This is a genomic window from Mycobacterium timonense (genome assembly GCF_025821985.1).
Classification (GTDB): domain Bacteria; phylum Actinomycetota; class Actinomycetes; order Mycobacteriales; family Mycobacteriaceae; genus Mycobacterium; species Mycobacterium avium.
Window position 1 is genome coordinate 1 of record NZ_JACKSY010000111.1, and the last position, 46,118, is coordinate 46,118.

The window sequence follows — 46,118 nt, forward strand, 5'->3', positions numbered from 1 at the left end:
CATCGCGATGTTCCTCTCGGTAGTGATTCTTGGTCGTTTCACCACAGAGACTCACGCGATGGCCCTCTTACGTCAGGGACCGACACGCCGCCATCACTTACACCACTCCCCGGGACGCTCCCGGCTGCGGCAGTCTCTTTGCGTTCGTCTGTTAGCAGCTCGCTGTAGGCCAGCCGCGAGTGCGCGTCGATCGCGGTATGCAGGAAGTGGTAGCCGCGCAGCGGGTGGCGGTGCTTGCTGCGCTCTCCTGAAGTCTTGTCGGCCTGGGCGTTGCGATTGCCGACGGTGCGTCCCAGCATGCGCCACCCTCCGCCGGCAGGGATCTTGCCGAGCTTCTTGACGTCCACATGGACGAGGTCTCCGCAGCACGCAGCCTCCATCCGGCGGACGACCTGGCCGGTGGCACGGTCCAGCCAGCGCAGTTTGGCCAGCTTGTAGCGGGTGAGCACCCGATGCACTGTGGACACATTCAGGCCCAGTAGATAAGCGATCCGAGCCGGACCCCACCGCCGCAGGACACGGACCTTAATGATCCGGCGCTCGGTACGGGTGGGTGTCTGGTTGGGGCTTCGAAGTGGGCGTGAGCTGCGATCAGCCATGCCGGCTGGACCGAGCTCGCGATAACGCGAAGCCCAGCGCTGGGCTGTGGTGACCGCGACCTGAAACCGCTCGGCGGCCCGGCGCAGCGACCAACCGTCCTCGACGACGCAACGGGCCAAGCGCAGACGCCCGGTTTCAGACAATGGGGCATTACGGTGGGACACGAAGACCTCCGGAGTGAGTTGTGCGTTCTTCAGCAGCTCGCACTTCACTCGGAGGTCTTCGTTATGTCACCACACCACGCCGTACCTAACGTCCGTGGTCAGTACAGCTAGCGAGTCAGCGCCGCAACCGGATGCGCCAGCGCACCAGCGCGGCGTAGCCCACCGAGAGCACCGCCAGCATGGCCATGTCGAACAGCCAGGCCGTCGCGGTGTGCTGGAAGTGGCTGTCCCGCGGGCTCTGCGGGCCGGGCGACACCGTCCACAGGTCCACCGTCGCCGCCTGCGCCGCATAGCCCCACCGGGACGGCACCAGCCAGGACAGCTGGTCGAGGAAGACCCGGTGGGTGACCGGCACCATGCCGCCGCACAGCACCATCTGCATCATCAGCGACACCACCAGCAGCGGCATGATCTGCTCGTGGGACCGCGCCAGCGCCGAGAGCAGCAGGCCCAGCATCGCCGCGGCCACGCACGTCGCCGCCACCGCGACGAACAGCTCGAAGGTGGCGTTACCCAGCAGCACGGCCGGCCGCGTCGGGGGTCCCTTGCCCAGCACCACGATGGCGGTGGCGACGGCCGCCTGCGCGACGGCGAACACGCAGAACACCACGATCTTGGCCAGCACGTAGGCGGTGCTGGACAGCCCGACCGCCTGCTCGCGGCGGAAGATCGGCCGCTCGCCGATCAGGTCGCGGATGGTCAGCGCCGTGCCCATGAACGCCGCGGCCATGGTGAGCAACGTCAGGATGGTGCCGGCCTCGCCGGCCGACTCGCCGGCCGGATCGGCGTAGCCGAACCCGGCGCTGCCCGGCACGGTCAGCGACAGCGCGCCCATCACGAACGGCAGCACCGCCAGGAACAGGAAGTAGGCGCGGTCGGCGATCACCAGCCGGACCTGACGGCGGGCGATGGTGAAGAACTGGCGGCGTTTGCTGGTCTGCGCCGGGGCGCCCAGCTCGGCTGGCGCCTCGGTCCGCGCGGGCGGCGGCGGCCGGTTCTGGGCCAGAAAGCGGCGGTTGGCCTCGTCCGGGTCGGCGCCCACCTTGGCGAAGATGTGCGCCCAGTTGGTGGTGCCCATCGCCGGGCCGATCTGGCCGGGCGGGCCGAGGAACGCCGTCTTGCCGCCCGGCGCCATCAGCAGCACCTGGTCGCAGACGTCCAGGTAGGTCAGCGAGTGGGTGACCACCAGCACCACCCGGCCTGCGTCGGCGAGCTGGCGCAGCATGGTCATGACCTGCAGGTCCAGCGCCGGGTCCAGGCCCGACGTCGGCTCGTCGAGGATCAGCAGCGACGGCCCGGTGAGCAGCTCCAGCGCCACCGACGCCCGTTTGCGCTGGCCGCCGGACAGCCGGTCCACCCTGGTGTCGGCGTGCTCGGTCAAGCCCAGCTCGTCGAGGACCTGGGCGACCACCTGGGCCCGGTCGGACTTGCTGGTGTCGGGCGGCAGCCGCAGTTCGGCGGCGTAGCCGAGCGCCTGGCTGACCGTGAGCTGGCGGTGCACCACGTCGTCCTGCGGCACCATGCCGATCCGGGTGCGCAGCGAGGCGTACTCGGTGTGGATGTCGTGGCCCTCGAACGTCACCGAGCCGGAGGTGGGGGTGGCATACCCGGCGATCAGCCGCGACAGCGTGGTCTTGCCCGCGCCCGACCCGCCGATCAGCGCGGTCAGGGTGCCGGGACGAGCGACCAGGGAGATCCGTTCCAGCAGCTGCTTGCCGTCGACGCCGAAGTTGACCTCGCGCACCTCCAGGCCCCCGGCGCGGGTGGCCGCCTCCTGGCGGCGGACCAGCATGCCGCCGGTGAACACCAGGTCGACGTTGCCGATGGTGACCACGTCGCCGTCGGACAGCGCCGCCGCACCGACCCGCACACCGTTGACGAAGGTGCCGTTGCTGCTGTTGGCGTCGCGGATCTCGGCGCCGGTCGGGGTCGGGGTCAAGAAGGCGTGATGACGGGAGGCCAGCACATCGTGGATGACGATGTCGTTGTTGAGGGCGCGCCCGATCCAGGCGGCGCGCCCGGGCGCCGGCCGGCGATCGGCGTCGGTGCCCGGGACGCTGACCCAGGTGGTCGGGAACTCCCCGCTGCCGCCGGTCCTGCCGGTCTGGGTGCGCGGCGGCGGCCCCGGCTGCGGCACCGCGCGCGTCGCGGCGTCCGGCGGGACGGCGCTGCGCTGGGTGTCTCGGCGCCGGAACGAGCGCGTCGGCGGCTGCCCGGGCGGTTTCGGCTGCCGGGGCGGCGGCGGGAGCAGGCCGACCGCGCCGGTGTGCTGGCCGATTTCGAACGTGATGCGCGGGCCGTCGGGTTTGCCGATGTTGATGGTCTGCCCGTCCTGGATGTCGACCGCCGGCACCCGCCGGCCGTCCACATAAACCCCGTTGAGCGTGTTGTTGTCCACCGCCCGCCAGCGGCCCTGCTCGAAGCGCAGCAGCACGTGCGCCCGGGCGATCAACGGGTGCGCCACCCGCAGGTCGGCACGCAGGTCGCTGCCGACGACCACGTCACGGCCCGCGGCGAAGCTGCCTTCGGAGCGGTCGGATCGGGCAGTCAGCACGGGCTGCGCGGAGCGAGTCATCACACCCAGAGTAGGGTTCGCGGCCGGCCGGCCGGCCTCAGCGTTTCAGCCGGATGTGCCAGCGCACGAAGCCGGTGTAACCGATCGACAGCAGCGCCAGCATGGCCATGTCGAACACGAAGATGTGTTTGGAGTGCTGCCAGATCGGGTCGTTGGTGGGGATCTGCTTGACCTTGACCAGCGACGGGAAGTCGATCGAGGAGGCGCCCGCGGCATAGCCCCACCGCGCCGGTGTCAGCCAGGCCAACTGCTCGAGGCCGATGCGCTGGTAGACCGGGATCATGCCGCTGGAGAACACCAGCTGCGACATGATCGACACCACCAGCAGCGGCATGATCTGCTCGTTGGACTGCGCCAGCGCCGAGAGCAGCAGGCCCAGCATCGCCGACGCTATACAGGTGCCCGCCACGGTGACGAACAGCGAGAACGTCGAGTTGCCGAAGAACTGCGGGTGCGCGGTCGGCGCGCCCTTGCCCAGCCGCACGATGATGGTCGCGATCGCCGCCTGGGCGGTCGCGAAGACGCAGAACACCGCGATCTTGGCCAGCAGATAGGCGGTGGTGGACAACCCCACCGCCTGCTCTCGTCGGAAGATGGCCCGCTCGCCGATGAGATCTCGGATGGTCAGCGCGGTGCCCATGAACACCGCACCGATGTTCAGCAGCACCATGATGTACTGCGGCTGCGTGGGCGCGGGTCCGAGCGGGTCGGCCGGCCCCAGCCCCGGATGCGGGCCCTTCACCGTCAGCGACAACGCGCCGATGAGGAACGGCAGCACCGCCAGGAAGATGGTGTAGCCGCGGTCGGAGACCACCAGCCGGACCTGGCGGCGCGCGATCGTCGACAGCTGCCGCCACAGGTCGGTCTGCGGGGGTTCCCCCAGGTCCGCCGGGCTCTGCGGCGTCGGCGGCTGCGACGACTGCTGGTTGCGCTCCTTGAAGCGCCGGTTGGCCTCGTCCGGGTCGGCGCCGACCTTGGCGAAGATGTCGGCCCAGTTGCGGGTGCCCAGCGCGGGCTCGACCTGGTCGGGCGGCCCGCAGAAGGCGGTCTTGCCGCCGGGGGCGATCAGCAGGATCTGGTCGCACACGTCCAGGTAGGACACCGAGTGGGTGACCACCAATACCACCCGCCCGGCGTCGGCGAGCTGGCGCAGCATCAGCATCACCTGACGGTCCAGCGCCGGGTCCAGGCCGGACGTCGGCTCGTCGAGCAGCAGCAGCGACGGCTGGGTGAGCAGCTCGAGGGCGACCGAGGCGCGTTTGCGCTGCCCACCGGAGAGCTTGTCCACCCGCGTTTCGGCGTGCTGGGTCATGTCGAGTTCCTCGAGCACCTGGGCGACGACGCGGGCCCGTTCCTCTTTGCTGGTGTCGGGCGGCAGCCGCAGTTCGGCGGCGTAGCCGAGCGCCTGGTTGACCGTGAGCTGGCGGTGCACCACGTCGTCCTGCGGGACCATGCCGATCCGGCTGCGCATGGATGCGTACTCGGTGTGGATGTTGTGGCCCTCGAAGGTCACCGTGCCCGACGTGGGGGTGGTGTAGCCGACGATCAGCCGCGACAGCGTGGTCTTGCCGGCGCCGGAGCCGCCGATGATGGCGGTCAGCGTGCCGGGCCGGGCGGTCAGCGAGATGTGGTCGAGCAGCTGCTTGCCGTGGTCGACGGTGTAGCAGACGGAGTTGACCTCCAGCCCGCCGCTGCGGGTGGCCGCCTCGGTGCGCCGGATCAGCCCGTCCCGGGTGAACACCAGGTCGACGTTGCCGATGGTGACCACGTCGCCCTCGGTGAGCACGGCCGAGCCGACCCGCACGCCGTTGACGAAGGTGCCGTTGACGCTGTGCGCGTCGCGGATCTCGGTGCCCAGCGGCGTCTGGATCAGAAACGCGTGATGGCGGGACGCCAGCACGTCCTGGATGACGATGTCGTTGTCGGTGGCCCGGCCGATGGTCTGCGACCCGGCCGGCTTCTGGATGGCGCCGGACCGCGACGGCATCAGCGCCTGGAACATCTTGGTCGCCAGGTTGGCCACCTCGGGCGGCTTGGAAGCCGCGGGCGCCATCTGGGTGTGCGGGGCCGCCGGGGCCGGCGCGACGGGCGGCGGGGGCGGCGCGGCGGGCGGGTAGCCGCCGGGTGGGCGGCCGCCGTACATGGTTTGGCCCGGCGGGCCGGGGCGCGGCGCGGGCTGCGGGCGGCGCGGTGGCGCGGCCCAGTTGGGGGTGCGCCCGGCCGGCGGGGGCGGGGTGGCGACCGGCGGCGCCGGTTGGGCCGACCAGGCCGCCGGTGCGGGCGGGTGGGCGGCCACCGGGATGCCCATCGACTCGGTGCGGGGCGGGCGTCCGGCCATGCCTTGGTGGCGGCCGACGTCGAAGGTCAGCAGCGGGCCGTCCGGGTTTCCGATGTTGATGGCGCACCCGTCGTGGATCTCGACCACCGGCACCCGGCGGCCGTTGACGAAAGTTCCGTTGAGCGAACCGTTGTCGATGGCCAGCCACTTGCCCTGGTCGTAGCGCAGCAGCAGGTGGGCGCGCGAGATCAGAGGGTGCGTGATGCGCATGTCGGCTCGCAGATCGCGCCCGACGACCACGTCGTGGCCCGCGGCGAAGGTACGTTCCGAGCCTTCGTGATGGACGGTTAGCGCTGGCGGGGCTGGTGCTGACATCGCCACAACTGTAGCTTGCAGCGCTGTGGATTAAGTTGCGGCGCTGGTGTGCCGGTCGGGCGCACCGGTGACCACGCAGTGCGTTCGGCTGTAGATGGTGGGCATGCACTGATTGCAGTGCGTGCACGCCGAATGCACCCGGTGCGCGGCACCGTCGGCGGCGATCCGGTTGATCAGATCCGGCTCGGCCAACAGCGCGCGGGCCATGGCGACGAACTCGAACCCCTCCGCCATCGCCAGGTCCATCGTCTCCCGATTGGTGATGCCGCCCAGCAGGATCAGCGGCATCTTCAGCTCGGCGCGAAACAGCTTGGCGTCCCGCAATAGATACGCCTCGCGGTAGGGGTATTCGCGCAGGAACTTCTTGCCCGTCATGCGCATGCCCCAGCGCAGCGGCGGCTTGAACGCGCCGGCGAACTCCTTGAGCGGCGCGTCGCCGCGGAACAGGTACATCGGGTTGACCAGCGAGCTGCCCGCGGTGAGCTCGATCGCGTCCAGGCCGCCGTCGGACTCCAGCCACTTGGCGGTGGTCAGCGATTCCTCGGTGCTGATGCCGCCGCGCACCCCGTCGGCCATGTTCAGCTTGGCCGTCACCGCGATGGGCGTGCCCTCCTTTTCCACCGCCCGCCGCACGGCCATCACCATGCCGCGGGCCACCTTCGCCCGGTTCTGCAGCGACCCGCCGAACTCGTCGTTGCGGCGGTTGATCAGCGGTGACAGGAACGAACTCGCCAAATAGTTGTGGCCCAGGTGGATTTCGACGGCGTCGAACCCGGCCTCGATGGCCAGCCGCGCGGCGTTGGCGTGCGCGGCGATCACCCCGTCGATGTCCTCGCGGGTCGCCTTCTTGGCGAACCGCATTCCGATCGGGTTGAAGAACCGGACCGGCGCCAGCGCCTGCGCCTTGTTGGACCTGGCGTTGGCCACCGGCCCGGCGTGCCCGATCTGCGCGCTGACCGCCGCGCCCTCGGCGTGGATCGCGTCGGTGAGCCGGCGGAACCCGGGCACGGCCTCGGGCCGCATCCAGATGCCGTTGCCCTCGGTGCGGCCGCCGGGGGAGACCGCGCAGTAGGCGACGGTCGTCATGCCGACGCCGCCCGCGGCGGGCAGCCGGTGGTATTCGATGAGGTCGTCGGTCACCAGCGCGTCCGGTGTACGCGCCTCGAAGGTGGCGGACTTGATGATGCGATTGCGCAGCGTGATCGGACCGAGCTTGGCGGGGCTGAACACGTCCGGAGGGGTGGGCATATCGGGGAGCCTAATGGCGATCGCAAGCGCGGCGGAGCCGGGCGCAGCGGGTCGCCATCAATCGAGTTACATGGCGATCGCAAGCGCGGCGGAGCCGGGCGCAGCGGGTCGCCATCATCGAGGTCTGCCAGACTGTCAGCGTGGGAGCAATCACACTGGACGGCAAGGCCACCCGCGACGAAATCTTCGTCGACCTCAAGCAGCGGGTCGCCGCGTTGACCGCGGCCGGCCGCACCCCCGGTTTGGGCACCATCCTGGTCGGCGACGACCCGGGCTCGCAGGCCTACGTGCGCGGCAAGCACGCCGACTGCGCCAAGGTGGGCATCACCTCCATCCGCCGCGACCTGCCCGCCGACATCAGCACCGCCGCGCTCAACGACACCATCGACGAGCTGAACGCCAACCCCGAATGCACGGGGTACATCGTGCAGTTGCCGCTGCCCAAGCAGTTGGATGAGAACGCGGCGCTGGAGCGGGTGGACCCGGACAAGGACGCCGACGGCCTGCACCCCACCAACCTGGGCCGGTTGGTGCTCAACAATCCGGCGCCGCTGCCGTGCACGCCGCGCGGAATCGTGCACCTGTTGCGCCGCTACGACGTCGAGATCGCCGGGGCGCACGTGGTGGTCATCGGCCGCGGTGTGACGGTCGGTCGCCCGCTGGGGCTGCTGCTGACCCGGCGCTCGGAGAACGCCACGGTTACGTTGTGCCACACCGGAACTCGTGATCTGCCGGCGTTGACCAGGCAGGCCGACATCATCGTGGCCGCCGTCGGGGTGCCGCACCTGCTGACCGCCGACATGGTGCGCCCGGGGGCCGCGGTGCTCGACGTGGGGGTCAGCCGGGTGGACGGCAAGCTCGCCGGCGACGTGCACCCCGACGTGTGGGAGGTGGCCGGTCACGTGTCGCCGAATCCCGGCGGCGTGGGCCCGTTGACCCGGGCGTTCCTGTTGACCAACGTCGTCGAGCTGGCCGAGCGGGAATGACCGCACGCACCCTGATGCGGGCTCAGTGGCCGATTCTGTTGGTGGGCTTGATCTTTGCGGTGGCGCTGGCCTTGGTGGGTGCCAACTTCTGGCGCCGCGGTTCACTGCTGCTAGGCATCGGGGTGGGGGTGGCGGCGCTGCTGCGGCTGGTGCTGTCCGAGGAGCGTGCCGGGCTGCTGGTGGTGCGCGGCAAGGGAATCGACTTCGTCACCACCGCGATGGTCGGGGCGGCGATGGTCTACATCGCCTGGACCATCGACCCGCTGGGCACCGGCTGACGTTCCGAGTGTTTGGTCCGCGTCGAACGTGGGCTTTAGGTACGACTTTTCGTCATTTTTCGTCCATGGCCCACACGCTCGGCGCGCCTCGATCAGAAGCTCGGCAGCTGGCCGGGCGTCGTCGGCAGTTGGCCCGTCTGGCCCGCCATGCCCGGGATCTGGCCGGCCATCGCGGGAACCTGCCCGGGCATTCCCGGAACCTGCGGCATGGCGCCGGACAGGTTGCCGCTGGCGATGTTCGCCATCTCCTGGGGGCAGTACGTCTGGATCGCGATGGTGGTGAACATGCGGGCCATCGTGGGGGACATGCCCCGGCCGGCGACGCTGGACGCCACCGCGGCGAAATTGCCGCCCGGCTGCGACAGCATCGGGCAGACCGACTCGCCGACGGCCATCGCGTTTCCCGGTTCGCCGAAGTCGATGCCGGCGTGGTTGAGCGCGTCGATGAAGTCGTCGCCGTTTCCCTCCGCCCCGGCCGGCGCCGCGAACGCCGACGCCACCGTGAGCAGGCCGGCGGCCGCGGCCAGCAGCCGAATGGTGAAGGGCTGGTGGCGCAAAACCCAGATCCATTGATGAGTTCGTGCAAGTGCCTTCACGCCAGCCTCCCCGTCCGCCTGGAGTGCACCGACGGCACTCGAATCACGCCCTACGAACTCTGAGCCATCACTGTCACGTTTACGACACGGTGGGATAAAGGTTCGCACAATAAGCGTTTCGTGAGGCCGCCGTTTCCGCGACGTCGGTTATTACCCGGCCCGATTGCGCAAGACCAGGCGGCGGATCGACGCCACACTGTGATGTCAACACGGGCGCCGGCGCCGCAGATCCGGGCGGGAACCAGAATCCGCCCCATGACGAGACGTCCGACCAACCGTGAGATCTTGCGTCAGACGTTTCTTCGCGGCGCCGTAACCTTGGCCACCGGGGCGGTGTTCGGTGCCCCTCCCGCGGCTGCGGATCCCGCCGCCGGCTGGCGCGGCCTGGCCTCGTCGATCGGTGGCAGCGTGCTGTTGCCGGCCAACGGCCCCCAATTCGCCACTGGCAAGCAGGTTTTCAACTCCTTCTGCAACAATTCAAATCCTGCTGCGGTGGTGCGGGTTTCGTCACAAGCCGACGTGCAGAAGGCGGTCGCGTTCGCCAAGGCCAATAACCTCAAGATCGCACCGCGCGGCGGTGGACATTCGTATGTCGGTGCGTCCAGCTCCAACGGCACCGTGGTGCTCGACCTGCGCGGCCTGCCCGGCGGGGCGAACTTCGACGGCAACAACGTCACGGTGACCCCTGCGACCAATCTGTATGCGGTGCACCAGGCCCTGGCCGCCGCCGGCCGCGCGGTTCCTGTCGGTACCTGCCCCACCGTCGGCATGGCGGGACTCGCACTGGGTGGCGGCGTGGGGCCCCGACACCCGGCGCGGCGGGCTCACCTGTGATGCGCTGCAGTCCGCGACCGTGGTGCTGCCCAGCGGCGATGTGGTCACCGCGTCCGCCAACGACAACCCGGATCTGTTCTGGGCGTTGCGCGGTGGCGGGGGCGGCAATTTAGGGGTGACAAGGTCGATGACGTTCGCGACCTTCGCCACCGCCGACAGCGACCTGGTGCCGCTGGATTTCCCGCGGGGCCTCGGCCGTGCAGGTGCTCACCGGCTGGCAGTCGTGGCTGGCGGGCGCCGACCGGAACACGTGGGGGATGGTCGATCTGTCGGTCGGCTCCGCGCAGGCGAATTGCCATGTGCTGGCGACCTCCGCGGCCGACACCGGATCGGGGGTGGCCGACGCCCTCAAGTCGGCGGTCGGGCTGGCGCCCAGCGCCGTGACCAACAAGACGCTCAGCCACATGGATCTGGTCCATTATCTGGCCGGGGGCGGCTCGACCAGCCCGGCGCGCGGTTTTGTGGCCGGCTCCGATGTGATCGGGCCGATGACTTCGGCTGCGGCCCACGCCATTGCGGCCGCGGCGGGGCAGTGGCCGGCTTCCGGTGCCGGGCGGGCCTCGGTGCTGATCGATCCGCTGGGTGGCGCGGTGGCCGACGTGGCCCCGGGCGACACCGCGTTTCCGTGGCGCAACCACGCGGTGATCCGCAAGTTCTACCACCGCCTGCCCAGCTGGGTAGACCTCGCCACCCGCGAGCAGGCCAAAGCCCAACTGGCCGACTTCGGAAACCCGGTTTCGCCCCGAACAACTCACCGAGCTGGCGCGGGGAATGGCCGATGTGCTCAACCCCGACGGCACCTTCACCGAGGAAGACCGCGCCCGCCAACGAGGCCTGACCCTGGGCCATCAACAACCCGACGGCATGTCGGCGCTGCGCGGCTGGCTGACGCCCGAAGCACGTGCCACGCTGGAAGCCGTCTTGGCCAAACTCGCCGCCCCCGGCATGTGCAACCCCCTCGACGACACCCCATGCGTGGACGGCGCACCCACCCAGGACGCCATCGAGCACGACCCGAGGTCGACCAGCCAACGCAACCACGACGGGCTCAACGCTGCCCTGCGCGCGATGTTGGCGTCCGGAAAGCTGGTCAGCACAACGGGTTGCCGGCCTCCATCGTCGTCACCACCACGCTGGCCGAGCTGGAAGCGGCCGCCGGGCGCGGGGCTAACCGGTGGCGGCACCATCTTGCCGATGAGCGACGTGATCCGCCTGGCCCGCCACGCCCGTCACTACCTGGCGATCTTCGACAAGGGCAAGGCGCCAGCGCTCTATCACACCAAGCGCCTGGCCTCACCCGGACAGCGAATCGTCTTATACGCCAAGGACCGCGGCTGCTCGGCCCCGGGCTGCACCGTGCTCGGCTACTACTGCGAAGTCCACCACGTCACCGACTACGCCACCTGCCACACCACCGACGTCAATGACCTCACCTCCGCCTGCGGCCCGCATCACCGCCTGCTGCGACCCGCCGGCTGGACCACCCGCAAAAACATCCGCGCCGACACCGAATGGACACCGCCACCGCACCTCGAACACGGTCAACCCCGCACCAACACCTTCCACCACCCGGGAAAACTGCTGCACGACGGGGACGACGATGAGTGGTAACTCGCCGCTATAGCCCAAGCAGGCGATTGCGCTGTTCGATGTACTGCTCGTCGGATATCAACCCCTCGTCACGTAGCCTGGCGAACTCGCGGATCTCGGCGGCGATCCCCGTCACCACGGTGCGCGGCTCGTTCTCCGCGGGCGTCTCTTCGTCCCCAATCCTGGGGGCTGCGGCGCTAACTGCCCGGACCTCAACCCGATTCGCGTGGCGCGGGTCGCGACCACGCGCGCTGAAGCCATCGCGGATGGCACGCCCGGCTGTACCGGCCAGGGCCATCTCGCCGAACGAGCTTCCTAAACCGGGCGCCACCGCCGGGGTGACCCCGGCGGGCGCAGCCGGCAACGCCAGCGCGATCGGACGAACCGCCGGGGTTGCGGCGGTCCAGGTGGGCGGCACCGACAACGCGCCGACCGCATTCGCCTCACCCACGCCCGCCGACACCGACCTGGAGACCACGTTCGCGGTCGTTGCCGGTTCGGCCGGCGTCACGGATTTCACCATCGCCTCCGGTGAGGTGCCCGATGCATCCCAGCCGCTGACAATGTCATCGGTGTGGATACCGGTCTGGGCGCCGATGAGGTCAACGGGCAGGGATACTGCGCCCAGCGGCGCCATGGGCGCGTCGAGCCCGTATGCGATCCCGTCGGCGCCCAGATCCGCTAGATCCAGTGGCGTCGATACACCGAGCGCGGACGTCGCGCTGCCCAACCCGCCTGGTAGCGAAGAAACCGATTGTGCGCCACTAGAAATCGTGCCCTGCGTGGCTCCGGCGGATAATTCACCGGCTTGACTGACGGCGCTTGCCCGGCTGGCCTGTCCACCCGAATTCGTGTTCTGTTGTGGCGGGCTGAACGGCGTCAGCTGTGTGGCCGCGGCCGACGAACTCGCGTAGCCGTACATGGCCACCGCGTCCTGGGCCCACATTTCGCTGTATTGCGCTTCGGTGGCGGCGATCGCGGGGGTGTTCTGTCCCAACAGGTTCGTGGCGACCAGTGTGACCAGTTGGCTACGGTTGGCCGCAACAACCGGCGGCGGAACCGTTGCCGCGAAAGCCGCTTCGTAGGCGGTAGCGGCCGCCCTGGCCTGGCTGGCTGTCTGCTCCGCCTGCGCGGCGGTGCTGCTCAGCCACGCCACGTAGGAGCTGGCGGCGGACGCCATCATCGCTGATGACGGCCCGAGCCACGGCCCGGCGGTGAGACCGGTGACCACCGACTGATACGCGCTGGCAGCCGAATGCAGTTCTGCGGCGGTCGTTTCCCAGATTTGCGCGGCGGCGAGCAGCGGTGCCGCACCGGGTCCGGCATACATGCGGCCGGAATTGACTTCCGGCGGAAGTGCTCCGAAGTCCATTACGCCACGGCTCTAGTGGAATGCGGCGCGACGCCGTGCGATCGCCGCGCAAGAACTCCGAACTGGCTGTACGGCCAGGACGACATGGATACCCCCCGGTTTCCGAATCACGTTGTGGTGCAGCGGATCGTCCCTTGGGTCTCAGGCACGCTGCTTCATGCCGACTTTACCGTCCGGCCTCCGCCGAGGCGCTCGTCAGCGGGAGGCGCCTCATCGGCCACCGGCTCCCCGGACGGCCGCCCCTTGCGCAGGGTGGCCAGAAGTTCTCGGTATGGACCTACGAGATAGACGGTGTCGCCGGCGCAGAGCCGGGCGTCGCGGCGTGGGTGCAGCTGGACGGGTGCGTCCTCCCGCGTTATTGCGATGACACGGGTTTGTGTCGACACCTCGAACATCTGCATGCCGTCGAGTTCACTACCCGGCTGCACATGCATTCCGCCGACCAAAAAATATCGGTTGCCCACCGAAAACGTACCCAGCACCTGCAGGCCCAGCGCGGCTCCGACGAACCACGGTGCGGCCAGCGCAACGGTGGACCGGACATTTTCGAATCCGAAGCGGTGGGCAACCGCGGATCCCAAGTCGTGGTCGTACACCCGCAGCACCAGCGGGACCTCGCTCCAGCGGCTGTTGCCGACGGCTTCGACGGCTTGCGAACCCAACATTTCACGAAGCACGATCCCGGTTTCGATGTTGATCATGTCGTCGCTGGTCAGCACGGCTACCGCGCGGGCTTTGTCCACCCGGGCCGCTTCCAGCGTCGGGCGCAACGTCGCGTCCCCGAAGATCACCGGTACGTCGAGCTCAGCCGTGATCGAGAGGAAGGGGTTGCCCTGGTCGCGTTCGATCACCGCGACGTCATATCCGGCTTTGGCCAGGTCGGTGACGACCCGCACGCCGAGCGCGCTCAACCCGACGACGATGATGTGGTTGCGCAGGTGACGAACCCGCGGTCGCGCGGACAAAAGCAGGAACCGCCGCGACAGCAGCACATCGGCGATGAAGGCGACCAGCAGGGCGGTGGTGGTAACGCCACCCACCATCAGGACCGCGGCATACAGCCGCAACCACGTCGGCTGCTTGGCAAAGCTGAAGTCGCCGTAGCCGGTCGTCGTGATGGTCTCCATGGTGAAGTAGAACGCGTCGGTCCAAGACATCCCCGGGTGCGTGTACGCGAGGTGCAGCAACATTGTCGAGGCGACGATCAGGCAAGCTAGGGCGGTGAGCAATGGATAGAACGCAGGACTGACTTCCCTCGGGAGGGCGCGCACAGCGTAGGAGATGCGGCGCAATCGGGACTGCCGCGCGCGCATTCTGTCCAGGCGCGGCAGGCTGACGCCGTGGGTAGCCGATTCCTCGGTGGTGCCGATCATCGTGGTCCAGTCCCCGGCGCTCACCCACACATCGCGTCCCGGACATGCCACTACCTCGTCGGGATTGCGGGTGTTCCCACCCTTGACCATCGCCACCGGGGCAAGGTCGCCATAAACCTCGCGTAACGTGCCGTCGAACGGTGCCTCGGCGCCGAACACCACGAACTCGATGCCGGCCGCCTCGAAAGGGTGGGTGGTGCGGGCCAAACACGCCTCGACGACCGACGGCGCTGCAAGGTCGGCGACGCCGAGGACCGTACTGGGTCCGTCATCGTCGGCAACCGCCTCCCGCAGCACGTCATTGGCAATCCGGGCCACGATGCGGATATTGGGGTTGGACTTACGCGCGATCAGAGCGATTTCGAGGTTGACCGCGTCGTCGACGCCGGCGCAGACGACGGCCGCGGCGCGGGCGAGCCCGGCCTTGGCCAGTTCGGTCTTGAGGCGGGTGCCGGCGAGGTCAGAATCGAAGAGTCTGGCGACGTTGGCGCCCGCTTGTTTCAACTCGTCGACGATCGTCGTCGCCAACGCGTCATCACCACTGACGATGATGCACTGGCTCATCGAATCTACTCCTCATCTGGAAAATGCAGTGATTGCTGGTGGAGAGCTCTGCGCTCGAGTCGGTACATTCCGACCCCTGGGCGCCACGAAATCGCCTCTGGCATAACCACACACCTTGCCGACACTGCCGTCACTCGAATATCGCTCGCTACTTCATGGGGAATGAGATGGCGACGGTCTTTACGGAATACTAACAGCAGATTCGCCGCTATCGCCAAGGCTCGAAATGTGTCCTACCGCTTTAGCTGCGGTTTCGTCGACGGCAGCCCATGCTGGAACCTCTTGGGGCAAAGCATAACTCGAATATTTACAACCTCTATCTGTGTTAAATAGCAGCTGCGCTGAATTCGTCGTGGTCCAGGCTGGTGTGAGCAAGCAGGCGTTGGGAACGGCTAAATATATTGCGCTGCAGTAAACTAGGACGTCTTGAATTTATTGCTAAGCCGCTTAGGCTCGTTCATGGCGCCGCTGAGGGCATACGCCCAGCATAGCGACCAGATAAGAGGTGCTAAGTGGCTTCTGTCACAACAACATTGGAGTGCTCTGGCCGTTGCGGGCACTGCACATTGTTACGAACAAATCAACTAACCTGGGAATGTCCTGCCAATATTGCTGGCAGTTTGCTGTTTCTGGTAACTCGTGGCGGCATGGGGAAGTTAGCAGCCGCTAGGCTTTCGGCGGACTTCGTTCATTGATCTTTTGTGCATCCCCAGGGTAAGGAATATGGGCGTGTCTTCTTTGACTGTCGCAAAGGCCCACGAGCACAGGGCATGGTCGTCTTTTTCAGACGTATGCAAACGCGGCTTCCTCGGAAAGCCATTGATCTCTTCCCAGCTCGAGCACGAGAAATTGTCGAACCCCGTCGCGCTCGGGGTGCTGTCACCGGACGCGATCTCGTCGACCGCCTACGGCTCCGAGCAGATCATGATCGAACTACTGCCGGCCGCGGGGATGGCAGCGTTCGCATTGTTGCTTCCGATCACCGGGGTCATCCTGCTGATTCTGGTGCTGGTGGCGGCGTCGTATCGCCAGGTCGTCATGGTCTATACGCGCTCCGGTGGATCGTACGTGGTGGCACGGGAGAACTTCGGCCCGCGGGTGGCGCAGGTCGCCGCCGCGGCGCTGCTGATCGACTACGTGGTGACGGTCGCGGTGCAATGTGCGGCCGGAACGGTCGCGGTGGCTTCGGCGGTACCCGTCCTGGGTCCCTACAGCCTGGAGATCACCGTCGGAATGGTGCTGTTGATGTGCTTCGCGAACCTGCGCGGACTGCGGGAAGCCGGGGCACGTTTCGCGCTGCCCACCTATGCCTTCGTGGTCATGGTTTCGCTGACGATCGTCGTCGGCGTTATCCGTGAATTGTGCGGCAACCTACCGAAATACGATCCCGAGCACATCGCCGGAGCGGTTCCTGTCCATCACGGCGGCGGGCTGATCATGGGTGCGACGGTGCTGATTGTGCTGCGCGCCTTCGCCAACGGTGGGTCGTCACTGACCGGGGTGGAGGCTATCTCGAACACGGTCACCGCATTCCGCAAGCCCGAAGGCCTCAACGCGCGCCGGGTCATGACCGTGATGGCCTGCATCCTCGGATTCCTGCTGGCGGGCGTGGCCTGGCTGACTCACGTCACCCACGCCGTACCGTACGCCGACGGATATCCGTCGATGTTGTCCGAGATTGCCCGGGCAGTGTTCGGCCACGGGGTGACCGGTAACATCCTGTACATCCTCGTTCAGGTGTCGACCGCCGCCATCCTCTACACCGGCGGCAACACCAGTTTCAACGGCTTCCCCGCATTGGCCAGTTTCGTTGCCGGGGACCGCTTTTTGCCACGCCCACTGATGAAACGGGGCCATCGCCTGGTGTTCTCCAATGGCATCCTCGCCCTGACCGCGTTGTCGGTGGCGCTGCTGGTCATCACCGGAGGCTCGGTCGACGCGCTGGTGCCGTTCTACGCGATCGGTGTGTTCACCGGATTCTCGATGGCCGGCTACGGCATGACCAAGCATTATCTGACCAAACGCGGCCCGGGCTGGCGGCGCAGCGTTGTGATCAACATGTCGGCGGGGATTTTGTCGACGATCGTGGTGGGCATCTTTGCGGTCGCGAAGTTCACCGAAGGTGCCTGGCTGATCGTCATCGTCTTTCCGCTGCTGGTGCTGGCACTGATGCGGCTCAACCGGCAATACCGCGCCGAGGCTTCGGTTCTGGAGATGTCGCGGACAGAACTTCCTGATCTGGGCCGCTACACCCAGCACCGGGTCTTTGTCCTGGTTGATTCGATCGACCTCGCCGAGGTCGAAGCGTTGCGGTACGCGCACGGGTTACACGCCGACGAACTCACCGTTGTGCATTTCGTGATCGACGCCGACCACGCTGCCCGGCTGCAACAGCGCTGGGACGTCTTCGAACACGACACCCCGCTGCGGCTGGTCGACTGCCCGGATCGTCACCTGAGCAGAGCCGCACACGAGTTGGTGTTGCAGGTCCTCGCCGACCATCCGGATACCAAGGTGACGGTGCTTCTGCCACGCCGAACGTATTCGCCGCTCATCGGCCGGCTGCTGCACGACCGGACGGCGGACAAGATCGCCCGCGCGGTCAGCCGGATTCCGGGTGCGGCCGCGCAGATCGTGCCCTATGACATCGAGTCCCGTATCTCAGAGGTCATGCGCGCCTGACGGCGCGCTCGCGGCCCGAACCGAGATGGGCCGGCCCCTGCAGTCAAATCGATTGAGAGTCTTCGAGGAAGGGCTACTGTGACGCAACCGAACGGGGGAATACCGCTTTCCTTCACGGACAAGTGCAAGCGGCTTTTTCTGGGAAAGCCGCTGACCACCGATCAGCTGGATGCCGAGAAACTGTCGAATCCTCTTGCGCTCGGGGCACTTGCACCGGACGCGATCTCGTCGACCGCTTACGGTCCCGAGCAGATCATGATCGAACTGCTGCCGGCGGCGGGGATGGCAGCGTTCGCGTTGTTGCTCCCGATCACCGGGGTGATCCTGGTGGTTCTGGCACTGGTGTCGGTGTCGTACCGGCAGGTGGTGATGGCCTACATGCGCACCGGCGGGTCGTACATGGTGGCGCGGGAGAACTTCGGCCCGCGGATCGCGCAAGTCGCCGCCGCGGCGCTGCTGATCGACTACGTCGTCACCGTGGCGGTGCAACCCGCCGCCGCGACGGTGGCGCTGGTCTCGGCGATCCCGCCCCTTCGCCCTTATCACCTGGAAATCACCATAGCCGCCGTGTTGTTGGTCTGCCTGATGAACCTGCGCGGGCTGCGGCGATCCGGCCGGATGTTCGCGATCACGACCTACGCCTTCGTCGGCATGATCACCGCCACGATTTTGACCGGCTTCGTACGTGAAATGTTCTGGGGCCTACCGAAATACGATCCGCAACACATCGTCGGAGCGGTGCCGGTCCATCAAGGCGGCGGACTGGTGATGGGCGCGACCGTCCTGATTGTCTTGCGCGCCTTCGCCAACGGGGGAACCTCGCTGACCGGCATCGAAGCGGTGTCCAACACCATCAGCGTCTTTCAGAAGCCCGAGGGCGTCAACGCCCGCCGAGTGCTCACGGTGATGGCGTGCATGCTCGGGTTCTTACTGGCCGGTGTCGCCTGGCTGGCGCACGTCACCCATGCGGTCCCCTACCTCGATGAATATCCGTCCATGTTGTCGGAGATCACCCGCGCCGTTTTCGGCGACGGGGTGCTCGGCAAAATTCTGTACTTCATGGTGCAGGCTTCGACGGCGGCGATCCTGTTCACCGGTTGCAACACCAGCTTCAATGGTTTTCCCGCGTTGGCCAGTTTCGTTGCGGAGGATCGTTTCCTGCCGCGGCCCCTGACCAAGCGTGGCCACCGTCTGGTGTTCTCCAATGGCATCCTGACTCTCACCGCGCTCGCGGTGACACTGCTGCTCATCACCGAAGCAAAGGTGAGCGCGCTGGTGCCGTTCTTCGCGATCGGTGTGTTCACCGCCTTCGCGATGGCCGGCTACGGCATGGCCAAGCACCATGGGACCCGCCGCGGCCCGGGCTGGCGACTCAAGGTGGCGGTGAACTTGGCCGCCGGAATCATGTCGACGATCGTGGTCGGCATCTTCGTGGTGGCCAAGTTCACCGAAGGCGCCTGGCTCATCGTCATCATCTTCCCGGTGCTGGTGTTCGTGCTGATGCGACTCAACAAGAAGTACCGGGACGAGGCCTCCGTGCTCGAGCTGTCGCGCACCGAAAAGGTTGACCTGGCCCGGCACCCGCGGCTTCAGGTGCTGGTATTCGTGGACACGATCGACCTCGCAGAGATCGAGGCCGTGCGTCTGGGAAACGGGCTGCATGCCGACGAGCTCACCGCAGTGCACTTTGTCATCGACGCCGACCACGCGATGGAGCTGCGGGAACGCTGGGATCGTTTCGAACACGACACCCCGCTATGGCTGATCAACTGCCCGGATCGTCATCTGAGCCGGGCGGCGCACGAGTTGGTGGTGCGGGTACTCAAAGACCATCCGGACACCAGGGTGACGGTGCTGTTGCCGCGCCGGACGTATTCGCCGTTATTGGGTCGGCTGCTGCACGACCGCACCGCCGACAGGATGTCCCGCGCGGTGAGCCGCATCCGCAACGCCACCGCGATCATCGTGCCCTACGACATCGAATCGCGGATCGCGCGGGTTGCGCCCGACGGGTTTGAGCTCGGAACGGCCCGGGACGTCGAAGAGGTCGAGACGCCTATATCGAGCTTCGTGGGCGACTGACCCGTCAAACCGCTACCCGGCCAGCGTCGCCCGGGTGCACCGGGTGACATAGGGCAGCGCCAGGCCGGTCGAATTCGCCAGCGCCGGATGCGTGGCCAGCAGGTGGCGGACCTGGTCCAGGGTTCGGGTGCGCACCTCGGTCGGCGAGGTGATGCAGTAGCTGCGCGACGCCACCAGGTCGATCAATGCTTGCGGCGTAAGGTAATTCGTCCACTCGACCTCATGGTGCGCCAGGTCGGTGAACGGCTCGGGCAGCACCACGTGGGTGCGGCCGTCGCCGTCGCTTCCGATGATGCGGCCCAGTTCGCGCACCCAGCCCAGCCGCTCGTCGCGGGTGTTCCACACCAGGCCGAGCCGCCCGCTGGGCCGCAGCACCCGGGCCACCTCCGGGATCGCCCGCTCCGGATCCACCCAATGCCAGGCCTGCGCCACCAACACCACGTCAACGCTGTTGTCTTCCAACGGGATTTCTTCGGCGGTGCCCAGCAGCGCCCGGGTCTCCGGCAGCGAGCTCCGCAACACCTCCAGCATGTCCGGAATCGGGTCGACGGCCACCACGTCCAGGCCGCGTTCCACCAGCCGGGTGGTCAGCTTGCCCGTGCCCGCGCCGAGGTCGAGCACCTGACGCGCGCCGACCGGCAGCAGCCAGTCGATCGCCTCCGGCGGATAGGAGGGCCGCCCACGCTCGTAGGCTGCGGCCGCCGAGCCGAACGAGAGGGAGCGGTCGTGGCGCGAGCGGGTCACCGGCGGGTCGTGCCTTTCCTGCTCCCCGGGCCGGCGCCGCCCGGACCGGCGCTCTGCGAACCGGCCAACAGCAGTGTCTTGCGGATCATTTCGCCGACCGCCTCGGACTCCACCAGGAACCCGTCGTGCCCGCAGATGGAGTCGACGACCTGCAGCTCGGCGCAGCCCGGCAGCTGCTCGGCCAGCTCCTGCTGCAGACGCAGCGGGTACAGCCGGTCCGACGTAATGCCGCCCACCACCACCGGCACCGGGCAGCTGCGCAACGCCTTGCGCACCCCGCCGCGGGCCCGGCCGACGTCGTGACTGTTCAGCGCCTCGGTCAACACCACGTAGCTGCCCGCGTCGAACCGCTCCACCAACTTGACGCCCTGGTACTCGAGATAACTCTGCACCGCGTACCGGCCGCCGTTGGCGGGATCCTCGTCGAGCTGCGCGTCGTTGCCGAACCGGGTGTCGAGCTCGACCTCGCCGCGGTAGGTCAGATGCGCGAAGCGCCGCGCGATCGCCAGCCCGGCGTCGGGCGTGCGCCCGGTGTCGTGATAGTCGCCGCCCTGCCAATTCGGATCGGATTTGATCGCCGCGATCTGGGTGCACTGGGTGCCGATCTGATCGGCGGTCGCGCGCGCGCCCACCGCCAGCAGCAGCCCGGCCCGCACCCTGCTCGGGTGACCGACGATCCACTCCAAAGCCCTTGCGCCGCCCATGGATCCACCCACCACGGCGGCCACCTCGTCGATGCCCAGCGCGGCCAGCGCCGCGATGTCGGCCTCCACCTGGTCGCGAATCGAGATCCGGGGAAACCTTGAGCCCCAAGGCTTTCCGTCGCGGGTCCGCGAGCTCGGGCCGGTGGAACCGCGGCAACCCCCCAGCACGTTGGTGGCCACCGCGCACCAGCGGTCGGTGTCGATCGGCGCGCCCGGCCCGACCATCTCGTCCCACCAGCCGCCGGTGGGATGTCCGGGCCCGGCCGGCCCGGTGACATGGGAGTCACCGGTCAGCGCGTGCAGCACCACCACCACGTTGTCCCGCGTCGGCGACAACTCGCCCCAGCGCTGCACGGCGATGTGCACGTCGTCGATCACCGCACCGGCCTCGGTGGTCAGCGAGCCGATGTGGACGAAGCCGATTTCGCCTTCGTCGGGCAGCGTCTGGGTGGGAACGTCGGGGATGGTCATGGCCGGGTCCTTCAGAACGCCGCCACGGCGTGCGGGTCGGCGCCGGAGGTGCCCGCGTTCGCACCGAATTTGGCGGCCGCGGCGAAGCCGAGCTCCAGGTCGGCCAGGATGTCGTCGATTCCCTCGATGCCGACCGCCAGCCGCACCAGCCCCGGGCTGACCCCGGTGCTCAGCTGCTCGGCCGGGGACAGCTGGGCGTGCGTGGTCGAGGCCGGGTGGATGACCAGCGAGCGGACGTCGCCGATGTTGGCGACGTGGCTGTGCAGCTTCAGCGCGTTCACGAACGCCTTGCCGGCCTCCACCCCGCCGGCCAACTCGAACGACAGCACCGCCCCGGTTCCCTTGGGCGCCAGCTTCTTTGCCCGCTCGTGCCACGGCGAGCCGGGCAGTCCCGCGTAGTTCACCGACAGCACGCCGTCATGAGAGGCCAGGAACTCGGCCACCCGCTGCGCGTTGGCGACGTGCCGCTCCATGCGCAGGCTCAGCGTCTCGATGCCCTGGGCGACCAGGAACGCGTTGAACGGCGCCGCGGCCGAACCGAGGTCGCGCAGCAACTGCACGCGGGCCTTGAGCGCGTACGCCGGCGGGCCCAGCTCCGCGAACACCACGCCGTGGTAGCTCGGGTCGGGGGTGGTGAAGCCCGGGAACCGGCCCTGCGTCCAGTCGAAGGTGCCGCCGTCGACGATCACGCCGGCGATCGCCGAGCCGTGACCGCCGAGGTACTTGGTGGCCGAGTGCACCACGATGTCGGCGCCGTGCGCGAACGGCTGGATCAGGTACGGCGTGGCGATGGTGTTGTCGACGATCAGCGGCACGCCGTTGGCGTGGGCGACGCCCGAGACGCCGGGGATGTCCAGGATGTCGATCTGCGGGTTGGAGATCGTCTCGGCGAAGAACGCCTTGGTGTTCGGCCGGACCGCGGCCTGCCAGGAATCCAGGTCGTCGGGATCCTCCACGAAGCTGACCTCGATACCGAGCTTGGCCAGCGAATAGTGGAACAGGTTGTAGGTGCCGCCGTAGAGCCGCGGGCTGGAGACGATGTGATCTCCGGCACTTGCCAGGTTCAATATGGCGAAAGTCTCAGCGGCCTGACCGGAGCTCAGAAACAGCGCCGCCACCCCGCCCTCCAGCGCGGCGATGCGCTGCTCGACGACGTCGGTGGTCGGATTGCCGATCCGGGTGTAGATGTTGCCCGGCACCTCCAGCCCGAACAGGGCGGCGGCGTGGGTGGTGTCGTCGAAGGTGTACGACGTGGTCTGGTAGATCGGCAGGGCCCGGGCGTTGGTGGCCGAGTCGGGGTGCTGGCCGGCGTGCACCTGCTTGGTCTCGAACGACCAGTGCGCGCTGGGGTCGGTGTCGTGATCGGTGTTCTCGGAGCTCACGGGGGTGCTTTCTCTCGGTCGGAAGAAGTCGGTCGGAAGAAGTCGGAAGAAGAATCCGGCTGGCAGCCGTCAGCAGCGACGCACGCGCGGGCGCGATCGAGCTTGCCGATGAACCGAGTGAATGCGCATCACGTTTCCCTGTCTGCTCAGGGGCCCGTCATGGCGGACCCGCGCTTGCCGGATAGCCGGTTGTGGTGGCTACTCAACCTGGTCATCACCCGGGGCACCCCACCGCGGTTGGAGGGTTGCCGGCCAGCAAGCCGGGGCTTGATGCTGGCGCTCATGACCGATACAAAGACTATCTTACTGTGCCGACCCGGTGCCAACTCCCCGGTGGCGACCCGGCGGTGAGCCGGCGGTGATGCGGGCAGACGCGCCCCGACACCTGTCCAAACACCCTTGATAACGTGGCAGATAGATTGCTGAGCCCCACAATGCGAACCCATCATTGACGCCGGGAGAGGGACCGTGAGCGCCGAGAAGCCGACCGTCATCTACACGCTGACCGACGAGGCGCCGCTGCTGGCGACCTACGCGTTCCTGCCGATCGTGCGGGCCTTCGCCGAACCGGCGGGCATCGAGATCAAGACCAGCGACATCTCGGTGGCGGCCCGCATCCTGGCCGAGTTCCCCGAGCACCTGACCGAAGAGCAGCGGGTGCCCGACAACCTGGCCGAGCTGGGCCGGCTGACCAAGCTGGCCGACACCAACATCATCAAGCTGCCCAACATCAGCGCCTCGGTGCCCCAGCTGATCGCCGCCGTCAAGGAGCTGCAGGGCAAGGGATACAAGATCCCCGACTTCCCGCAGAGCCCGAAGACCGACGAGGACCGTGAGATCCGCGAGCGCTACGCCAAGTGCCTGGGCAGTGCGGTCAATCCCGTTCTGCGGCAAGGCAACTCGGACCGTCGCGCACCCAAGGCGGTCAAGGAGTACGCCCGCAAGCACCCGCACCACATGGCGGAGTGGTCGCCGGCCTCGCGCACCCACGTCGCGACCATGAAGCACGGCGACTTCTACCACGGCGAGAAGTCGATGACGCTGGACCGCGCCCGCAACGTCAAGATGGAGCTGGAGACCAAGAGCGGCAAGACGATCGTGCTCAAGCCGATGGTTTCGCTGCGCACCGGCGACATCATCGACTCGATGTTCATGAGCAAGAAGGCCCTGGTCGAGTTCTACGAGCAGCAGATGCAGGACGCCTACGAGACCGGCGTGATGTTCTCGCTGCACGTCAAGGCGACCATGATGAAGGTCAGCCACCCGATCGTCTTCGGGCACGCGGTAAAGGTCTTCTACAAGGAGGCCTTCGCCAAGCATCAGGCGCTGTTCGACGAGCTCGGCGTCGACGTCAACAACGGGCTGGTCGACCTGTACAGCAAGATCGAGTCGCTGCCGGCGTCGCTGCACGACGAGATCATCCGCGACCTGCACGCCTGCCACGAGCACCGGCCCGAGCTGGCCATGGTCGATTCGGCCAAGGGCATCACCAACTTTCACTCGCCCAGCGACGTGATCGTGGACGCGTCCATGCCGGCGATGATCCGCGCCGGCGGCAAGATGTACGGCGCCGACGGGCGGCAGAAGGACACCAAGGCCGTCAACCCCGAGTCCACCTTTTCCCGGATCTACCAGGAGATCATCAACTTCTGCAAAACCCACGGCGCGTTCGACCCGGCGACCATGGGCACGGTGCCCAACGTCGGGCTGATGGCGCAGCAGGCCGAGGAATACGGTTCGCACGACAAGACATTCGAGATCCCCGAGGACGGCGTCGCCAACATCGTCGACCTGGACACGGGGGAGGTCCTGCTGACCCAGAACGTCGAGACCGGCGACATCTGGCGGATGCCGATCGTGCGCGACGAACCGATCCGGGACTGGGTCAAGCTGGCCGTCACCCGGGCCCGCAACTCGGGGATGACGGCGGTGTTCTGGCTGGACACCGAACGCCCGCACGAGGTCGAGCTGCGCAAGAAGGTCAAGGAATACCTCAAGGAGCACGACACCGAGGGCCTGCACATCCAGATCATGCCGCAGGTGTGGGCCATGCGGTACACGCTGGAACGGGCCATGCGCGGCCAGGACACCATCGCCGTCACCGGAAACATCCTGCGCGACTACCTCACCGACCTGTTCCCCATCCTGGAGCTGGGCACCAGCGCCAAGATGCTGTCCATCGTGCCGTTGATGTCCGGCGGCGGCATGTATGAGACCGGAGCCGGCGGGTCGGCGCCCAAGCATGTGCACCAGCTCGTCGAGGAGAACCATCTGCGCTGGGACTCCCTCGGTGAATTCCTGGCTCTGGGAGCGTGTTTCGAAGACATCGGCATCAAGACCGGTAACCAGCGGGCCAAGCTGCTGGGCAAGACGCTGGATGCGGCCATCGGAAAGCTGTTGGAGAACAACAAGAGTCCGTCGCGCAAGACCGGAGAGCTCGACAACCGGGGCAGCCAGTTCTACCTGGCGCTGTACTGGGCCCAAGAGCTCGCCGCGCAAAACGACGACGACGAGCTGCGCCGGCATTTCGCCGCGCTGGCCGAGTCGTTGGGCGAAAACGAGCAGCGGATCGTCGAGGAGCTCGCCGAGGTGCAGGGCCGGCCGGTCGACATCGGCGGCTACTACCAGCCCGACAGCGAGAAGACCACCGCGGTGATGCGGCCGAGCAAGACGTTCAACGAGGCGCTGGCCGCGTCGCAGCGCTGACATGTCCAAGCCCGCCAACACGTCCAAGATCAAGGTCAAGGGCCGCGTCGTCGAGCTCGACGGTGACGAGATGACCCGCGTCATCTGGAAGATGATCAAGAAGAACTTGATCCTTCCCTACCTCGACATCGACCTGGACTACTACGACCTGGGCATCGAGCACCGCGACCGCACCGACGACCAGGTGACGATCGACGCGGCGTATGCCATCAAGAAGCACGGCGTGGGCGTCAAGTGCGCGACGATCACCCCCGACGAGGCGAGGGTCCGGGAGTTCAACCTCAAGAGGATGTGGCTGTCCCCGAACGGGACGATCCGGAACATCTTGGGCGGCACCATCTTCCGCGAGCCGATCGTGATATCCAATGTGCCCCGGCTGGTTCCGGGCTGGACCAAGCCGATCGTCATCGGCCGCCACGCATTCGGTGACCAGTACCGGTCGACCAACTTCAAGGTGGACAAGCCGGGCACCGTCGCGATCACCTTCACTCCCGCCGACGGCAGCGAGCCGATCGTGCACGAGATGGTGTCCATCCCCGAGGACGGCGGGGTGGTGATGGGGATGTACAACTTCCGGGAGTCGATCCGCGACTTCGCCCGCGCGTCGTTCAAGTACGGCCTGAACGCCAAATGGCCGGTGTACCTGTCGACCAAGAACACCATCCTCAAGGCCTACGACGGCATGTTCAAGGACGAGTTCCAGCGCATCTACGACGAGGAATTCAAGGAGCAGTTCGAAGCGGAGGGGCTGACCTACGAACACCGGCTGATCGACGACATGGTGGCGGCCTGCCTCAAATGGGAGGGCGGCTACGTGTGGGCCTGCAAGAACTACGACGGCGACGTCCAATCCGACGCGATAGCACAGGGTTACGGCTCGCTGGGGCTGATGACCTCGGTGCTGATGACCGCCGACGGCAAGACGGTCGAGGCCGAGGCCGCGCACGGCACCGTCACCCGGCACTTCCGTCAGTACCAGGCCGGCAAGCCGACCTCGACCAACCCGATCGCCTCGATCTTCGCCTGGACGCGCGGGCTGGCGCACCGCGGCAAGCTGGACGATACCCCCGAGGTGATCGAGTTCGCGCAGACCCTGGAACGCGTCGTCGTCTCCACCGTGGAGAGCGGCAAGATGACCAAGGACCTCGCCATCCTGATCGGCCCCGACCAAAAGTGGCAGCAGAGCGAGGAATTCCTCAACTCGATCGCCGAGAACCTGCGGCTGGAGCTGACTAACTAGCGGGGGGCTGCTGGCGCTGGGAGCGGGCCACGCAGTCGTCGATGAAGTCGGTGAGCACCGTTGTGACCCGCTCGGGCGCCTCGAACATCGGCACGTGTCCGACGCCGTCGAGCCTGGTGATCCTCGTCTCCGGCGGCAGGTGGTCGGTGAAGTGCCGGCTGAACCTGCTGGGCGGCACCACCCGGTCCTTCTCGCACAGCACCAGTTGCACCGGCACCGCGGTCTGCGCCAGCTCCAGCAGCCCGGGCTGCAGCAGCGACTTGACCAGCAGCTGGAAATAGGCCGGGCAGTGCGCGGCGTCCTCGATGACGCCGGACAGCTGGCGCTCGCTGACCCCGCTCGGCGTGGCGCTCAGCGGCAGCGTCGCCAGCCGCCGGCTCAGCGGCAACTGCAGGATGCGTTGGCCGAGCAGCCGGGCCAGCAACAGCAGCGGCATGCCCCCGATGAACTTGCCGATCACCTCGAACTTGACCGGGCTCCAGCGGGTCCAGCCGCCGGCGGCGCCGATGCCGGTGACGCTGCGCGCCCGGCCGCGCCGCTCGAGTTCAAAGGCCACCCAGCCGCCCAGCGAGTTGCCCACCAGATGGGCGCTGTCCCAGCCGAGCCGGTCGAGCTGACGTTCGACGTGGTCGGCCAGCACCGACGAGCTGAGCAGCCAGGTGCCCGCGTACGGTCCGCCGTTGTGGCCGGCCATGGTCGGGGCGAAGACCGCGTAACGGCCGGTTTCGGCCAGCCGCGGCGCCACCGGATCCCACACCGTCTGCGACATCAGGAACCCGTGCAGCAGCACGACCGGCTCCCCGGAACCATCCTTGGGGCCGAGGTGGATGGGCGCACGAGTCGTCATACCGCGACATTAAATGCGGTACCGCCGGTACCGCAAGTTTGGTGGGCGGCGCGGGCAGCGGTCCGTGCGGGCCGCGGCACGGCGCGGGAGACGAGGCGTGAAAAGATCGGTGCATCATGAGCACCGCCACCGGATCCCGCCGGATTTTCTCCGGCGTCCAGCCCACGTCCGATTCGCTGCACCTGGGCAACGCGTTGGGCGCCATCTCGCAGTGGGTGACCCTGCAGGACGACTGGGGCGACGATTGGGACGCGTTCTTCTGCGTGGTCGACCTGCACGCCATCACCATCGCCCAGGACCCCGCGGCGCTGCGCCGGCGGACCCTGGTCACCGCCGCCCAGTACCTGGCGCTGGGCATCGACCCGGCCCGCAGTACCGTGTTCGTGCAAAGCCACGTGCCCGCCCACACCCAGCTGGCCTGGGTGCTGGGCTGCTTCACCGGCTTCGGCCAGGCCTCGCGGATGACGCAGTTCAAGGACAAGTCGCTGCGCCAGGGCTCGGACTCCACCACGGTGGGCCTGTTCACCTATCCGGTGCTGCAGGCCGCCGACGTGCTGGCCTACGACACCGGCCTGGTGCCCGTCGGCGAGGACCAGCGCCAGCACCTGGAGTTGGCGCGCGACGTGGCGCAGCGGTTCAACGCCCGCTTCCCGGACACGTTCGTGGTGCCGGAGATGCTCATCCCCAAGGTCACCGCCAAGATCTACGACTTGGCCGACCCGACGTCGAAGATGAGCAAGTCGGCGTCTACCGATGCCGGGCTGATCAATCTGCTCGACGATCCGGCGTTGTCCGCCAAGAAGATTCGCTCCGCGGTCACCGACAGCGAGCGGGAGATCCGGTTCGACACCGACGCCAAGCCGGGAGTGTCCAACCTGCTGAGCATCCAGTCCGCGGTCAGCGGCGTCGACATCGACAAGCTCGTGCAGGGCTACGCCGGAAGGGGTTACGGCGATCTGAAGAAGGACACCGCGGACGCGGTGGTCGAGTTCGTCACCCCGATCAAGGCCCGCGTCGACGAATTGATGGCCGACCCGGCCGAATTGGAGGCCGTTCTGGCGGCCGGGGCGCAACGGGCCCAGGATGTCGCCGGGAAAACCGTCGAACGGGTTTACGATCGGCTTGGGTTCCTTCCGCGACGGGGGTAAGAAGTTCCACGATGAGCGAGCCGGCCGAGGCGGGGTTTCTTGATCGGCTGCGGGCCCGGCACGGCTGGCTGGATCACCTCATCCGCGCCTACCAGCGATTCGACGACCGCAACGGCGGCTTCTTCGCGGCGGGCCTGACGTATTACACGATCTTCGCGTTGTTTCCGTTGCTGATGGTCGGTTTCGCGGTGTTCGGTTTCGTGCTGGCGCGGCGGCCGCAACTGCTCAGCAGCATCGACGACCACATCCGCTCGCAAGTGAACGGGGCGCTGGGAAATCAGCTGCAAGAGTTGATGAACTCGGCGATCGATGCCCGGACGTCGGTCGGGGTGATCGGCCTGGCCACCGCGGTGTGGGCGGGGCTGGGCTGGATATCGCATCTGCGCCAGGCGTTGACCGAGATGTGGTGGGACACCCAGATCGAGTCGCCGGGCTTCGTGCGCAACAAGCTCTCCGACCTGCTGGCCATGGTGGGGACGTTCGCGGTGATCGTGGCCACCGTCGGGCTGACCACCGTCGGCCACGCCGCACCCATGGCCGCGCTGCTGAAATGGCTTGGCATACCGCAGTTCGTGGTCTTCGACTGGCTGTTCTGGATCTTCTCCATACTGATCGCGACGCTGGTGTCGTGGCTGCTGTTCACCTGGATGATCGCCCGGCTGCCGCGGGAGAAGGTCAGTTTCGTGGATTCGATGCGGGCCGGGCTGATCGCGGCGATCGGCTTCGAGGTGTTCAAACAGGTCGCGTCGATCTATCTGCGGACGGTGCTGCGCAGCCCGGCCGGCGCCGCCTTCGGCCCGGTGCTCGGGTTGATGGTATTCGCTTACATCACAGCCTATCTCGTGCTGTTCTGCACGGCGTGGGCGGCGACCGCGTCCACCGATACGCGTGATCGGCCCGTCGCCCCTCCGGCGCCGGCGATCATCGCGCCGCGGGTGCACCTGGACGAGGGGCTGAACACCCGCCAGACGCTGACCGCGATGGGTCTGGGAGCCGTTGCGGCGCTGGCGTTCGCCCGGCTCACCCGCCGGCGCCGCTAGCCGAGCAGCTTCAGGCCCGCGACGCAGGCCACGATCCCGGCGATCAGCACCAGCTTGACCGGCGACGCCGGTTCGTCGCCGACCAGCGCCGCATAGGTCACCGTGAGCGCGGCGCCGACGCCCACCCAGACCGCGTAGCTGGTGCCGACCGGCAGGCTGCGCATCGCGACCGCCAGCCCGGTCATCGAAAATGCCAGCGCCACAAAGAAAACCAGCGACGGGCCGAGCCGGGAGAAACCCTCGGACCGGCTCAGCGCGGTCGCCCACACCGCTTCCAGCACCCCCGAGGCGATCAGGATCAGCCAGGCCATTGCGCACCTCCACGGCGCCGTCTTGTCGCTGGCCGGGTACGGGGCCCCTCGTCCGGTGTCAGTTGTTGACGGCACCGATGTTAACAAGATCGCTACGGGTCGGCCAGCCAGTCGCCGCGGACCATGACGGCCCTAACTCGCCAATCATCGTCCAGCACAACGAGGTTGGCCTCATGGCCGGCCCGCAAGCTGCCCACCCGATCGAGCCCCAGCGCGCGCGCCGGCGTCGTCGACGTCATCTGCACCGCGGCCGCCAGCGCGGCGTCGCGGTCGGTGCCTGACCCGGCCACGGTGCGAAAGAGCCGGTCCATGGTGGCGGTGCTGCCCGCGATCGTCGTCGTCCCGTGCACCCGCGCGACGCCGGCGACGACGTCGATGTGCACCGGGCCGAGCCGGAACGCGCCGTCGGGGCGGCCGGCGGCCGCGAGCGCATCGGTGACCAGCGCGACCCGCTCCGGCCCGGCCGCGTCGATCACCGCGTGCACCACGTCGGGATGCACGTGCACGCCGTCGGCGATCAGCTCGACGGTGACCCGCGGGTCGCGCAGCAGGGCCAGCGCGGGGCCGGGCTCGCGGTGATGCAGCGGCGGCATCGCGTTGAACAGATGCGTGCCGACGGTGGCGCCCAGCGCGATGGCGTGCCGGGTCTGCCGGTAGTCGGCATTCGTATGCCCAACTGCCACAACGACTCCCGCGTCCACGAAACGCCGGATCGCCGCGTCGGCCCCGGGCAGCTCGGGCGCCAGGGTGACCATCCTGATCGCGCCCCCGCCGGCCGAGAGCACCGCGTCGATCTCGTGCGGGTCGGGGTCGCGCATCCGGCGGGCGTCGTGGGCGCCGCAGCGGGCGCGGCTCAACCACGGGCCCTCCAGGTGGATGCCCGCGACCGTGCGATCCCGGGTGGCCTCGGCGAGCGCGCGCACCCCGCCCAGCAGCTCGGCCGGCGAGCCGGTCACCAGGCTGGCCATCGTGGTGGTGGTGCCGTGCCGCAGATGGAAGGCGGCGGCCTTCGCGATGCCGTCGGGGTCGGTGTAGGAGGCGCCGCCGCCGCCGTGCACGTGCATGTCGACGAAGCCGGGCACCGCCGTGCCGTCGGGGAACTCGCGGTCGGCCGGGCGCGGCGGCGGGCCGGTGCCGCACGCCGCGATGTGCCCGCCGGACGTCTCGACCCAGCCCGGGCGGTGGACCCGCCCGGATGCCACCATCGTCCCCGCGGCGATCAGTCCCACCGGCCGCCGTTCTCCCAAAAGTGCCGGATGTCCTCCAGCTGGCGGCCCTTGGTCTCCGGCGCATACCGGTGGACGAACGCGAACGCGACCACCGCGAGCACCGCGAACACCGCGAAAGTGCCTGCGCCGCCCAAGGAATGCAGCAACGTCAGGAACACCGCGGCGACGATGGCGTTGGCCACCAGGTTGGAGGTCAGCATGGTGCTCGACCCGATGGACCGCAGCCGCGACGGGAAGCTCTCGCTGGCGTACACCCAGCCCAGGGAGCCGAAACCCATGGTGTAGCCGAAGATGAACAGCAGCACCCCGGCGAACCCGGCGATCACGCCGCCCGGGCCGCGGCCGAACACGGCCACCAGCACCACGTCGGCCACGATCATCATGGCGGTGCCGCACAACAGGATTGGCCGCCGGCCCACCCGGTCGACCAGCAGCAGCGCGGTGCCCACCGCAACCAGGCCGGCGACCTGCACCAGCGCCGGCAACGCCAGCAGCGCGAAATTGCCGGTGAAGCCCATCGCCTCGAAGATCCGCGGGCTGTAGTAGATGATCGCGTTGATGCCGGTGATCTGAATCAGAAACCCCAGCACCACCACGAAGACGGTGGCGCGCCGGTAGGGACTGCGCACCATCTCGGCCAGCATGGCCGGCAGGCTCGCGGCTTCCTCGCTCACCGCGCGGCCGATCTCGGCCAGCTCGTCGTCCACCCGCGCGGCGGGTTCCACCCGCAGCAGCGCCCGCCGCGCGTCGTCGACCCGGCCCTTGAGCAGATACCAGCGCGCCGTGCCGGGCATCCGAAACACCAACGGCAGCAACAACACTGCGGGAACACAGGCCAACCCCAGCATCCAGCGCCAGCTGTGCGTGCCGGCCAGCAGATACCCGCTCAGGTAGCCGACGATCAGGCCGCTGACGATCGCCAGCTGATAGGCCGTCAGCAGCGCGCCGCGCACCGCCGTCGGGGCCGACTCGGCCACGTACACCGGCACCACCACCACGGTCACGCCGATGGTCAGGCCCAGCAGCAGCCGCGCCGTCAACAGCATCGGCAGACCCACCGAGAACGCGGCCAGCAGCGCGAAAACCGCGTAGCCGGACAGGATCAGCAGCACCGACCGTCGGCGCCCGATCGCGTTGGCGAGCACCCCGGCGAAAAGCGCCCCACCGATCTGGCCGATCACCGCCATCGTCGTCAGCAGTTCCTGTTGCCGGGTGGACAGGCCGAAGTCCTCGGTGACGAACAACTGCGCGCCGGCGATGATGGACAGGTCGTAACCGTAGATGACGCCCACGCTGGCGGCGGTCAGCCCGACCAGCAGGCCGCGCCGCGATCCGCGTGCCACGGTGCTCAGCGGTGCTGGGGTCGGCGGTTCATCGAGCGGGCCATCATGATCAGTGTGAACACCACGATGGTGCCGATCACCGCCACCCCCACCCGGACCGGCAGCGCGTCCGCCGAGGAGATCATCCCGGCGGCCGCGGTGTTGCCGGCCAGCCGGTCGGCGGCGCCGTCGCGCTTGGCCGGCGCCAGCGACGGGTCGGGCGCGATCAGCGAGCCGACCTGGGTGCCCTGCGGCGTGGCGAACCCGTAGTCCAGCAGGTGCGCGGCCTGCTCCCAGGGCGCGATCGGCTGCCGCGTCCCGTGCAGCAGCACCGCCACCAGCCGTCGCCCGTCGTGATTGGCCGCGCCCACGAACGTCTGGCCGGCGTCGTCGGTGTAGCCGGTCTTGCCGCCCAGTGCGCCCGGATACTTGTAGAGCAGCTGGTTGTCGTTCTCCAGCTCGTAGCCCGGGTGGTCGCCGTGGCCGGGGAAGTCGAAGGTGCGGGTCGCGACGATGTCCGCGAAGGTCGGGTTCTGCCAGGCGTAGCGGTAGAACAGCCCGATGTCGTAGGCCGAGGTGCTCATGCCCGGCGCGTCCAGACCCGACGGTGTGGCCACCCGGGTGTCCTGCCCGCCCAGCTTGGCTGCCAGCACGTTGATCTTCTCCAGCGCCTGCTGCATGCCGCCCAGCTGCATGGCCAGCGCGTGCGCGGCGTCGTTGCCGGAGTGCATCAGCAGCCCGTGCAGCAGCTGGTTGACGGTGAACACTCCGCCCTCCTCGACGCCCACCTTGGTGCCCTCGGCGGCCGCGTCGTCGGCGGTGCCGGGCACCGCCTTGTTCAGGTTGAGCGTGTTGATGGCGGCCATCGCGACCAGCACCTTGATGATGCTGGCCGGGCGGTGCCGGCCGTGCGGGTCCTTGGCGGCGATGACCGCGCCGCTGTCCAGGTCGGCCACCAGCCACGCCTCGGCGGACACGTCGCCGGGCAGCGGCGGCGTGTTGGGTGCGGCGACGATGCCGCAGCTGCCCAGGGCGTCGCCGCCGACCGGCTTGGCGGGCACCGCCAGCGGCATCGGCGGGTCACCGGCGGTGGGGACCTCCGACGAATCCACGGCCGGCGGGGTGTTCACCTTGTACGGGCAGTTCGTCGGCGCGGCATTGGGTTCGGCGCCGGGCTCGGCCCGTCCCAGCGGCGACGCCGTGCCCGAAACCGCCGGCGCGGCCGCCAGGAAAAGCGCCGCTGCCAGGCATGATGCGGAACGTACCAGGGCCCCTGAAGTTGACATCGTCTGTGCACAGTAAGCGATCGGGGGCCCGAATCCGGGGAGCCGCGCTGTGACTGTTGAGGCGGAAGTTACTCAGCGGCCGCGGCGGGCGCGGGTTAGGCTGGGCGCGCGGCGAGTCCGAAGCCGATCGGCCGCCCCGAATCCCGAGGGATGTGCCATTTCCAACGAGCGGTTCTGGTCCCGATGGCGGCGCGGCGGCGACGGCCCGCGATCGTTGGAACAGCTGCTCAAGCAGGTGGAGAAGGGAACCCAGGTGCGCGGCCCCGGCCAGGACCGGATGCTCACCGAGCTGAAGGTGCACCGCGACGCCGCCCCCGAGGGCGACCTGCGCTCCGCACTCACCTGGCTGTGCAACGCGCAATCGCGGATCGCGAACAGCCCGTCGGCGGCGCATTCCCGCGAGGTGCTGTTGGCCGCCTACGAGGTCAAGCGGGTGCTGGCTACAGCCGGCGGCACTCGTCGCTGAGCACGCCGCGCAGCGCCGCCTCGATGGTGTCGAACTCGGCCTGACCGCTGATCAGCGGCGGCGCCAGCTGGATGACGGAATCGCCGCGATCGTCGGTGCGGCAATACAATCCGGCCTCGAACAGCGCGGCACCGACCCGTCCCAGCAGCGCGCGGCGTTCGGAATCGGTGAAGGTCTGCTTGGTGGCCCGATCCTTGACCAGTTCCACGCCGTAGAAGAAGCCCTCGCCGCGGACGTCGCCGACGATGGGCAGGTCGTACAGCTTTTCCAGGGTGGCGCGGAATGTCGGCGCCAGGGTCCTGACCCGGTCGTTGAGCCCCTCGCGCTCGAAGATGTCGAGGTTGACCAGCCCGACCGCCGCCGAAACCGGGTGGCCGCCAAAGGTATAGCCGTGCGGGAACATGGTGTCGCCGTCGGCGAACGGCTCGAACAACCTCTCGCTGGCGATCATCGCGCCGATCGGCGAGTAGCCCGACGTCATGCCCTTGGCGCAGGTGATCATGTCGGGCACATAGCCGAAGTCGGCACAGGCGAACATCGAGCCGATCCGGCCGAACGCGCAGATCACCTCGTCGGATACCAGCAGCACGTCGTAGCGGTCGCAGATTTCGCGGACCCGCTCGAAATAGCCTGGGGGCGGCGGGATGCTGCCGCCCGCGTTCTGCACCGGTTCGACGAACACCGCGGCCACGGTGTCGGGCCCCTCGAACTCGATCGCCTCGGCGATCCGGTCCGCCGCCCACAGCCCAAAACCCTTGGGGTCGTTGGCGAATGCTTCGGGTGCCCGGTAGAAGTTCGTGTTGGGCACCCGGAACCCGCCGGGCGTCACCGGCTCGAACGGCGCCTTGTAGCGCGGCAGCCCGGTGATCGCCAGCGCGCCCTGGGTAGTGCCGTGGTAGGCGACCGCGCGCGAAATCACTTTGTGCTTACCGGGTTTGCCGGTGAGCTTGAAGTACTGCTTGGCCAGCTTCCACGCCGTCTCGACGGCCTCGGTGCCTCCGGTGGTGAAGAACACCCGGTTCAAATCGCCCGGGGCGTAGCCGGCCAGCCGCTCGGCGAGCTCGATCGCGGGCGGCGTGGCGTACCCCCACAGCGGGAAGAACGCCAGCGTGCCCGCCTGCCGGGCGGCGGCCTCGGCGAGTTCGGCGCGGCCGTGGCCGACCTGCACGGTGAACAGCCCAGACAGGCCGTCGAGGTAGCTGTTGCCGCGGTCGTCGTAGATGGTGACGCCGTGGCCGCGGGTGATGATCGGCGGCGTGATGCCCGGGCCGTGCCGGGCGAAGTGCAGCCAGAGGTGATCGGTCATGTCGTTGGTGAGCCTAACGCCCGGCCCGATGGCCTACGCTCGCTTCATGACCTCCGCGCAGCAGGTCAGCGAGTTCGAGTCGCTGCGGCCCCATCTCATGTCGGTCGCCTACCGGCTGACCGGTACGGTCGCCGACGCCGAGGACATCGTCCAGGACGCGTGGCTGCGCTGGCACGGGCAGGACGGCGCCATCACCGATCTGCGGGCGTGGCTGACCACGGTGGTCAGCAGGCTGGGCCTGGACAGGTTGCGCTCGGCCACGCACCGCCGCGAGACCTACACCGGCAACTGGCTGCCCGAGCCGGTGGTCACCGGGTTGGGCCCGCATTCCGGCGCCGATCCGCTGGCCGCCGTGGTGGCCGGCGAGGACGCCCGGTTCGCCGCGATGGTGGTGCTGGAGCGGTTGTCGCCCGATCAGCGGGTGGCGTTCGTGCTGCACGACGGGTTCGCCGTGCCGTTCTCGGAGGTGGCCGAGGTGCTGGGCACCAGCGAGGCCGCCGCCCGGCAGCTGGCGTCGCGGGCGCGCAAGGTCGTCAGCGCGCAGCCGCCACCCGAGCCCGACCCGTCGCACGACGAGGTGGTGGGACAGCTGATGGCCGCCATGGCCGCCGGCAACCTGGAGGCCGTGGTGGCGCTGCTGCACCCCGATGTGATGTTCACCGGCGACTCGAATGGCAAGGCGCCCACCGCCGTTCAGGTCATCCACGGCGCGGACAAGGTGGTGCGGTTCATGCTCGGCCTGGCCCGCCGCTACGGCCCCGGCTTCTATTCCGCCTACCAGCTGGGGCTGGTCAACGGCGAGCTGGGCATCTACACGGCGGGCCTGCCGGGCGGTGACGGCTATCGGGAGATGTGCCCGCGGATCATGGCGATGACGGTGCGCGAGGGAAAGGTCTGCGCGCTCTGGGATATCGCCAATCCGGACAAGTTCACCGGTTCGCCGCTGGGTCGCTAGTTTCCGTGTCGCCCGTGGCCCACGGGATGCGGCACGCGTCACCGGAATTGAAGCCCTGCTCGGTGATGCCCAGCGCCGCATTCACCCGCGCCCGCATGTTCTCCAGCCCGATCTGATAGGTCAGCTCGAAGGTGCCCGCATCGCCGAACCGGGCGCGCAGATCGTCGACCTGCTCGTCGGTGACAGTGTGCGGGTCGGTGGTGATCGCGACGGCGTACGCGATGGCGGCGCGCTCGTCGTCGGTGAACGCCGGTGAGGTGGCGTAGTCGTCGATCTCGGTGAGCCGCTGGATGTCCAGGCCGTCGAGGCGCTGCAGCATGGACCCGAAGTCGACGCACCACGAGCAGCCGATCTGGCGGGCGGTCCAGTACACCGCGAGCTCGCGCACGCTGGCCGGCAGCGTCTTGGACGCCCGGTCGACCAGGGTTTCGTGCACGGCGCTGGCGACCATCAGCTTGCGGTGATGCGCGGCGACGGTGAACGGTTCGGGAACCTGGCCGTAGCGCCGCTTGGCGATCCGGTACATGGCCCGGGTCAGCAGCCCGGCGCGCTGAGGGGGCAGGGGTTCGATGCGAGTTTTCTGTGTCATACCGATCAGACGAGGCAGGCCCGCGATGTGTGACGGCGCCTGGAACCTTCTGGCCGCGGCGCGGGCGTCACGCTGGCGTGACGCCCGGCGTCGACCGCCACGCTGGCGTGACGCTCGTGGGCAGAACGTGACGCTCGCGGGCAAAACGTGACGCTCGCGGGCAGAAGGGGGCAAAAGCTCGAGCGATCAGCGGGAGAACATGATGGCGCGCTTGACCTCTTGGATGGCCTTGGTCACCTCGATGCCGCGCGGGCAGGCGTCGGTGCAGTTGAACGTGGTGCGGCAGCGCCACACCCCGTCGACCTCGTTGAGGATGTCCAGCCGCTCGGCGGCGCCCTCGTCGCGGCTGTCGAAGATGAACCGGTGCGCGTTGACGATCGCGGCCGGGCCGTAGTAGCTGCCCTCGTGCCAGAAGATCGGGCAGCTGGTGGTGCACGCCGCGCACAAGATGCACTTGGTGGTGTCGTCGTAGCGGGCCCGGTCGGCCGGACTCTGGATGCGCTCGCGGGTGGGCGGATTGCCGGTGGTGATCAGGTAGGGCTTGACCGCGCGGTAGGCGTCGAAGAACGGCTCCATGTCGACCACCAAGTCCTTTTCCACCGGCAGCCCGCGGATCGGCTCGACCGTGATGGTCAGCGGCTTGCCCGGCTTGCCCTTCTTGGGCTCGGGCAGCAGATCGCGCATCAGCACCTTGCACGCCAGCCGGTTGACGCCGTTGATGCGCATGGCGTCCGAGCCGCACACCCCGTGCGCGCAGGAACGCCGGAAGGTCAGCGTCCCGTCCAGGTAGCTCTTGATGTAGATCAGCAGGTTGAGCATCCGGTCACTGGGCAGGCACGGCACCCGAAAGCTTTGCCAGCCACCGGTTTCCGCATACGCGTCGGGCTGGTCGGGGTTGAACCGGGCGATCTTGACGGTCACCATCACCGCTTCGTCGGGAACCGGCGGCAGCGGCGGTTCCAAGGTTTCGACGTCCGGCTCGACAGACATTCAGTACTTCCGTTCCTTGGGTTCGTAGCGCGTCTGCACCACGGGCTTGAAGTCCAGCGCGATGTCGCTCAGCAGATCGGTGCCCTGCTTGTAGGCCATGGTGTGGCGCATGTAGTTGACGTCGTCCCGGTTGGGATAGTCCTCGCGGGCGTGGCCGCCGCGGGACTCCTTGCGGTTGAGCGCCCCCACCACGGTGACCTCGGCCAGCTCCAGCAGGAAGCCCAGCTCGATGGCTTCCAGCAGGTCGCTGTTAAATCGTTTTCCCTTGTCGTGGATGCGGATTCGCGAGTACCGCTCCTTGCAAGCGTGGATGTCCGTCAGCGCCTGCTTGAGCGTCTCCTCGGTGCGGAACACCGCCGCATTGTTGTCCATCGACTGCTGCAGCGTGCCGCGGATGTCGGCGACCCGCTCGTTGCCGTGCTCGGAGAGGATGTCGGCGACCCAGCGCACCACCATCGCCGCCGGGTCAGGCGGCATGTCCACGAAGTCGTGGCCCCGGGCGTAGTTGGCCGCGGCGATGCCGGCCCGGCGGCCGAACACGTTGATGTCCAGCAGCGAATTGGTGCCCAGCCGGTTGGCGCCGTGCACCGACACGCACGCGCACTCGCCGGCCGCGTACAGGCCCGGCACGGTGGAGGTGTTGTCCCGCAACACTTGTCCGGTGACCGTGGTGGGGATGCCGCCCATCACGTAGTGGCACGTCGGGTACACCGGCACCAGCTCGTGCACTGGGTCCACGCCCAGGTAAGTGCGGGCGAACTCGGTGATGTCGGGCAGCTTGGACTCCAGCACGTCCTCGCCGAGGTGGCGCACGTCGATGTAGACGTAGTCCTTGTGCGGTCCGGCGCCGCGGCCCTCCAGCACCTCCAAAACCATTGAGCGCGCGACGATGTCGCGCGGCGCCAGGTCGACGATGGTGGGGGCGTAGCGCTCCATGAACCGCTCGCCCTCGCCGTTGAGCAGCCGGCCGCCCTCGCCGCGCACCGCCTCGGAGATCAGAATCCCCAATCCGGCCAGGCCGGTCGGGTGGAACTGGTGAAACTCCATGTCCTCCAAGGGCAGTCCCTTACGGAAGACGATGCCGATGCCGTCGCCGGTCAGGGTGTGCGCGTTGGAGGTGGTCTTGTACATCCGGCCCGACCCGCCGGTGGCGAGCACGACGGCCTTGGCGTGAAAGACGTGGATGTCGCCGGTGGCCAGCTCGTAGGCCACCACGCCGCTGGCCACCGGGCCGCTGGGCGTCTGCGTCAAAACCAGGTCCAGCGCGTAGAACTCGTTGAAGAACTGCACGTCGTGCCGCACACAGTTCTGGTAGAGCGTCTGCAGGATCATGTGGCCGGTGCGGTCGGCGGCGTAACAGGCCCGGCGCACCGGGGCCTTGCCGTGGTCGCGGGTGTGGCCGCCGAAGCGGCGCTGGTCGATGCGGCCCTCGGGGGTGCGGTTGAACGGCATCCCCATCTTCTCCAGGTCGAGCACCGCGTCGATGGCTTCCTTGCACATGATCTCCACCGCGTCCTGGTCGGCGAGGTAGTCGCCGCCCTTGACGGTGTCGAAGGTGTGCCATTCCCAGTTGTCTTCCTCGACGTTGGCCAGCGCCGCGCACATGCCGCCCTGGGCCGCCCCGGTGTGGCTGCGGGTGGGGTAGAGCTTGGTCAGCACCGCGGTGCGCACCCGCGGGCCGGCTTCCACGGCCGCGCGCATCCCGGCACCGCCGGCGCCGACGATCACCACGTCGTATCGATGTTGTTGGATCATGACTCGCCTATCCCGAGATGTTCGGGTCGAAGGTCAGCAGCACGTAGGTGCCCAGCACCAGGGTGAAGCCCATCGACAGCAGCAGCAGGCTGTTCAGCCAGAACCGGGTGCTGTCCTTGCGGCTGTAGTCGTCGATGATGGTGCGCAGCCCGTTGCCGCCGTGCAGCTGGGCCAGCCACAGCAGCGCCAGGTCCCAGAACTGCCAGAACGGCGACGCCCAGCGCTGCGCCACGTAGTTGAAGTCGATGCGGTACACGCCGTCGTCCCACATCAGCATGATGAACAGGTGGCCGATCGCCAGCACGAACAGCGCGACGCCGGAGAACCGCATGAACAGCCAGGCGAACTTCTCGAAGTTGGGGATGCCGGCGCGGCGCCGCGGGGAGCGGGGATTGTCCAGGCTGGCCGGGCGGTCGTAGAAGCGCTGTTTGACCGGGGCGATCTGGCCCGGGCCGAGCTGCAGGTCGGGGGTGCTCATCGGAAGTGCCCCAGCATGTGGATGACGGTCACCACGCCGGCCGGGACCATCAGCAGCAGGAACACCACGCCGACGATCCAGAACATCAGCCGCTGGTGGCGCGGGCCTTCGGACCAGAAGTCGATCAGGATCACCCGGATGCCGTTCAGCCCGTGGAAGAGCACCGCGGCGATCAGGCCGTACTCCATCACCCCGACGATCGGCATCTGGTAGTCGTGGATCACCGCGTTGTAGGTCTGCGGGCTGACCCGCAGCATCGCGGCGTCGAGGACGTGCACGAACAGGAAAAAGAAGATCGTCGCGCCGCTGATCCGGTGCAGCACCCACGACCACATGCCGGGGTCGCCCCGGTACAGGGTGCGTGGTGGCCTGCGTTTGCGCGCGGGAGCCGATACCGGTGTCGCCGGATCCGCGGTTGTCGGTTGTGTTGTCACCCCTGTGTCACCCCTCACCGCCTTCTTCCGACCTTCTTGCTTGCGACGGTCACGCCGGGCACTTGAGCTTAGCTCGCACGCGGCGCGCCCCGCGCCGATGTCCGTCAAGCGAAATGCCGCTTTCCGGCTAGGGTGACTGTCGGTACAGGCCGTGGCTGAGCGGGGTTTCGTTATGCCGGACATTGACTGGAATGCACTGCGGGACAAGGCAATCGACGTGTCCGCGGGCGCCTATGCGCCGTACTCGCGGTTCCGGGTGGGCGCGGCCGGGCTGGTCGACGACGGGCGGGTGGTGACCGGTTGCAATGTGGAGAACATCTCATATGGCCTTGGTCTCTGCGCCGAGTGCGCGGTGGTGTGCGCCCTGTATGCGAGCGGCGGCGGCCGGCTGGTCGCGCTGGCGTGCGTGGACGGGCGCGGATCGGTGCTGACGCCGTGCGGGCGGTGCCGCCAGGTGCTGGCCGAACACGGCGGCCCCGAGCTGCTGATCGACCATCCGGGCGGGCCGCGCCGGCTCGGCGAGCTGCTGCCGGACGCGTTCGGCCCCGACCAGCTGGCCGCCGGGCGGGACTGATGCGGCCCGGGTTCGACGCGCCCACGGTGATCAGGACCAAGCGCGACGGCGGCCGGCTGTCCGACGCCGCCATCGACTGGGTGATCGACGCCTACACCCACGGCCTGGTGGCCGAGGAGCAGATGGCGGCCCTGTTGATGGCGATCCTGCTGCGCGGCATGGACGGCGGCGAGACCGCCGCCTGGACGTCGGCGATGCTGGCCTCCGGCGACCGGCTGGACTTCTCCGACCTGGGTGTGCCGACGGTGGACAAGCACTCCACCGGCGGGGTGGGCGACAAGATCACCCTGCCGCTGGTGCCGGTCGTCGCCGCCTGCGGGGCGGCGGTGCCGCAGGCCTCGGGCCGCGGGCTCGGCCACACCGGCGGCACCCTGGACAAGCTGGACGCGATCGCCGGGTTCAGCGCGCAGCTGCCCGGCCGGCGGGTGCGTGAGCAGCTGCGCGGGGTCGGGGCGGCCATCTTCGCCGCCGGTGACCTGGCCCCGGCCGACGCCAAGCTCTACGCGCTGCGCGACATCACCGCCACCGTCGAATCGCTGCCGCTGATCGCCAGCTCGGTGATGAGCAAGAAGCTGGCCGAGGGGGCCGGCGCGCTGGTGCTCGACGTGAAGGTCGGCTCGGGGGCGTTGGTGAAGACCGAGGAGCAGTGCCGCGACCTGGCGCACACCATGGTCGGGCTGGGCGCCGCGCACGGGGTGCCCACACGCGCGCTGCTCACCGACATGAACCGGCCGCTGGGCGCGACCGTCGGCAACGCGTTGGAGGTGGCCGAGGCGCTCGAGGTGCTGGCCGGGGGCGGGCCGCCCGATGTCGTCGGGCTGACGCTGCGGCTGGCCGCCGAGATGCTCGCGCTGGCCGGGGTCGGCGACCGGGACCCCGCCGACACCCTGCGCGACGGCACCGCGATGGACCGGTTCCGTCGTTTCGTCGCCGCTCAGGGCGGTGATTTGTCGGTACCGTTGCCGATCGGTAGGCACTCCGAGACCGTGACCGCTCCCCGGGGCGGCACAATGGGCGATATCGACGCGATGGCAGTGGGGCTGGCGGCTTGGCGGCTCGGCGCGGGAAGATCCCGTCCGGGCGAACGGGTGCAAGCCGGCGCCGGCCTCCGGATTCACCGCCGCCCCGGCGAGCCGGTCGCCGCCGGCGAGCCGCTGTTCACCCTCTACACCGACACCCCGGAACGCTTCGGCGCCGCGCTGGCCGAGCTGGACGGCGGCTGGAACGTCGGCGACGGCGCGCCGGCGCCGCGACCGCTGATCATCGATCGGATCGTCACATGACCGCACCATTGGAGCTCGAGCAGATCCGCAAGGCGCCCAAGGCCCTGCTGCACGATCACCTCGACGGCGGGCTGCGCCCGTCGACCGTGCTGGACATCGCCGGGCAGACCGGCTACGACGGGCTGCCCGCCACCGACGTCGAGGAGCTGGCGACCTGGTTTCGCACCCGCTCGCACAGCGGCTCGCTGGAGCGCTACCTGGAGCCGTTCTCGCACACCGTGGCGGTGATGCAGACCCCCGAGGCGCTGCACCGGGTGGCGTACGAGTGCGTAGAGGACCTGGCCGAGGACTCGGTGGTCTACGCCGAGATCCGGTTCGCTCCCGAGCTGCACATCAACCGCGGCATGTCCTTCGACGAGATCGTCGACGCCGTGCTGGCCGGGTTCGCCGACGGCGAGAAGGCTTGTGCGGCAGCGGGCCGGCCGATCGTGGTGCGACTGTTGGTGACCGCCATGCGGCACGCGGCGGTGTCCCGGGAGATCGCCGAGCTGGCGATCCGGTGGCGGGACAGGGGAGTGGTCGGTTTCGACATCGCGGGCGCCGAGGCCGGCAACCCGCCGACCCGGCACCTGGAGGCGTTCGATTACATGCGAGATCACAACGCGCGCTTCACGATTCACGCCGGGGAGGCGTTCGGCCTGCCGTCCATCCACGAGGCCATCGCGTTCTGCGGCGCCGACCGGCTCGGCCACGGGGTGCGGATCGTCGACGACATCGACGTGCTGGCCGACGGCCCCGACAAGGGCAAGGTACGGTTGGGCAGACTGGCGAACATCTTGCGGGACAAGCGAATTCCGTTGGAACTGTGCCCCAGCTCCAACGTGCAGACCGGGGCCGTCAAAAGCATCGCCGACCATCCGTTCGACCTGCTGGCCCGCACCCGGTTCCGGGTGACCGTCAACACCGACAACCGGCTGATGAGCGACACCTACATGAGCCGCGAGATGCACCGGCTGGTCCAGGCTTTCGGCTACGGATGGAGCGATCTGGAAAGGTTCACCATCAACGCGATGAAGTCCGCCTTCATTCCGTTCGACGAGCGGCTGGCCATCATCGACGAGGTGATCAAACCCCGGTACGCGGTGCTGATCGGCTGAAGCCGGCGGGTTACAGTCCGGCTGACCTACGAACTCGTGCACACTCCCTTCACTTGACGATGCCTCGACCCACGGCGAATCCGGCCGTGTGGGTAATTGTCTGATCGAAACCATTACAGAGGGGCCGGTTTGCTACCGATCCCAACAAACCTCACCCCATGTCGATCCAGACAGTCAGGGCGGCGGTCATGACGCCGACAACTGCGAGCAGGGTCGTATCTGTCATGCGGAGGCGCGGCGTTTCGGACGTGCCCATGCGCAACTCGCGGGCGATCAGGAACAGCGGAAACATCACACTGATGGCAACGAAGAATGACCCGACGACGTAAACCCAGACGAATCGCACGCTGTGCTTCGTTGCTTCAATGACCATCAGAATGACGACGCTAATGGCCAACATCAGGGCGTCGGCCGCCACGAAACGCGAGGCCGACGTGGCCTTGGCATCGCGCCAAAAGGTGCCTAAGAAGTCGGCGGCGCTGTGGACATACGGGCCACCGTTACTCCATGTCGCAATCAGCGCGGCGAAAGCGATTGCGGCATAGACGATGCAGAGGATTTTGCGGGACCTTGGGACGGACGGTGTTCCGTCGGCTTGGTTGGCTGTTGTCACGCCCTTTACGCTAGAGCCACCTCAACCTCTCGGCGCCGGAATTCTTGCAAACGCATTCGATCCGTTTCTCACCCGGACGAATTTCTTGATGCCCCAGCCTGTTTGGCTTAGTTGTTGGTGGGTGGCGGTTGAGGCTGGAATGGGTCGTACCACCACCAGTCGGCGCGTTCGCCGAGCGGCCCGGGGCATGGTGGCACCGCGGGTGGGGGTTGGGTTGGTGGGCGCGCCAGCGATCCCGGGCTCAGCGGTCGCCCGTCGCTGTCGGTGACGGTCAGGGCGTCGGCGGGACCGGTGATGGTGATGATGCCGCGGTGGTGCAGCCGGTGATGGTAGGGGCAGACCAGCACCAGGTTGGCCAACTCGGTCGGTCCGCCGTCTTCCCAGTGCCGCAGGTGATGAGCGTGCAGACCGCGGGTGGCCCCGCAGCCGGGCACCGCGCAGGTGGGGTGGCGGTGCTCGAGTGCGCGGCGCAGCCGCCGGTTGATCACCCGGGTGGTGCGGCCAGCGCCGATGGGCTGACCGTCGCGTTCGAACCACACCTCGCAGGTGGCATCACAGGTCAGGTATTGGCGTTCGGCGTCGGTGAGCAGTGGGCCCAGATTCAGTGCGGCGAGGCGCTGGGCGATGTCGAGATGCATCACCACGGTGGTGTGCTGGCCGTGCGGGCGGCGAGCCGCCTCTGCGTCCCACCCGGTTTCGACCAGACGCATGAACGCATCGAGGCTGTCCGGCAACGGCGGTCGCTGATCGAAAACCCGTTCGGTGTTGTCGCGGTCGTGTTCCCACTCGGCGATCAGCGCATCCAGATGCGACTGCAACGCCGCGTCAAACTTCGCCGCCTCGTCGTGGGCAAGTGTGATTCGGTAGCAACTGCCCTGCTCGGTGCTGGTCCTGGTGAACGCGCGCTCGGGCTCACGCTGCGGTTCGGGTTCGGGGCGGGGTTCCAGCTTGACCGCGGTGCGCAGCTGGCTGACCGTGGCGACCCGCGCCAACTCCACGTAATGCTCATCAGATCCCGCCCCGCCCCGCGCCGCGATGACCCCGACCTGATCCAGCGACAGCCAGCCCTCCCGCATGCCCTGGGCGCAACGCGGGAACTCCGGCAGCCGGGCCGCGATGGTGGCGATCGTGTGCGCGTTTGCCGGCGAGCAGCCGGTCTTCCAGGCCACCAACGCCGGCACCGACCGCGCGCCGGTGATTCCGCACAGTTCGTCACGGTCGATCTCGGCCACAATATCCACGATGCGCCCATCAATCGCATTGCGTTGACCGGTCAACTCCGCCAACTCCTCGAACAGCACATCTAGACGCCGCGGAACGTTTTCTGCCAGCGGAGGCGCTGCGGGGAAAGGCATAACGTCATAAAAGCAGGGGGGTCCGACATTTAGCGGGTAAACGCCACGCAACCTGGCTGGGCGTCGTTGCTCAGTTGAGTCCCGCATAGTGGTGTAGCGCGGTTGCTGGGTTCGTCATCGTGTCGGTGATGGACGTAAAGCGGCCACCGCGTGATCCTTCGAGTCAACCTTCCACAGAATCCTCGAGGAGTCCCAC

Annotated in this window: 37 protein-coding genes, 1 pseudogene and 2 riboswitches; of the genes and pseudogenes, 15 read left to right on the forward strand and 23 right to left on the reverse strand. The window is 68.1% G+C overall.

What is annotated here, in order from left to right:
- Positions 1-125: 125 nt before the first annotated feature.
- From H7I87_RS26345 to H7I87_RS26360, 4 genes and pseudogenes are all read right to left on the reverse strand, one after another.
- Positions 126-764 (reverse strand): annotated as a pseudogene (locus H7I87_RS26345) (IS481-like element ISMav3 family transposase); the annotation flags it as partial.
- Between the two features lie 115 nt (positions 765-879).
- Positions 880-3,339 (reverse strand): ATP-binding cassette domain-containing protein, encoded by a 2,460-nt coding sequence (locus H7I87_RS26350; protein ID WP_031348302.1) that lies wholly within the window; start codon positions 3,337-3,339, stop codon positions 880-882.
- A 37-nt stretch (positions 3,340-3,376) separates the two neighbouring features.
- Positions 3,377-5,992: an FHA domain-containing protein gene (locus tag H7I87_RS26355; protein ID WP_033724824.1), complete on the reverse strand. Its 2,616-nt coding sequence runs from the start codon at positions 5,990-5,992 to the stop codon at positions 3,377-3,379.
- A gap of 30 nt (positions 5,993-6,022) precedes the next feature.
- Positions 6,023-7,240, reverse strand: a complete 1,218-nt coding sequence (locus tag H7I87_RS26360) for an NADH:flavin oxidoreductase (RefSeq protein ID WP_019734236.1) — start codon at positions 7,238-7,240, stop codon at positions 6,023-6,025.
- A gap of 140 nt (positions 7,241-7,380) precedes the next feature.
- Here H7I87_RS26360 and H7I87_RS26365 point away from each other — a divergent pair, with 140 nt between their 5' ends.
- Positions 7,381-8,226, forward strand: coding sequence for a bifunctional methylenetetrahydrofolate dehydrogenase/methenyltetrahydrofolate cyclohydrolase (locus H7I87_RS26365; RefSeq protein ID WP_009978848.1), 846 nt, complete (start codon positions 7,381-7,383; stop codon positions 8,224-8,226).
- Complete coding sequence (locus H7I87_RS26370) at positions 8,223-8,504, forward strand: DUF3017 domain-containing protein (RefSeq protein WP_003879003.1); 282 nt, start codon at positions 8,223-8,225, stop codon at positions 8,502-8,504. The genes H7I87_RS26365 and H7I87_RS26370 overlap by 4 nt, the downstream gene beginning before the upstream one ends.
- A 92-nt stretch (positions 8,505-8,596) precedes the next feature.
- Here the strand turns inward: H7I87_RS26370 and H7I87_RS26375 are convergent, their stop codons facing one another.
- Positions 8,597-9,100 (reverse strand): DUF732 domain-containing protein, encoded by a 504-nt coding sequence (locus H7I87_RS26375; protein ID WP_031347634.1) that lies wholly within the window; start codon positions 9,098-9,100, stop codon positions 8,597-8,599.
- Positions 9,101-9,355: 255 nt separating this feature from the next.
- Here H7I87_RS26375 and H7I87_RS26380 point away from each other — a divergent pair, with 255 nt between their 5' ends.
- Together H7I87_RS26380 and H7I87_RS26385 are read left to right on the forward strand one after the other, a co-directional pair.
- The gene (locus H7I87_RS26380) at positions 9,356-9,934 is read left to right on the forward strand and encodes an FAD-binding oxidoreductase (RefSeq protein ID WP_224111096.1); all 579 of its coding nucleotides are present in this window, start codon (positions 9,356-9,358) and stop codon (positions 9,932-9,934) included.
- Between the two features lie 771 nt (positions 9,935-10,705).
- Positions 10,706-11,545, forward strand: coding sequence for an HNH endonuclease signature motif containing protein (locus H7I87_RS26385; RefSeq protein ID WP_162151404.1), 840 nt, complete (start codon positions 10,706-10,708; stop codon positions 11,543-11,545).
- A 7-nt stretch (positions 11,546-11,552) separates the two neighbouring features.
- Here the strand turns inward: H7I87_RS26385 and H7I87_RS26390 are convergent, their stop codons facing one another.
- Both H7I87_RS26390 and H7I87_RS26395 read right to left on the reverse strand, forming a co-directional pair.
- Positions 11,553-12,896: a PPE family protein, SVP subgroup gene (locus H7I87_RS26390; protein WP_031347636.1), complete on the reverse strand. Its 1,344-nt coding sequence runs from the start codon at positions 12,894-12,896 to the stop codon at positions 11,553-11,555.
- Between the two features lie 155 nt (positions 12,897-13,051).
- Positions 13,052-14,833: an NAD-binding protein gene (locus H7I87_RS26395; protein WP_023860876.1), complete on the reverse strand. Its 1,782-nt coding sequence runs from the start codon at positions 14,831-14,833 to the stop codon at positions 13,052-13,054.
- A 723-nt stretch (positions 14,834-15,556) separates the two neighbouring features.
- Between H7I87_RS26395 and H7I87_RS26400 the strand changes: the two genes are divergently transcribed.
- Both H7I87_RS26400 and H7I87_RS26405 read left to right on the forward strand, forming a co-directional pair.
- Complete coding sequence (locus H7I87_RS26400) at positions 15,557-17,515, forward strand: APC family permease (RefSeq protein ID WP_023863174.1); 1,959 nt, start codon at positions 15,557-15,559, stop codon at positions 17,513-17,515.
- A 78-nt stretch (positions 17,516-17,593) separates the two neighbouring features.
- Complete coding sequence (locus tag H7I87_RS26405; RefSeq protein ID WP_023860878.1) at positions 17,594-19,597, forward strand: APC family permease; 2,004 nt, start codon at positions 17,594-17,596, stop codon at positions 19,595-19,597.
- Between the two features lie 12 nt (positions 19,598-19,609).
- On the opposite strand, the gene H7I87_RS26410 is transcribed toward H7I87_RS26405, so the two are convergent.
- Genes H7I87_RS26410 through H7I87_RS26420 form a run of 3 tightly spaced genes read right to left on the reverse strand, consistent with a single transcriptional unit; the run spans position 19,610 to position 22,898 of the window.
- Complete coding sequence (locus H7I87_RS26410) at positions 19,610-20,341, reverse strand: class I SAM-dependent methyltransferase (RefSeq protein WP_019734085.1); 732 nt, start codon at positions 20,339-20,341, stop codon at positions 19,610-19,612.
- Positions 20,338-21,516 carry a homoserine O-acetyltransferase MetX gene (metX, locus tag H7I87_RS26415; protein ID WP_009978842.1) on the reverse strand — a complete coding sequence of 393 codons (1,179 nt, stop codon included), beginning with the start codon at positions 21,514-21,516 and terminating at the stop codon, positions 20,338-20,340. The genes H7I87_RS26410 and metX overlap by 4 nt, the downstream gene beginning before the upstream one ends.
- 11 nt (positions 21,517-21,527) lie before the next feature.
- Positions 21,528-22,898 carry a bifunctional o-acetylhomoserine/o-acetylserine sulfhydrylase gene (locus tag H7I87_RS26420; protein WP_009978841.1) on the reverse strand — a complete coding sequence of 457 codons (1,371 nt, stop codon included), beginning with the start codon at positions 22,896-22,898 and terminating at the stop codon, positions 21,528-21,530.
- A gap of 165 nt (positions 22,899-23,063) precedes the next feature.
- A riboswitch (SAM riboswitch) is annotated at positions 23,064-23,186 on the reverse strand.
- Positions 23,187-23,366: 180 nt separating this feature from the next.
- On the opposite strand from H7I87_RS26420, the gene H7I87_RS26425 reads away from it, so the two are divergent.
- Both H7I87_RS26425 and H7I87_RS26430 read left to right on the forward strand, forming a co-directional pair.
- A complete protein-coding gene (locus H7I87_RS26425) occupies positions 23,367-25,604 on the forward strand; it encodes an NADP-dependent isocitrate dehydrogenase (RefSeq protein ID WP_011725997.1) in 2,238 nt (745 codons plus the stop codon).
- Position 25,605: 1 nt separating this feature from the next.
- Positions 25,606-26,844, forward strand: a complete 1,239-nt coding sequence (locus H7I87_RS26430; protein ID WP_019732857.1) for an NADP-dependent isocitrate dehydrogenase — start codon at positions 25,606-25,608, stop codon at positions 26,842-26,844.
- Here H7I87_RS26430 and ephH read toward each other — a convergent pair.
- Positions 26,837-27,634 (reverse strand): epoxide hydrolase EphH, encoded by a 798-nt coding sequence (gene ephH, locus H7I87_RS26435; protein ID WP_019732858.1) that lies wholly within the window; start codon positions 27,632-27,634, stop codon positions 26,837-26,839. The genes H7I87_RS26430 and ephH overlap by 8 nt on opposite strands.
- Positions 27,635-27,807: 173 nt before the next feature.
- Between ephH and trpS the strand changes: the two genes are divergently transcribed.
- Entirely contained in the window at positions 27,808-28,839 is a 1,032-nt protein-coding gene (trpS, locus tag H7I87_RS26440) for a tryptophan--tRNA ligase (protein WP_019732859.1), read from the forward strand.
- Between the two features lie 11 nt (positions 28,840-28,850).
- On the forward strand, positions 28,851-29,879 hold the full coding sequence (gene yhjD / locus H7I87_RS26445) for an inner membrane protein YhjD (protein ID WP_019732860.1): 1,029 nt from the start codon (positions 28,851-28,853) through the stop codon (positions 29,877-29,879).
- Here yhjD and H7I87_RS26450 read toward each other — a convergent pair.
- The 4 genes from H7I87_RS26450 to dacB1 form a co-directional block, all read right to left on the reverse strand.
- Entirely contained in the window at positions 29,876-30,190 is a 315-nt protein-coding gene (locus H7I87_RS26450; protein ID WP_003874469.1) for a DMT family transporter, read from the reverse strand. The two genes, yhjD and H7I87_RS26450, sit on opposite strands and share 4 nt — an antisense overlap.
- An 11-nt stretch (positions 30,191-30,201) precedes the next feature.
- Positions 30,202-30,265: riboswitch (guanidine-III (ykkC-III) riboswitch) on the reverse strand.
- A gap of 17 nt (positions 30,266-30,282) precedes the next feature.
- The gene (gene nagA / locus H7I87_RS26455; RefSeq protein WP_263424561.1) at positions 30,283-31,395 is read right to left on the reverse strand and encodes an N-acetylglucosamine-6-phosphate deacetylase; all 1,113 of its coding nucleotides are present in this window, start codon (positions 31,393-31,395) and stop codon (positions 30,283-30,285) included.
- Between the two features lie 14 nt (positions 31,396-31,409).
- Positions 31,410-32,762: a sugar porter family MFS transporter gene (locus H7I87_RS26460; RefSeq protein ID WP_023860881.1), complete on the reverse strand. Its 1,353-nt coding sequence runs from the start codon at positions 32,760-32,762 to the stop codon at positions 31,410-31,412.
- 5 nt (positions 32,763-32,767) lie between these two features.
- A complete protein-coding gene (gene dacB1 / locus H7I87_RS26465) occupies positions 32,768-34,027 on the reverse strand; it encodes a D-alanyl-D-alanine carboxypeptidase DacB1 (RefSeq protein ID WP_011725994.1) in 1,260 nt (419 codons plus the stop codon).
- 214 nt (positions 34,028-34,241) lie between these two features.
- On the opposite strand from dacB1, the gene H7I87_RS26470 reads away from it, so the two are divergent.
- Positions 34,242-34,493, forward strand: a complete 252-nt coding sequence (locus tag H7I87_RS26470; protein ID WP_003874473.1) for a hypothetical protein — start codon at positions 34,242-34,244, stop codon at positions 34,491-34,493.
- On the opposite strand, the gene H7I87_RS26475 is transcribed toward H7I87_RS26470, so the two are convergent.
- Complete coding sequence (locus tag H7I87_RS26475; RefSeq protein WP_009978831.1) at positions 34,468-35,799, reverse strand: aspartate aminotransferase family protein; 1,332 nt, start codon at positions 35,797-35,799, stop codon at positions 34,468-34,470. The genes H7I87_RS26470 and H7I87_RS26475 overlap by 26 nt on opposite strands.
- A 46-nt stretch (positions 35,800-35,845) precedes the next feature.
- Between H7I87_RS26475 and H7I87_RS26480 the strand changes: the two genes are divergently transcribed.
- Positions 35,846-36,754, forward strand: coding sequence for a sigma-70 family RNA polymerase sigma factor (locus H7I87_RS26480; protein ID WP_029248593.1), 909 nt, complete (start codon positions 35,846-35,848; stop codon positions 36,752-36,754).
- Here the strand turns inward: H7I87_RS26480 and H7I87_RS26485 are convergent.
- The 5 genes from H7I87_RS26485 to sdhC all read right to left on the reverse strand — a co-directional run bounded on the left by H7I87_RS26485 (position 36,729) and on the right by sdhC (position 40,901).
- Positions 36,729-37,343, reverse strand: coding sequence for a carboxymuconolactone decarboxylase family protein (locus tag H7I87_RS26485; protein WP_009978828.1), 615 nt, complete (start codon positions 37,341-37,343; stop codon positions 36,729-36,731). The genes H7I87_RS26480 and H7I87_RS26485 overlap by 26 nt on opposite strands.
- A 186-nt stretch (positions 37,344-37,529) precedes the next feature.
- Positions 37,530-38,333 carry a succinate dehydrogenase iron-sulfur subunit gene (locus tag H7I87_RS26490; protein ID WP_009978827.1) on the reverse strand — a complete coding sequence of 268 codons (804 nt, stop codon included), beginning with the start codon at positions 38,331-38,333 and terminating at the stop codon, positions 37,530-37,532.
- Positions 38,334-40,088 (reverse strand): succinate dehydrogenase flavoprotein subunit, encoded by a 1,755-nt coding sequence (gene sdhA, locus H7I87_RS26495; RefSeq protein WP_003874478.1) that lies wholly within the window; start codon positions 40,086-40,088, stop codon positions 38,334-38,336. It lies immediately after the preceding gene.
- A gap of 7 nt (positions 40,089-40,095) precedes the next feature.
- Entirely contained in the window at positions 40,096-40,566 is a 471-nt protein-coding gene (locus H7I87_RS26500; RefSeq protein ID WP_009978825.1) for a succinate dehydrogenase hydrophobic membrane anchor subunit, read from the reverse strand.
- A complete protein-coding gene (gene sdhC / locus H7I87_RS26505) occupies positions 40,563-40,901 on the reverse strand; it encodes a succinate dehydrogenase, cytochrome b556 subunit (protein WP_003874480.1) in 339 nt (112 codons plus the stop codon). Before sdhC ends, H7I87_RS26500 begins: the two co-directional genes overlap by 4 nt.
- A gap of 271 nt (positions 40,902-41,172) precedes the next feature.
- Here sdhC and H7I87_RS26510 point away from each other — a divergent pair, with 271 nt between their 5' ends.
- From H7I87_RS26510 to H7I87_RS26520, 3 genes are read left to right on the forward strand one after another with little or no spacing between them, the layout of a single operon-like run.
- Positions 41,173-41,574 (forward strand): cytidine deaminase, encoded by a 402-nt coding sequence (locus tag H7I87_RS26510; protein ID WP_003874481.1) that lies wholly within the window; start codon positions 41,173-41,175, stop codon positions 41,572-41,574.
- Positions 41,574-42,857, forward strand: a complete 1,284-nt coding sequence (locus H7I87_RS26515) for a thymidine phosphorylase (protein ID WP_019733601.1) — start codon at positions 41,574-41,576, stop codon at positions 42,855-42,857. Before H7I87_RS26510 ends, H7I87_RS26515 begins: the two co-directional genes overlap by 1 nt.
- Positions 42,854-43,954 carry an adenosine deaminase gene (locus H7I87_RS26520; RefSeq protein ID WP_023860883.1) on the forward strand — a complete coding sequence of 367 codons (1,101 nt, stop codon included), beginning with the start codon at positions 42,854-42,856 and terminating at the stop codon, positions 43,952-43,954. Before H7I87_RS26515 ends, H7I87_RS26520 begins: the two co-directional genes overlap by 4 nt.
- A gap of 151 nt (positions 43,955-44,105) precedes the next feature.
- On the opposite strand, the gene H7I87_RS26525 is transcribed toward H7I87_RS26520, so the two are convergent.
- Together H7I87_RS26525 and H7I87_RS26530 are read right to left on the reverse strand one after the other, a co-directional pair.
- On the reverse strand, positions 44,106-44,567 hold the full coding sequence (locus H7I87_RS26525) for a DUF2834 domain-containing protein (protein WP_011725990.1): 462 nt from the start codon (positions 44,565-44,567) through the stop codon (positions 44,106-44,108).
- 107 nt (positions 44,568-44,674) lie between these two features.
- Positions 44,675-45,922: an HNH endonuclease signature motif containing protein gene (locus tag H7I87_RS26530; RefSeq protein ID WP_049770271.1), complete on the reverse strand. Its 1,248-nt coding sequence runs from the start codon at positions 45,920-45,922 to the stop codon at positions 44,675-44,677.
- Positions 45,923-46,118: the final 196 nt, after the last annotated feature.

Bases quoted from the DNA above. Each gene is read 5' to 3' on its own strand.
- H7I87_RS26350 (WP_031348302.1), bottom strand. From the start codon at position 3,339: ATGACTCGCTCCGCGCAGCCCGTGCTGACTGCCCGATCCGACCGCTCC.
- H7I87_RS26355 (WP_033724824.1), bottom strand. From the start codon at position 5,992: ATGTCAGCACCAGCCCCGCCAGCGCTAACCGTCCATCACGAAGGCTCG.
- H7I87_RS26360 (WP_019734236.1), bottom strand. From the start codon at position 7,240: ATGCCCACCCCTCCGGACGTGTTCAGCCCCGCCAAGCTCGGTCCGATC.
- H7I87_RS26370 (WP_003879003.1), top strand. From the start codon at position 8,223: ATGACCGCACGCACCCTGATGCGGGCTCAGTGGCCGATTCTGTTGGTG.
- H7I87_RS26380 (WP_224111096.1), top strand. From the start codon at position 9,356: ATGACGAGACGTCCGACCAACCGTGAGATCTTGCGTCAGACGTTTCTT.
- H7I87_RS26385 (WP_162151404.1), top strand. From the start codon at position 10,706: ATGGCCGATGTGCTCAACCCCGACGGCACCTTCACCGAGGAAGACCGC.
- H7I87_RS26390 (WP_031347636.1), bottom strand. From the start codon at position 12,896: ATGGACTTCGGAGCACTTCCGCCGGAAGTCAATTCCGGCCGCATGTAT.
- H7I87_RS26395 (WP_023860876.1), bottom strand. From the start codon at position 14,833: ATGAGCCAGTGCATCATCGTCAGTGGTGATGACGCGTTGGCGACGACG.
- H7I87_RS26400 (WP_023863174.1), top strand. From the start codon at position 15,557: ATGGGCGTGTCTTCTTTGACTGTCGCAAAGGCCCACGAGCACAGGGCA.
- metX (WP_009978842.1), bottom strand. From the start codon at position 21,516: ATGACCATCCCCGACGTTCCCACCCAGACGCTGCCCGACGAAGGCGAA.
- H7I87_RS26430 (WP_019732857.1), top strand. From the start codon at position 25,606: ATGTCCAAGCCCGCCAACACGTCCAAGATCAAGGTCAAGGGCCGCGTC.
- trpS (WP_019732859.1), top strand. From the start codon at position 27,808: ATGAGCACCGCCACCGGATCCCGCCGGATTTTCTCCGGCGTCCAGCCC.
- yhjD (WP_019732860.1), top strand. From the start codon at position 28,851: ATGAGCGAGCCGGCCGAGGCGGGGTTTCTTGATCGGCTGCGGGCCCGG.
- H7I87_RS26450 (WP_003874469.1), bottom strand. From the start codon at position 30,190: ATGGCCTGGCTGATCCTGATCGCCTCGGGGGTGCTGGAAGCGGTGTGG.
- nagA (WP_263424561.1), bottom strand. From the start codon at position 31,395: ATGGTGGCATCCGGGCGGGTCCACCGCCCGGGCTGGGTCGAGACGTCC.
- dacB1 (WP_011725994.1), bottom strand. From the start codon at position 34,027: ATGTCAACTTCAGGGGCCCTGGTACGTTCCGCATCATGCCTGGCAGCG.
- H7I87_RS26475 (WP_009978831.1), bottom strand. From the start codon at position 35,799: ATGACCGATCACCTCTGGCTGCACTTCGCCCGGCACGGCCCGGGCATC.
- H7I87_RS26480 (WP_029248593.1), top strand. From the start codon at position 35,846: ATGACCTCCGCGCAGCAGGTCAGCGAGTTCGAGTCGCTGCGGCCCCAT.
- H7I87_RS26485 (WP_009978828.1), bottom strand. From the start codon at position 37,343: ATGACACAGAAAACTCGCATCGAACCCCTGCCCCCTCAGCGCGCCGGG.
- H7I87_RS26490 (WP_009978827.1), bottom strand. From the start codon at position 38,333: ATGTCTGTCGAGCCGGACGTCGAAACCTTGGAACCGCCGCTGCCGCCG.
- sdhA (WP_003874478.1), bottom strand. From the start codon at position 40,088: ATGATCCAACAACATCGATACGACGTGGTGATCGTCGGCGCCGGCGGT.
- H7I87_RS26500 (WP_009978825.1), bottom strand. From the start codon at position 40,566: ATGAGCACCCCCGACCTGCAGCTCGGCCCGGGCCAGATCGCCCCGGTC.
- sdhC (WP_003874480.1), bottom strand. From the start codon at position 40,901: ATGTGGTCGTGGGTGCTGCACCGGATCAGCGGCGCGACGATCTTCTTT.
- H7I87_RS26510 (WP_003874481.1), top strand. From the start codon at position 41,173: ATGCCGGACATTGACTGGAATGCACTGCGGGACAAGGCAATCGACGTG.
- H7I87_RS26515 (WP_019733601.1), top strand. From the start codon at position 41,574: ATGCGGCCCGGGTTCGACGCGCCCACGGTGATCAGGACCAAGCGCGAC.
- H7I87_RS26520 (WP_023860883.1), top strand. From the start codon at position 42,854: ATGACCGCACCATTGGAGCTCGAGCAGATCCGCAAGGCGCCCAAGGCC.
- H7I87_RS26530 (WP_049770271.1), bottom strand. From the start codon at position 45,922: ATGCCTTTCCCCGCAGCGCCTCCGCTGGCAGAAAACGTTCCGCGGCGT.